The sequence below is a fragment of the uncultured Anaerovibrio sp. genome (genome assembly GCF_947302755.1).
Classification (GTDB): domain Bacteria; phylum Bacillota; class Negativicutes; order Selenomonadales; family Selenomonadaceae; genus Anaerovibrio.
In genome coordinates, this window is the sequence record NZ_CAMYWM010000001.1 from 1 (window position 1) to 57,671 (window position 57,671).

The 57,671-nt window shown below is 42.6% G+C and carries 56 protein-coding genes (1 of these 56 running past the window's edge); all 56 read left to right on the forward strand.

Going from position 1 to position 57,671, the window contains the following annotated elements; all coding sequences use genetic code 11:
- Nucleotides 1–189 precede the first annotated feature (189 nt).
- Nucleotides 190–1,512 (forward strand): glutamate-1-semialdehyde 2,1-aminomutase, encoded by a 1,323-nt coding sequence (hemL, locus tag Q0Y54_RS00005; protein WP_297962878.1) that lies wholly within the window; start codon nucleotides 190–192, stop codon nucleotides 1,510–1,512.
- 345 nt (nucleotides 1,513–1,857) lie between these two features.
- Complete coding sequence (locus tag Q0Y54_RS00010) at nucleotides 1,858–2,787, forward strand: hypothetical protein (protein WP_297962880.1); 930 nt, start codon at nucleotides 1,858–1,860, stop codon at nucleotides 2,785–2,787.
- 151 nt (nucleotides 2,788–2,938) lie between these two features.
- Complete coding sequence (locus Q0Y54_RS00015) at nucleotides 2,939–4,477, forward strand: hypothetical protein (protein ID WP_297962883.1); 1,539 nt, start codon at nucleotides 2,939–2,941, stop codon at nucleotides 4,475–4,477.
- 41 nt (nucleotides 4,478–4,518) lie between these two features.
- Nucleotides 4,519–5,481 (forward strand): bifunctional heptose 7-phosphate kinase/heptose 1-phosphate adenyltransferase, encoded by a 963-nt coding sequence (locus Q0Y54_RS00020; protein ID WP_297963034.1) that lies wholly within the window; start codon nucleotides 4,519–4,521, stop codon nucleotides 5,479–5,481.
- Between the two features lie 30 nt (nucleotides 5,482–5,511).
- The gene (rfaE2, locus tag Q0Y54_RS00025; protein ID WP_297962886.1) at nucleotides 5,512–5,988 is read left to right on the forward strand and encodes a D-glycero-beta-D-manno-heptose 1-phosphate adenylyltransferase; all 477 of its coding nucleotides are present in this window, start codon (nucleotides 5,512–5,514) and stop codon (nucleotides 5,986–5,988) included.
- A 1-nt stretch (nucleotide 5,989) separates the two neighbouring features.
- On the forward strand, nucleotides 5,990–7,006 hold the full coding sequence (locus Q0Y54_RS00030) for a glycosyltransferase family 9 protein (RefSeq protein WP_297963037.1): 1,017 nt from the start codon (nucleotides 5,990–5,992) through the stop codon (nucleotides 7,004–7,006).
- A 69-nt stretch (nucleotides 7,007–7,075) separates the two neighbouring features.
- Entirely contained in the window at nucleotides 7,076–8,104 is a 1,029-nt protein-coding gene (locus Q0Y54_RS00035; protein ID WP_297962889.1) for a glycosyltransferase family 9 protein, read from the forward strand.
- Nucleotides 8,073–9,251, forward strand: a complete 1,179-nt coding sequence (locus Q0Y54_RS00040) for a glycosyltransferase family 9 protein (RefSeq protein ID WP_297962891.1) — start codon at nucleotides 8,073–8,075, stop codon at nucleotides 9,249–9,251. Before Q0Y54_RS00035 ends, Q0Y54_RS00040 begins: the two co-directional genes overlap by 32 nt.
- A gap of 18 nt (nucleotides 9,252–9,269) precedes the next feature.
- A complete protein-coding gene (gene rfaE1 / locus Q0Y54_RS00045) occupies nucleotides 9,270–10,277 on the forward strand; it encodes a D-glycero-beta-D-manno-heptose-7-phosphate kinase (RefSeq protein WP_297962893.1) in 1,008 nt (335 codons plus the stop codon).
- Between the two features lie 3 nt (nucleotides 10,278–10,280).
- The gene (rfaD, locus tag Q0Y54_RS00050) at nucleotides 10,281–11,282 is read left to right on the forward strand and encodes an ADP-glyceromanno-heptose 6-epimerase (RefSeq protein WP_297962896.1); all 1,002 of its coding nucleotides are present in this window, start codon (nucleotides 10,281–10,283) and stop codon (nucleotides 11,280–11,282) included.
- 2 nt (nucleotides 11,283–11,284) lie between these two features.
- Complete coding sequence (gene gmhB, locus Q0Y54_RS00055) at nucleotides 11,285–11,794, forward strand: D-glycero-beta-D-manno-heptose 1,7-bisphosphate 7-phosphatase (protein WP_297962899.1); 510 nt, start codon at nucleotides 11,285–11,287, stop codon at nucleotides 11,792–11,794.
- 14 nt (nucleotides 11,795–11,808) lie between these two features.
- Nucleotides 11,809–12,885 (forward strand): glycosyltransferase, encoded by a 1,077-nt coding sequence (locus Q0Y54_RS00060; RefSeq protein ID WP_297962902.1) that lies wholly within the window; start codon nucleotides 11,809–11,811, stop codon nucleotides 12,883–12,885.
- Nucleotides 12,886–12,896: 11 nt separating this feature from the next.
- Nucleotides 12,897–13,673 (forward strand): glycosyltransferase family 2 protein, encoded by a 777-nt coding sequence (locus Q0Y54_RS00065; protein WP_297962903.1) that lies wholly within the window; start codon nucleotides 12,897–12,899, stop codon nucleotides 13,671–13,673.
- Nucleotides 13,674–13,679: 6 nt separating this feature from the next.
- Nucleotides 13,680–14,597 carry a VirK/YbjX family protein gene (locus Q0Y54_RS00070; RefSeq protein WP_297962906.1) on the forward strand — a complete coding sequence of 306 codons (918 nt, stop codon included), beginning with the start codon at nucleotides 13,680–13,682 and terminating at the stop codon, nucleotides 14,595–14,597.
- Nucleotides 14,598–14,631: 34 nt separating this feature from the next.
- Nucleotides 14,632–15,831: a hypothetical protein gene (locus Q0Y54_RS00075; RefSeq protein ID WP_297962909.1), complete on the forward strand. Its 1,200-nt coding sequence runs from the start codon at nucleotides 14,632–14,634 to the stop codon at nucleotides 15,829–15,831.
- Between the two features lie 137 nt (nucleotides 15,832–15,968).
- Nucleotides 15,969–16,928, forward strand: a complete 960-nt coding sequence (locus Q0Y54_RS00080) for a hypothetical protein (protein WP_297962913.1) — start codon at nucleotides 15,969–15,971, stop codon at nucleotides 16,926–16,928.
- Nucleotides 16,913–17,872, forward strand: a complete 960-nt coding sequence (locus Q0Y54_RS00085; RefSeq protein ID WP_297962916.1) for a Gfo/Idh/MocA family protein — start codon at nucleotides 16,913–16,915, stop codon at nucleotides 17,870–17,872. The genes Q0Y54_RS00080 and Q0Y54_RS00085 overlap by 16 nt, the downstream gene beginning before the upstream one ends.
- A 35-nt stretch (nucleotides 17,873–17,907) precedes the next feature.
- Complete coding sequence (locus Q0Y54_RS00090) at nucleotides 17,908–19,116, forward strand: polysaccharide biosynthesis protein (protein WP_297962919.1); 1,209 nt, start codon at nucleotides 17,908–17,910, stop codon at nucleotides 19,114–19,116.
- Between the two features lie 95 nt (nucleotides 19,117–19,211).
- Entirely contained in the window at nucleotides 19,212–20,390 is a 1,179-nt protein-coding gene (locus tag Q0Y54_RS00095; protein ID WP_297962922.1) for a LegC family aminotransferase, read from the forward strand.
- Nucleotides 20,383–21,462 (forward strand): nucleotidyltransferase family protein, encoded by a 1,080-nt coding sequence (locus Q0Y54_RS00100; protein ID WP_297962924.1) that lies wholly within the window; start codon nucleotides 20,383–20,385, stop codon nucleotides 21,460–21,462. Before Q0Y54_RS00095 ends, Q0Y54_RS00100 begins: the two co-directional genes overlap by 8 nt.
- Entirely contained in the window at nucleotides 21,459–22,034 is a 576-nt protein-coding gene (locus tag Q0Y54_RS00105) for an acetyltransferase (RefSeq protein WP_297962927.1), read from the forward strand. The genes Q0Y54_RS00100 and Q0Y54_RS00105 overlap by 4 nt, the downstream gene beginning before the upstream one ends.
- An 11-nt stretch (nucleotides 22,035–22,045) precedes the next feature.
- Nucleotides 22,046–23,041, forward strand: coding sequence for an N-acetylneuraminate synthase (gene neuB / locus Q0Y54_RS00110; RefSeq protein ID WP_297962930.1), 996 nt, complete (start codon nucleotides 22,046–22,048; stop codon nucleotides 23,039–23,041).
- Nucleotides 23,038–24,192, forward strand: a complete 1,155-nt coding sequence (neuC, locus tag Q0Y54_RS00115) for a UDP-N-acetylglucosamine 2-epimerase (protein WP_297962932.1) — start codon at nucleotides 23,038–23,040, stop codon at nucleotides 24,190–24,192. The genes neuB and neuC overlap by 4 nt, the downstream gene beginning before the upstream one ends.
- 20 nt (nucleotides 24,193–24,212) lie before the next feature.
- The gene (locus tag Q0Y54_RS00120; protein WP_297962934.1) at nucleotides 24,213–25,208 is read left to right on the forward strand and encodes a Gfo/Idh/MocA family protein; all 996 of its coding nucleotides are present in this window, start codon (nucleotides 24,213–24,215) and stop codon (nucleotides 25,206–25,208) included.
- A complete protein-coding gene (locus Q0Y54_RS00125) occupies nucleotides 25,205–26,506 on the forward strand; it encodes a glutamate-1-semialdehyde 2,1-aminomutase (RefSeq protein ID WP_297962936.1) in 1,302 nt (433 codons plus the stop codon). The genes Q0Y54_RS00120 and Q0Y54_RS00125 overlap by 4 nt, the downstream gene beginning before the upstream one ends.
- A 110-nt stretch (nucleotides 26,507–26,616) precedes the next feature.
- Nucleotides 26,617–27,333, forward strand: a complete 717-nt coding sequence (locus Q0Y54_RS00130; RefSeq protein WP_297962938.1) for a cytidylyltransferase domain-containing protein — start codon at nucleotides 26,617–26,619, stop codon at nucleotides 27,331–27,333.
- Nucleotides 27,330–27,635 (forward strand): Gfo/Idh/MocA family oxidoreductase, encoded by a 306-nt coding sequence (locus tag Q0Y54_RS00135; RefSeq protein WP_297962940.1) that lies wholly within the window; start codon nucleotides 27,330–27,332, stop codon nucleotides 27,633–27,635. The genes Q0Y54_RS00130 and Q0Y54_RS00135 overlap by 4 nt, the downstream gene beginning before the upstream one ends.
- Nucleotides 27,636–27,681: 46 nt before the next feature.
- Nucleotides 27,682–28,311: a hypothetical protein gene (locus Q0Y54_RS00140; RefSeq protein ID WP_297962942.1), complete on the forward strand. Its 630-nt coding sequence runs from the start codon at nucleotides 27,682–27,684 to the stop codon at nucleotides 28,309–28,311.
- Between the two features lie 2 nt (nucleotides 28,312–28,313).
- On the forward strand, nucleotides 28,314–29,072 hold the full coding sequence (locus Q0Y54_RS00145) for a carbon-nitrogen family hydrolase (RefSeq protein WP_297962944.1): 759 nt from the start codon (nucleotides 28,314–28,316) through the stop codon (nucleotides 29,070–29,072).
- Nucleotides 29,073–29,162: 90 nt separating this feature from the next.
- Nucleotides 29,163–30,410 (forward strand): hypothetical protein, encoded by a 1,248-nt coding sequence (locus Q0Y54_RS00150; RefSeq protein ID WP_297962946.1) that lies wholly within the window; start codon nucleotides 29,163–29,165, stop codon nucleotides 30,408–30,410.
- A gap of 118 nt (nucleotides 30,411–30,528) precedes the next feature.
- Entirely contained in the window at nucleotides 30,529–31,836 is a 1,308-nt protein-coding gene (locus Q0Y54_RS00155; RefSeq protein ID WP_297962948.1) for an MBOAT family protein, read from the forward strand.
- Nucleotides 31,837–31,848: 12 nt separating this feature from the next.
- Nucleotides 31,849–32,925, forward strand: coding sequence for a hypothetical protein (locus Q0Y54_RS00160; protein WP_297962950.1), 1,077 nt, complete (start codon nucleotides 31,849–31,851; stop codon nucleotides 32,923–32,925).
- A 159-nt stretch (nucleotides 32,926–33,084) separates the two neighbouring features.
- Nucleotides 33,085–33,336: an alpha-1,2-fucosyltransferase gene (locus Q0Y54_RS00165; protein ID WP_297962952.1), complete on the forward strand. Its 252-nt coding sequence runs from the start codon at nucleotides 33,085–33,087 to the stop codon at nucleotides 33,334–33,336.
- 191 nt (nucleotides 33,337–33,527) lie between these two features.
- On the forward strand, nucleotides 33,528–34,946 hold the full coding sequence (gene pyk, locus Q0Y54_RS00170) for a pyruvate kinase (protein ID WP_297962954.1): 1,419 nt from the start codon (nucleotides 33,528–33,530) through the stop codon (nucleotides 34,944–34,946).
- Between the two features lie 244 nt (nucleotides 34,947–35,190).
- A complete protein-coding gene (secG, locus tag Q0Y54_RS00175; RefSeq protein ID WP_297963040.1) occupies nucleotides 35,191–35,400 on the forward strand; it encodes a preprotein translocase subunit SecG in 210 nt (69 codons plus the stop codon).
- A 37-nt stretch (nucleotides 35,401–35,437) separates the two neighbouring features.
- Nucleotides 35,438–36,226 carry a carboxylesterase gene (locus Q0Y54_RS00180; protein ID WP_297962965.1) on the forward strand — a complete coding sequence of 263 codons (789 nt, stop codon included), beginning with the start codon at nucleotides 35,438–35,440 and terminating at the stop codon, nucleotides 36,224–36,226.
- Nucleotides 36,227–36,682: 456 nt separating this feature from the next.
- Nucleotides 36,683–39,046, forward strand: a complete 2,364-nt coding sequence (rnr, locus tag Q0Y54_RS00185) for a ribonuclease R (protein WP_297963044.1) — start codon at nucleotides 36,683–36,685, stop codon at nucleotides 39,044–39,046.
- A gap of 161 nt (nucleotides 39,047–39,207) precedes the next feature.
- The gene (smpB, locus tag Q0Y54_RS00190) at nucleotides 39,208–39,675 is read left to right on the forward strand and encodes an SsrA-binding protein SmpB (RefSeq protein WP_297962967.1); all 468 of its coding nucleotides are present in this window, start codon (nucleotides 39,208–39,210) and stop codon (nucleotides 39,673–39,675) included.
- A 151-nt stretch (nucleotides 39,676–39,826) separates the two neighbouring features.
- A complete protein-coding gene (gene pfkA / locus Q0Y54_RS00195) occupies nucleotides 39,827–40,807 on the forward strand; it encodes a 6-phosphofructokinase (RefSeq protein WP_297962970.1) in 981 nt (326 codons plus the stop codon).
- A 218-nt stretch (nucleotides 40,808–41,025) separates the two neighbouring features.
- Nucleotides 41,026–41,928 (forward strand): HipA domain-containing protein, encoded by a 903-nt coding sequence (locus tag Q0Y54_RS00200; RefSeq protein ID WP_297963047.1) that lies wholly within the window; start codon nucleotides 41,026–41,028, stop codon nucleotides 41,926–41,928.
- Nucleotides 41,929–41,930: 2 nt separating this feature from the next.
- On the forward strand, nucleotides 41,931–42,614 hold the full coding sequence (locus Q0Y54_RS00205; protein WP_297962973.1) for an HIRAN domain-containing protein: 684 nt from the start codon (nucleotides 41,931–41,933) through the stop codon (nucleotides 42,612–42,614).
- A gap of 218 nt (nucleotides 42,615–42,832) precedes the next feature.
- On the forward strand, nucleotides 42,833–43,207 hold the full coding sequence (locus Q0Y54_RS00210) for a desulfoferrodoxin family protein (RefSeq protein ID WP_297963050.1): 375 nt from the start codon (nucleotides 42,833–42,835) through the stop codon (nucleotides 43,205–43,207).
- A gap of 196 nt (nucleotides 43,208–43,403) precedes the next feature.
- Nucleotides 43,404–44,846 (forward strand): exopolysaccharide biosynthesis polyprenyl glycosylphosphotransferase, encoded by a 1,443-nt coding sequence (locus Q0Y54_RS00215; RefSeq protein WP_297962976.1) that lies wholly within the window; start codon nucleotides 43,404–43,406, stop codon nucleotides 44,844–44,846.
- 13 nt (nucleotides 44,847–44,859) lie between these two features.
- The gene (locus Q0Y54_RS00220) at nucleotides 44,860–45,603 is read left to right on the forward strand and encodes a polysaccharide biosynthesis/export family protein (protein ID WP_297962979.1); all 744 of its coding nucleotides are present in this window, start codon (nucleotides 44,860–44,862) and stop codon (nucleotides 45,601–45,603) included.
- A gap of 205 nt (nucleotides 45,604–45,808) precedes the next feature.
- The gene (locus Q0Y54_RS00225; RefSeq protein WP_297962982.1) at nucleotides 45,809–47,173 is read left to right on the forward strand and encodes a GumC family protein; all 1,365 of its coding nucleotides are present in this window, start codon (nucleotides 45,809–45,811) and stop codon (nucleotides 47,171–47,173) included.
- A 3-nt stretch (nucleotides 47,174–47,176) separates the two neighbouring features.
- The gene (locus tag Q0Y54_RS00230; RefSeq protein ID WP_297962985.1) at nucleotides 47,177–47,944 is read left to right on the forward strand and encodes a WecB/TagA/CpsF family glycosyltransferase; all 768 of its coding nucleotides are present in this window, start codon (nucleotides 47,177–47,179) and stop codon (nucleotides 47,942–47,944) included.
- A gap of 2 nt (nucleotides 47,945–47,946) precedes the next feature.
- Nucleotides 47,947–49,176, forward strand: coding sequence for a nucleotide sugar dehydrogenase (locus Q0Y54_RS00235; RefSeq protein WP_297963053.1), 1,230 nt, complete (start codon nucleotides 47,947–47,949; stop codon nucleotides 49,174–49,176).
- Nucleotides 49,177–49,199: 23 nt separating this feature from the next.
- The gene (locus Q0Y54_RS00240; protein ID WP_297962988.1) at nucleotides 49,200–50,294 is read left to right on the forward strand and encodes a DegT/DnrJ/EryC1/StrS aminotransferase family protein; all 1,095 of its coding nucleotides are present in this window, start codon (nucleotides 49,200–49,202) and stop codon (nucleotides 50,292–50,294) included.
- A 17-nt stretch (nucleotides 50,295–50,311) separates the two neighbouring features.
- Nucleotides 50,312–50,731 (forward strand): FdtA/QdtA family cupin domain-containing protein, encoded by a 420-nt coding sequence (locus Q0Y54_RS00245; RefSeq protein ID WP_297962991.1) that lies wholly within the window; start codon nucleotides 50,312–50,314, stop codon nucleotides 50,729–50,731.
- Nucleotides 50,724–51,740, forward strand: coding sequence for a glycosyl transferase (locus Q0Y54_RS00250; protein WP_297962994.1), 1,017 nt, complete (start codon nucleotides 50,724–50,726; stop codon nucleotides 51,738–51,740). The genes Q0Y54_RS00245 and Q0Y54_RS00250 overlap by 8 nt, the downstream gene beginning before the upstream one ends.
- A 19-nt stretch (nucleotides 51,741–51,759) precedes the next feature.
- Nucleotides 51,760–52,926: a polysaccharide pyruvyl transferase family protein gene (locus Q0Y54_RS00255; protein ID WP_297962997.1), complete on the forward strand. Its 1,167-nt coding sequence runs from the start codon at nucleotides 51,760–51,762 to the stop codon at nucleotides 52,924–52,926.
- Nucleotides 52,923–54,116, forward strand: coding sequence for a Coenzyme F420 hydrogenase/dehydrogenase, beta subunit C-terminal domain (locus Q0Y54_RS00260; RefSeq protein WP_297963000.1), 1,194 nt, complete (start codon nucleotides 52,923–52,925; stop codon nucleotides 54,114–54,116). The genes Q0Y54_RS00255 and Q0Y54_RS00260 overlap by 4 nt, the downstream gene beginning before the upstream one ends.
- 15 nt (nucleotides 54,117–54,131) lie before the next feature.
- Nucleotides 54,132–55,049, forward strand: coding sequence for a glycosyltransferase family 2 protein (locus tag Q0Y54_RS00265; RefSeq protein ID WP_297963003.1), 918 nt, complete (start codon nucleotides 54,132–54,134; stop codon nucleotides 55,047–55,049).
- 33 nt (nucleotides 55,050–55,082) lie between these two features.
- Nucleotides 55,083–55,967 (forward strand): ATP-grasp fold amidoligase family protein, encoded by an 885-nt coding sequence (locus Q0Y54_RS00270; protein ID WP_297963006.1) that lies wholly within the window; start codon nucleotides 55,083–55,085, stop codon nucleotides 55,965–55,967.
- A gap of 36 nt (nucleotides 55,968–56,003) precedes the next feature.
- Complete coding sequence (locus Q0Y54_RS00275) at nucleotides 56,004–57,158, forward strand: hypothetical protein (RefSeq protein ID WP_297963009.1); 1,155 nt, start codon at nucleotides 56,004–56,006, stop codon at nucleotides 57,156–57,158.
- 21 nt (nucleotides 57,159–57,179) lie between these two features.
- Nucleotides 57,180–57,671 carry the start of a glycoside hydrolase family 99-like domain-containing protein gene (locus Q0Y54_RS00280; protein ID WP_297963012.1) on the forward strand. The gene runs 588 nt beyond the window's last position, so 492 of the gene's 1,080 nt are visible here — the first part of the coding sequence; its start codon is at nucleotides 57,180–57,182; its stop codon lies beyond the right edge, outside the window.

Consider the following 57,671-nt stretch of genomic DNA (forward strand, 5'->3'; position numbering starts at 1 on the left):
ACTCAGCTTCGACTATTGTCTTGCTTTGTAGGACACTTTCGCATGGGACGTATTAGCAAAGCATCGTTGCTGCTTTGATACGTCCGCACTGGGAGATATGCTCACCAGCTGTTGTAGTTTGTTTTCCCCCACCTAAAGAGGAAGGGGACATCTTAAAGCTCGTTATATTTAACATGAAAGGATTATAATATGCTTAATTTAGAGAAATCTGCCGCAGCCTTTGAAGAAGCGAAGAACTTAATGCCCGGCGGCGTAAACAGTCCGGTCCGGTCCTATAGAAATGTGGATTGCAATCCACCCTTTATTGACCGGGCCGAGGGCAGTCATATTTTTGATATTGACGGCAATGAGTATATAGATTATGTGGGCTCCTGGGGCCCAATGGTGGTGGGCCATGCCCATCCCCAGGTGGTAAAGGCCCTGCAGGAGGCGGCCACCCGTGGCACCAGCTACGGAGCCCCTACCCTTATTGAAAGCCAGCTGGCCAAGCTGGTAATGGAGGTATATCCATCCATAGAGGTAATCCGCATGGTCAATTCCGGTACTGAGGCTACCATGAGTGCCCTGCGGTTGGCCCGGGGCTTTACCGGCCGCAACAAGATTTTAAAATTCATCGGCTGCTATCACGGTCACAGTGACGGTCTGCTGGTAAAGGCCGGCTCCGGTCTGGCCACCTTTGGGGTGCCGGACAGCCCGGGAGTTACCCCGGGTACCGCCAATGATACCATTACCATACCATATAACGATTTTGAGGCCTTTACTGAGGTCATGGAAAAAAGCGGCAGTGAAATCGCTGCGGTTATCGTGGAGCCGGTGGCCGGTAATATGGGTCTGGTGCTGCCTAAGCCAGGGTATCTGGACTTACTGCGCAGGCTGACGGCCGAACAGGGTGCCCTGTTAATCTTCGATGAAGTAATGTGTGGCTTCAGAGCCTCCCTGGGCGGTGCCCAGAAGGCCTACGCCGTCAAGCCGGATCTGACCTGTCTCGGTAAAATTATTGGTGGCGGTTTGCCGGTGGCCGCTTACGGTGGCCGGCGGGATATTATGAATTATATTGCCCCGGCTGGTCCTGTATATCAGGCCGGTACCCTGTCCGGCAATCCACTGGCCATGACGGCGGGACTGGAAACCCTGAAAATTATCACCGCTGAGCCGGAGCCTGGGGAGCCGGATTATAGCCGAGTATTGACCATCAAGACCAAGAAGCTGGTGCTGGGTATTGCCCAGAAGGCCAAGGAGGCCGGTGTTACCCTGCAGGTACAGCAGGCGGGCTCCATGTTTGGCTTCTTCTTTAACGACAAGGAAGTAGTGGACTACGAAACCTCGGCTGCCTCCAATCAGGAGGCCTTTAAGGTGTGGTTCAGGGCCATGCTGGAGCAGGGAATTTATCTGGCCCCATCCCAGTTTGAAACCCTGTTCATGTCCGGGGCCCACACTGATGAGGATATCGATAAAACCATCGAAGCCGCCGGCGTGGCCCTTAAAAAGGTTGCAGAGTTTCTGAAATACTAATTTCAATAGGGGCATTGCCTTCAGCAAGGGACTCAGGACTAAATCTATTGTTTTGCTTTTAATTAGTCAGCAAGAAAAATCCAAACTCGCTTCGCTCAAACAGTGGATGTTTTCTCGCTGTGTAAGTATGCAAAAAAATAGCTTCTTAACGTCCATCGCCCAACGCTTCAAGCAATTGCCCCTATCAGAAAGCTATAATCTAAATTTATTCATATTCTAATCAGATTTAAATGTTTACATTGTATAAGAAAGGCAGGGGGATGCTGTGTTGAACATTTAACGCCGGTACGGCGTAAAGCACAGCATTATCCTGCCGTTATCACTGCATGTAGGAGGATTTTTGAAATGCTTAAGAAATTATTCAGTATCTTTTTAAGCACGGTGTTCCTGGTGTCTTCATTGGGGACGGCGGCCGCGGCGGTGCCGAATACCGCCAACGGCAAGCTGGGAGCCGTGGAGATTGCCACCTATGGCCAGGAGCAGACCGGGGCCATCGTTCAGCGCATCGAAAAGCTGGAAAAGGATTTTGGTGGTACCACGAAAAAGGGGGCCATGATGGATCGCATTAACAGCCTCTACGATGAAGCCTTTGACAATTCCACCAGCCCGTCCCTGATTACTCAGCTCAACGCTCTAGAATGGACCATTTCCCATAAGGTGAGTATGGACTCCATTCAAAAGCGGGTCAACGACATGGAACTGCAGATCAACGGCAATAATTCCGATGACTCCATCAAGACGCGCATTGAGAGCTTGTCTACCTTCGCCTTTGGCAGTACCACCATTCCACTGACTCAGGTAAACGTACCGGCAAACACCCTGGTAAAGATTTCTCTGGTAACTCCAATTAATGCCAAGGAATTAAAAAAGGGTGACATTATAAAGTTCAAGGCAGCAGAGGACGTTATTGAAAATGACATGCTTCTTATAACGGCTGGCGCCCTGGGCGAAGGTGAAGTTACCGATGTATCCCAGGCCCAGAACTTCGGGCGCGACGCCAAAATCAACATTGACTTCAAGGAAATGGAGGCCGTGGACGGTACCAGGGTTGATATGACCCTGGGTGAGGAAGCCAAGGCAAGCATGGAGCAGATGGGTATGGCAGCCGGTGCCAGCCTGGCCGGCATGCTTATCCTCGGTCCAATCGGTATCATTGGCGGTGCCTTTGTAAAGGGCAAAAATGTCAACCTGCCTGAGGGCACCGACTTGTATCTGCAAACAGAAAAGGCTTGCACCGTATACGCCATTCCAACCACCAGCACAGAGCAGTTTTAATTGAACACAGAAACAATCTGGCCTCCTCCGATGGAGAATATTACAATCGGGGGAGGCTTTTCTTGTGTTATACAGTTAAAAGGAGTATCATATAGTAGAGTATGTATGCAATTAAGGGCGACAGCCAATTGATTAGATAGGGGAAAACAATTTGATGAAGAACAATACCAAAGCACTGCTTTGTGCCGGAATGCTGGTGACCATCATGGTTCTGCCGGGAGTGGGGACGGCAGCCCAATACAACTCCAGTACTGATACTAATGCAAATGTGCTGGATTATCTGGAAAATAATCGGCGTGCGGCGCGGGAGAATGCTCTGACCGATGAACAGCAGCAGCTGGTGCAGGATGCCCTGGAAATGAGCAGAAACCTGCGTGATCCACTGGATCCCACCAAAAATGTTCCGGTGGCCCTGGAAGGGGATGAGCTGTTTTACGATCAGCGTAATGGTGATTTTTACGCTGTCGGTCAGGTTAATATTACCTCCATGGATGCCCAGCGGTTTAAGACTGAGGAAATAAAAGGAAACCTTCAAAACACGGAGATAAATGTACCGGGGAAGGGTCATATGGTACAAATGACCCCGCAGCAGGCCAAAATAATTATGGATGGGTACAGAATCCAATACAATTATGGCAAAAAAACCGGCAGCATGGAGGATGTCAGTGGCAAGATTGACCACGAATACATTAAGGGAAAGCGCATTGAATTGTACCCGGACAAGATTTTGGTCTTTGACGGCTATATAACCAAGTGCTCGGCTGTTCACCCGGATTATCGTACCTCTGCCGCCATGGTTGAGGTATATCCAGGGGATAAAATGATTTGCCATGATTTGAAGTTTTGGCTGGGGGATACCCCCATTTATTCCGCCAAGAAGAAGACCTTTAGGTTGGACCGGGACGATAGCCAGATGGATTTGCCACGGGTGGGCTATAATCCGGATGATGGATGGTGGATACGCAAGAACTTTACTAAGGATTTAAATAAAAATCTGTATTTAACAGGTGATGTGATTTATACGGGGAAGCATGGCTTTCATAGCAATGGTGGCCTTGTATACATCAACAGTCTAGGGAAATTTGAGTTGCTAACTGGATACTATGAGAGCAGTAACAATAAGTGGATAAAGAAGGCTCCATCCTTCCGGTATAGCAAATCCATACCCTTGGGGGACTCACCTTTTACGGTAAATTTGAGGTATGAACGGGGGCATTGGAGCCAGGATAATATTCACAGTATGCACACCTTTTACGAGGCTACCTTGAAGCATAAGCCAATCGATTTGGGCGGTAATCACAAGTTGGATTTGAGTACCAGTTATTCTGTTACAGACGAAAGTTATAATCATTCCCGGATAAAGGGCCTTGGCTATGCGGCTCTGCTGTGGCGGGATGTGGATCCACGGTGGTCGTATTACACCAGGTACAGCTATACCCAGGCCAACAGCAAGAATTCCGTATTCGATTACGATCTGGACAGCTATTCCCGGAAATTATCGGCGGGCTTCAGCTATAAGTTCAATGACCATGATCGGGTGGTTGTGGGTACGGCCTTTAATATGAATAACTACCATTTGGCGGATATGGACTTGTATTGGTTCCACGAGTTCCATTGCCTCCAGCTGATTTCCCGTTATCGGGTAAAGCGGCATCAGGTTAACTTTACATTACAGTTTAATCCGTGGTGATAAATGTGGATAAAGAGTTATTATTGAACGTAATAGACAAAATGCATGGCAGTGAGGTCCTGGTAATCGGCGATATGATTGCTGATATCTACCTTGAGGGTACCATTTCCCGCATTTCCCGAGAAGCACCTGTATTGGTGCTGGAGCAGGCTGCTGAAAAGGTGGTGGCCGGTGGTGCGGCTAATGTGGTGAATAATGCGGCAACCCTTGGCGGTAATGTTCACGCCGCAGGCCTCTTGGGCGATGACAGTGGTGCCAAGGGACTTACGGAGATTCTTAAAGGCCGCGGGGTGGATGTGGCTGGATTTATAAAGGATACCAGCCGGGACACCATTTCCAAAACCCGGGTTATTGCCGGGGGACGCACTACCGTGAGCCAGCAGATTGTCCGCATTGATAAGGAATCCAAGGAACCCATGTCCTCAGAGCATGAGTCCGTTATGTCCCGGTATTTGGCGGAGGTCTTGCCCAAGGTTAAGGGAGTCGTCCTCAGCGATTATGGCAGTGGTACTATTACGGAGAAGCTGAAAAATCAGATTTTTGACTATTGTCATCAGAATGATATCCCTACCATTGTGGATTCCCGTTATGATATTCTTCGCTTTAAAACCGTAGATTTTATAAAGCAAAATGATGCGGAGCTGGCTAACGCCGTGGGGCGCACTCTCCATAATGAGGAGGAGCTTGTAGCGGCCGGCAAGGAGCTGCTGAAAAACCTGGAAGCCAAGGGAGCCCTTATTACCCGGGGTGAACAGGGCATGACCCTGTTTATGGCTGACGGCAGTGTGGAACATATTCCAGTTTCCGATAAGAGCGAGGTTTTTGATGTTTCCGGTGCCGGCGATACCTGTGTAGCTACGGTTATATTGGCCTTGGCAGCAGGAGTGGAGCCATTGACTGCCGCTACCCTGTCCAATATAGCCTCCGGGATTGCCGTAAGGAAAATGGGTACTTCTACCGTAAGTGCCCAAGAGCTTAAAGATTATATTACGAAACATATGTAAGGGATACTCCCTTACTTAAAGGTATTTATTATGCTGATAGATGGTTCAAAAATAGCAGATTTTTGTAAGGTCCTGCGGGAGGGCGGCCAGAAGGTGGTATTTACCAATGGCTGCTTCGATATTCTTCACGCAGGTCATGTGAGATATTTGAAAAAGGCCCGTTCCTTTGGGGACTGCCTGGTGCTGGGCCTTAACAGTGATGCGTCAGTGCGGCGTATCAAGGGGTCCACCCGGCCCATTAACTGCGAGGCGGACCGGGCGGAGGTGGCCGATGCCCTGGCCTGTGTTGATTATGTGGTAATATTTGACGAGCCAACGGCGGAGGAGCTTATTACCAAGGTCCATCCCGATGTTTATGTTAAGGGTGGGGATTATACCCTGGAAACCCTGCCAGAGGGCCGAATCGTCAAGGCATATGGGGGCGAGGTGGAGCTGGTGTCCCTGGTGGAGGGCCGGTCTACCACCAATATTATTAAGAAAATTCAGGCAGGTGACAGCAATGGCTAATATAAAAAGTGTTCTTGTAGTAAAGCTTAGTGCCATTGGGGATGTGATTCATGCCCTGCCTGTTTCATACGCCATCAAGGAAACCTATCCGGATGCAAAAATCACCTGGGTAGTGGAGCCGCCGGCTTACGACTTATTAAAGGACAACCCGTATATAGACAAGATAATTGTTTTTGAAAAGAAGAAATTTAAGTCCTTTAAGGGCTTTTTGAAAAATTACGGACCATTTTCCAAGATAATCAGGGCAGAGCGTTATGATGCTTCCTTGGATTTACAGGGCCTCTTTAAGTCCGCAGCAATTGTGTGGAATGCCAAGGCCCGTCTTCGTCTTGGCACCTGCAACATGCGGGAAATGTCCCACAAAATTAGTCGTCCGGTAGCTGGTCCTAATTCCAATGGTCACATTGTGGAGCGTTACCTGGACGTGGCCAGGGCTTTGGGATGTAAAGTGAAAAATGTGGTATTTCCCATGGAAATCACAGAGCGTGACCGTATAGGGGCTGAAGGAGCCATGCAGCAGGCGGGAGCCCGTATGGAGAATCCCTATGTAGTGCTGGCTGTGGGAGCCAACTGGCCTAACAAGCGGTGGCCAACCAGATACTATGCCCAGCTGTCTGACTGGCTTTATGGTATGAAAATTATTCCGGTTATTATCGGTGGTGGTGTTTTGGACAGCACCTTGGCGGCAGATATTGAAGCAGCAGCAGAAATCCCACCAATTAATTTGGTTGGCAAGACCTCGTTAAAGCAGCTGGCCTATATTATTCAACAGTCTCAGGCAGTAATTGGTGGCGATACCGGTCCGGTTCACCTTTCCGCAGGCCTCGGAAGGCCAACGGTAATGGTGATGGGTCCTACTGATGCCAACCGTAATGGTCCATATGGGCAGCTGGAAAATGCCATTGAGGCCAATCGTCCATGCAAATATTGCTGGAAACGGGCTTGTCCTAAGGGACTGGAATGCTTATCGGTAATTCACCCGAAGGAAGTGGAAAACAAGCTAAAGAATCTATTGTGAATTTTGGCTCTCTTGAGGAAACTGTCTGCCCTGCAGACTGAGGGGGGTATACCTATCTGAAAGGTCAATATGGATATAAATAAGTTAAAAATTAAAAGAATACTAATAATAGATTTAGCCTTTATTGGCGATGTGATTTTGGCTACGCCGGTTACCCGGGCGGTGAAGGCCAGGTGGCCAGAGGCGGAGCTTACCATGCTGACGGTTCCCTTTACCGAAGCCGTGGCCAAAATGAACCCCTACGTGGATAAAACCCTGGTCTATGACAAGCGGGGAAGACACAAGGGCTTGTCCGGGATGTGGCAAATGGCCAAAAGCCTTAAAAAATACAAATTTGATTTGGCCATTTGTATGAATTTTGCCCTTCGTGGTGCTGTGGTAGCCTGGCTGGCCCGGATTCCATATAGATTAGGCTATGACGCTCAGCACGCCAGCTTCTTTTTGACCTGGGCTGTCAGCCATATAAGGGAGGGCATCAAGCATGAAACGGAAAATCACTTGGAAATACTGAAGCCCTTTGGTTTTTCCACGGAGGACACCTCCATAAAGCTGGAGCCGACCGCTGAGGCAATTTTATCCATGGAAGAAAAATATAAAAATTATGGTATAAAAAAAAGCAAGTATTATGTAGTATGCCCCATAGGAAGTTATGAGCGTAAAAATATGCCCATTAATATAGTTTCATATCTTATTAAGGAGCTTAAAAACACCTATCCGGTGTATTTTATTGGAGGCACAAGGGAGAAAACAGAGCTTATTGGTTATGCTCAGGCCGTACAGTTATCTGAGACTCATGTTTTTGCCGGCACATTTAACTTACAGGAATTGGCAGTATTTATAAAAAATGCTGCTGGAATGGCTACTGTAGATACTGGTCCAATGCACATAGCCCAGGCTGTGAATTGTCCAACAATAGCTGTTTTTGGTCCAACGGATCCCATAGTGTGGGGGCCACGAAATGAAAACAGTTGTTATATCTACACTAATGAGGCGTGTTCTCCGTGCTGGGGAAAGGGCGAGTGTAAGGATAATGTTTGCATAAAAAAAATTAAGGCAAAGGACTTATATGAAAAGCTACGACAATATTCTGGTCATTAATCTCATGCACATTGGGGATTTAATGCTGACTACACCGGTATTGAGAACCATGAGGTCCAATTATCCCCAGTCACGAATAACCCTGTTGGCGGATAAAAAGCTGGCGGATTTGGTGATTAATAATAAGTGGATTAATGAATGCTTATTGATAGACAAAAAGGGGGCCGATAATTCACTGCCGGCCTTAATAAAATTCATTGGCAGAGTCCGTGAGAAAAAATACGATTTGGTGATAAACCTCCACCGGAACGAACGGGCCTCGGCCATAGCGGCCTTTAGCGGGGCTAAGACCATCGTAGGCTACAGCAAGCCCGTCTTTTCCCTGTGGTTTACCGAGGTGAGAAATAATCCCTCCATAGCTCATCACATCGGTTGGGGGCCTCTGCATTTGCTTCCCCCATATAAATATGTACCGGGCTGGGAGCATCAGGTTCACGCTCATCTAAACCTGTTAAAGGAAACCCTGAACATAGATAAAATCGATGATGGGGGCCTGGAAATGTGGATCGATGAGCAGACTACAGCCAGGGCAGAGCAGCTTTGGCAGGACAGCTTTCCTCCGGGAGTCAGGGTGGTGGCCTTCAATATTGGGGCCAGCTGGATTACCAAGCGGTGGCTGGACAGCTATTTTGCCCAATGCGGTGATACGCTTATTGACAGGGGCTATGGCGTAGCCTTCTTTGGTGGGCCAATGGATGATGAAATAGTCCAGAGCTGTATCAGCCTTATGAAGCATAGGGACAGTAAGCTTATCAAGGTATTTACCGGCAAATTGTCCCTGGGGGAATTGGGGGCCATGCTGAAAAAATGCGCCCTGATGCTGACCACCGACTCCGGGCCCATGCATGTGGGGGTATCCCAAAATGTGCCGATTGTAACCATGTTTGGGGCCTCCCCGGTGCCGGGCTTTTATCCCTATGATGCCAAGGATGTGCTTATAAAGAGCCCGGAGCCATGTCATCCATGTGGCATTCATCGATGTCCACATGAGGGGGAGCAAAATCTGGCCTGCATGAAGCATATTACCGTTGATATAGTGATGAAATACGTGTGGGAGCTGCTGGAAAAATACGAAGCTCAGGCCGGAAACGTGCCTAGAGAATACGGTGCTTACCAGTGCCGTGTGATAGATGTAGCAAAAGGGTAGTAAGGAGGAAATAGTATCATGACCGCAAGCAAGGATAGATTAAAGGAATTTGTGACCTCAGGCATGTCCAAGGTACATCTTTTGGTGGTGGGGGATGTAATGCTGGATAAGTATTACTATGGCGAGGTAACCAGGATATCCCCGGAGGCTCCGGTTCCCATTACTCGGGTGGTGGAGACCAAGGATACCATGGGCGGTGCCGCCAACGTAGCCCACAACCTGGCCCTGCTGGGGTGTAAGACATCTATTGCCGGATTTGTGGGGGATGATTATCACTGTCAGACCCTGGTGGATAAATTTATATCCCGGGGGATTGATTACAAGGGGATTATTTATCGTGAGGAACCGACTACCACCAAGCTGAGGGTAATTGGCGGCCATCAGCAGATGCTGCGCCTTGATTTTGAGGATACGGAGCCGGTGAAGCCACTGTATGCCAATCGTCTGTTAAATTATGTGGAGCAGGCATTGGAGGAATTCGATGCTGTTATTATCTCCGATTACGGCAAGGGAGCCTGTACGCCGGAGGTGTGCACCAGTATTATTGAAATGTGCAATAATGCCAATATTCCTGTACTGGTGGATCCGAAGGGCCGGGAATGGCAGAAATACACCAACGCGGATTTTATCACCCCAAATGTAAAGGAAATCAATGAAATTTTGGAAAAACCGATTAAGAACCGGGATGAGGCAGTACAGCAGGCTGCTACCTACATTATGAGCAGGTTTAAAATCAAGAATGTACTGGCCACCCGTTCTGAATGCGGTATGTCAATGGTGAGTCCAACCGATGCCGTTCATATCCCGACCAAGTCTCAGGAGGTTTTTGATGTATCCGGTGCCGGTGATACGGTAATTGCCGTATTTGCTCTGGGTATTGCCGGCGGACTTATTCCCCGGGAGGCAGCTTATTTGGCAAATCTGGCAGCCAGCGTAGTGGTGGCCAAGCTGGGGACCTATGCGGTGAGCAAGGATGAATTGGAAAATGTACTTTTGCAGAGCATCAGGGCTGAGGAGGAAAAATAACCCATGATTATTGTAACCGGTGGTGCCGGGTTTATTGGCAGCAATATCGTAAAGGAGCTGAACCGTCAGGGGCGCAGTGATATCCTTATTGTGGATGATTTGAACAATCGTAAGGAGCAGAGTCAGTCCTACCGGAACCTGCGGGGGCTGCAGTTCATTGATTATATGCACAAGGATGATTTCCTCGCTGCTATCCAACGCAAGGAATTTGACGGTGTGGATGTGGACGTGGTATTCCATGAGGGAGCTTGCTCCGATACCATGGAGTACGATGTAAACTACATGATGAAGGCCAACTACGAGTATTCCAAGGCAGTGCTTCATTTCTGCATGGAGCATCGGATCCCCTTCCTTTATGCCTCCTCTGCCTCCACCTACGGAGCGGGGGAGCATGGCTTCCGGGAGGGAAATGAGTGCGAGGATGCCCTGAATCCTTACGCCTACTCCAAGCTGTTATTTGACCGCTATGTTCGTCAGGTGATTTCTGATACTCAGAGCCAGATTGTGGGTCTCAAATATTTCAACGTATATGGTCCTCAGGAGCACCACAAGGGCAATATGGCCTCTATTTTCTATCAGCTGTATCATCAGGTGAAGAAGGATGGAGTATGCCGTCTTTTTGAAGGATGGGGCAAGTTCAGTGATGGTACTGACGTGCCAAATGGCGGTCAGAAGCGTGACTTTATTTACGTAAAGGACGTGGTAAAGGTAAATTTGTGGTTCTGGCAGCACAAGGGCCCCAGCGGAATCTATAACTGCGGTACAGGCAAGGCCCATACCTACAATGAGGTGGCTGACAGCGTAATCAAGGCATTAGGCAAAGGTAAAATTGAGTACCGTGATTTCCCAGAGGTGTTAAAGGGCAAGTATCAAAACTATACTGAATCTGATACCACCAAGTTGCTGGAGGCCGGCTACGACCAGGGCTTCTATGATATGTACGATGCCGTAAAGGAATATTGTGACTTCCTGGATGAGGGCGGCTATTTTAAGTATGGCAAATAGGTATGACCATGAATAGGGCGGTATTTTTTGATCGGGATGGCACCTTAAACGAGGAGGTCCATTACCTGCACAAAATAGAAGACTTTAAATGGATAGATGGAGCCATTGACGCCATAAGGTATTGTAATGACAATGGTTATCTGGTCATTGTCATTACTAATCAGAGCGGCGTTGCCCGGGGGTATTATCCGGAAAGTGACATTATGAAGCTTTATGAGTGGATGAACGCCGATTTGGCCAAGCATGGAGCCCATCTTGACGGTATTTATTATTGTCCCCACCATCCTACTGGCAAGGTAAAGGAATACGCCATAGAATGCGATTGCCGCAAGCCAAAGGCCGGTATGCTGCTTCAGGCCCAGCGGGATCATGATATTGACCTGAAGGCGTCTTACCTTATTGGTGATGGGGCCAGGGATGTGGAATGTGCTGAGGCAGCCGGAGTAATAGGGATACGGTATAATGGGGGTAATCTTTATAAGGCCCTTATATATGGTATGAAAAATAAATAAAGGACGAGGATATAATGAAGTTTGTGCAGATTGCTCACGCGATTACAAAGGATGATGCGGCCAGTAGACAGCTTCTGAATATGGATTCCATGCTTAAGGAGCTGGGATACGATACGGCGATGTTTGCCCACAAGGTGGACAGTCGCTTGACAGATCAGGTAAAATCCATGGAGGCTTTTTCGGCCACAGCGGAAGATATCATCATATATCATATGACTACCGGCACCTCCTTTAACAAGTGGGTGTATAATTATCCTCAAAAAATCGTGCTGTATTATCACAATATTACTCCTGCCAAATTTTTCTTCGGTAATGCCTGGGGATCCTGGTGGAAGTGTATAAAGGGCCGGCGGGAATTAAAAAAAATTGCTGCCAACAGCTTTTTTGCCTGGGGAGCTTCTGAGTATTCCCGTAAGGAGCTGGTTGATCTGGGAATGGAACGTACGGCTGTAATGTCCATTGTGGTGGAGCCGGGAAAATACACTCAGTATGAACCAGTAGCTTCTCTGCTGGATAAGTATCAGGATGATGTGCCAACACTGCTGATGGTGGGACGTGGGGTGCCACACAAAAAGCTAGATGAAGCTATAGTGGCAGTCCATTGGTATAAGGAACATATCTCGCCAGTTATTCGGTTGGTACTGGCGGGAAATATCAAGAGCAGTTACGCCAAGAAGCTCCATCGAATGGTGGAGAGTCTTGGATTGGTTGAACAGGTGATTTTTACCGGCCAGATATCCAATGAGGAATTGTGTACCTGGTATCGGATTACTGATGCAGTTCTGTCCCTTAGTGAGCATGAAGGATTCTGCGTGCCATTGGTGGAGGGGATGATTTTCGACAAACCGGTATTTGCCTATGCCTGCTCTGCTGTGCCGGAGACACTGGGCGAGGCCGGTGTACTGTTAAAGGATAAATCGCCTGAAGCAATAGCTACTATTATAAAAAATGTGTTAAATGACCAGGATAAACTGGCCCAACTGGCTGATGGAAGAAAAAAGCGGTTGGCGGCACTTTCCTATGACAGATTGATGGAAAAATTCCGTCAGGATATAAAAACTATAATTGAGCTGAAGAAACAGCTCAGCTAGGATGTGCAACAATGGCCAAGCTTACGGTTTTGATTTTGGCAAAAAATGAAGAAAAAAATATCAGCGACTGCATAAAAAGTGTCTTGTTCGCTGATGAAATACTGGTTATAGATGATTTTAGCACGGATACCACGGCAAGGATTGCTGAAGAACTGGGGGCCAGGGTTATCCAGCATTCTATGGATGGCAATTGGGGTCAGCAAAAAACCTTTGGCATTGAGCAGGCCAGCCACCCATGGATTTACCTGTTGGATGCGGATGAACGGGTTACTGAGCCATTGAAGGAGGAAATCCTCAAGGCCATAAATAGTGAGGAAAAGTTTGTTTATTATAATGCCCGGTTAAATCATTTCTGCGGTAAAGTAGTAAGATACAGTGGCTGGTTTCCGGATTACGGTATTCATCTTATTCCCAAGGATGGCTCCTATGTAACGGGGTATGTTCATGAGGAAATACACTATAATTATCCGGTGAAAAAAATGCCTAAGTCGGCATATTTGCTGCATTATACCTATGTGTCCTGGGAACAGTATCTGCGGAAGCTGAATAACTATACCACTTTGGGGGCCAGAAAAAAGTTTGATGCGGGCAAGCGGGCCGGTATTTTGGATATTATATTTCACCCGTTGTTTGGTATGTTTAAAATCTTTTTTGTCCAGCGAGCCTTTCTGGATGGACTGACTGGTTGCTTCCTGACGGTAGGGCATGGGATAAGCGTGTTTATGAAATATTCCAAGCTGTACTATCTGGGGAAGGGGATTGGTACCGCTGACAAGGAAAAGAGCTGATAATTAGTGAGTGACAATAAATTGCAAAGCTATACTGCTTTAGGAAAGCAGATTTACGATATAAGAAAGACCAGAGAGGCCAGACGGTATTATGTATTTGTGCTGCGGTCAGTTTTTTTGCGGGGGAAATTGGACAAGCTACAGCGGCATTTTACCAGTACACCGTTGCTGACTGAGGTACAGAAGCTGTACCCCTTTGTTTATGAACAGCCTACCCGGGCTTTTTTTTATAACAAGTCCACCTTTGAGGAGCGGGCTGAGATTGTAACAAAGCATATGGATTATTTAGCTGAAACGCTAAAACCAGAGGTGTTGTTGGACATTTATCGGGAAAAGGATATCCCGCTTTGGGAAGGCGGCGATGTAGATGGCAAACGATTTTGGGCATCGCTTTTCTATGAGCCGGGACAGCGGAAGGAAGGCATTTTATCTGTGATGTTGCGCCTGGATGAGGAACCGCTGTACCAGATGATTTTTTGGATTGCTCCGGATAAGGCCGGGAACTGGTCCATGTGGATTGGGGCTATGCAAGGTCCGAATATGGACGATGCCAAGGAGGTTATCAAAAAAATAACCAAGCGGTGTCATAGCTATCGCACGAAAAATCTTATTCTTTATATTGCCCAGGCGGTGGCCCGGGGCTTGGGGTTAAAGCGAATTTATGCTGTAACTAATTATGGTTATTATGCCAATAACCATGTAAGGATGGATCGGAAGCTGAAGACATCCTTTAGCGATTTTTGGGCAGAAGCCGGAGGACATCCCACCGAGGATAAGCGCTTTGATATCCTGCCGTTAGTGGAAACCCGGAAAACCATGGAGGAAGTACCTACCAGAAAACGGGCAGTATACCGCCGGCGGTTTGAATTGTTAGATGAGATAGATGAAAGTGTAAATAGTGCCTTGGGGGCATTGTTGAAATAATAAAAGGATATTATTGGAAATAAAGGAGATTTAAATGAAACTTCTTTTTGTGTGTACAACGGAATTGCAGCTTTTGACGGCTTTGAATTTAAAATATAACATCTATAAGGATGATATTGCAGATATAATTGTAGATAATTATCATGGAGAAGAGGCTGCATTGGCAGACCGTATTAAACAAACCAATATATTCAGGAATGTTTGTTTTGTAAAATCCAATATAGAAGAAAAGACTATACACGCATATTTACGCGGTATTAGCGATGGCAAAACAAATATAACCTCCGGAGATGCTTTAGTGAATAGCTTCTTTTTTGTCTGGAGTCGTATAAAAACTGTTTTCAGTAAAGACAAGGGATGGCTAAGTGTTTTAGTTAATGATTTCTCCAAGCTGACTATGTCAGAGTATGATGCATTTTTTGGCTACGGTGGGAAAAAAATCACAAAACATGTGCGTTTATTTTTAGATGAGATTAATCCATCCTGTAAGATTGTTCAGCTTGATGAGGGCGTAGGGGCTTATTGCGCCGGAAATGTTGGGGAAAATACTAAAATTGATTCTTGCGAGGTTTATGAGCCTGATTTGTTGCAGTTTACGGCTGTGACTAAAAAAGTTCCAGCAATAGACAAAGAAGATATCACTTTTGTAAACATTGTCAATCAGATTTTTGAGTATGATGATACAAAAAATGTAGATTTTAGTGGGAATATTGTTTTTTTTGATCAGGGTGTTTCTAGTCCAATGCCAAAGTATTTAAGAAATGCCTCCTTCCTTACAAAATTGATATTTCATAATTCATATCGAAGGCACAAAGTTGAAGAAGATGTTTATGAAAGATGGAAGCAGATTACATTGGAAATATTAAAATCTGTAGGAGAAAAAAATATTTGGGTTAAAATGCATCCAAGAGCTTCTTCAGAGGCGTTATCATTTTTTGCGGCTATGCCTAATGTTAATATAATGCCACAGTATAGAGTTCCGTGGGAAATTATGGCTCTAAATTCTAAAGTTGAGGATAGTGTTTTGATGTCTTTTTTTTCCAGTTCGACCTGTCTGCATAATTCTGTTGTAAAATCGGCTGGCAAAAATATGATTATATTGCTATATGACATGGTTGATTTACCAATAGAGCAAGTCGTGGTTGATTATTGTAAAGCACTAAGTAAACGCTTCAATAACAAAATTTTTATCCCAAAAGATAGGGAGGAATTCTTATCATTCTGGAAAAAATAATGTACTCCACATAATAAATGTCCTCTAAATTTGTGATGTTGCAGATTATGGCAGAGGATTTTCAAGTAAGTACCTTTGGGTGTTATAATTTAACTATGATACTTTGAACTAAAGTTGTTTAGTATTGGAGGAACACAATGTATAATGTTGTAATAATCGGTGTAGGTGCTCTTGGAAGAAGACATCTTTCGTCTATATTAAATTCTACATTAGATCTTGATGTGTGTTGTTATGATATTAATGGGCATGCTTTGGAAGGTTTTGAGTGGGAGAATACATACAATAATAAAAAACTAACTATGGTCAAAGCCTTCAAAGATTTGCCACAAACAATAGATTTCGCTTTATTTGCTATGACTGCCAATGGTCGGAGGGAAATGTTTGACCAGCTTATTGAACACTGTACTGTTAAGAATATTTTATTCGAAAAAGTGTTATTCCAGAAGGTTGAAGATTATGAGCATGTTGCCAGTAAGCTAAATGAACTCCGTATAAAGGCCTGGGTGAATTGTGCCAGACGACAGATGAATTGCTATCAGGATTTAAAGAAAGAGTTGGAATCTGCCAAGGAAATGCGAGTTAACATATCAGGCGGTGAGTGGGGATTGGGCTGCAATGCTATCCACGAAATCGATTTGATTGAGTTTTTATCCGGCAGTAGTGCGACAAAGATTGATAAGTTGAGTCTTCTGCCACAGATAGCTGATAGCAAACGTAAGGGATTCAAAGAAGTTTATGGTACCATATCAGGGCATAGCGGGAAATGTTCATATTTTTCCATTACCTGCATGAAAGAGACTCATGTTCCGAGTGTAATGACAATTTCCACTGATATTGGGCAGTACATAGTATTTGAAGAAAACCAAAAGCTGGTGTGCATGACAAAGAGTGGCGAGTACGATCTTATAGAAAGAGATTTTGTTATGCCATATCAGAGTCAGATGACGCAGTTTGTAATGGAAGATATTTTATTGACCGGAGAATCACGTTTGGCCAAGTACGATGTATCAAGTAGACTTCATTTGGAGTTTATTGAGCCGCTTATTAAATTCTTTAACAAAAATGGATGGGAGAGTAATTCATGTCCAATAACTTAAAACAAGTTCTGATTGTAGGCACAGGAGGAATAGCAGGAGAGTATTGCAAGGTACTTCATGCTATTGGTATAGAGCCCGACGTTGTGGGAAGAAATGAAGATAAGGCAAAGAAGTTTGGGGAAAAACATGCTGTCACAGCCTTTGGCGGTGGTATCGATAATTATTTGGCAAATACTGGAAAAAAATATGATTATGCCATTGTTGCCACTGATGTTTTGAATCTTTGTACCAATACTTGTTCTTTGCTTGAGCATGGCATAAAAAAAATTTTCACAGAAAAACCAGCTGGTATGAATAAGGCAGAGATTACCAAGATATGTCAGAATGCAGAAAAATATAATGCCAAGGTATATGTGGCATATAACAGAAGATTTTATGCTTCAACTACTAAAGCTATAGATATTATACAGGAGGATGGTGGAGTACAATCATTCAATTTTGAATTTACCGAGTGGAGTCATGAAATTGAGTCATTGCCTACCCCGGCCGAAGTGAAAGAAGAATGGTTTTTGGCAAATTCTACGCATGTAGTGGATTTGGCTTTTTTCTTAGGAGGTGAGCCTGAAAAAATGGCCAGCTTTATTACTGGTGGCTTATATTGGCACCCAAAAGGCTGTGTTTATTCCGGTGCCGGAATGACCAAGAATAAGGCACTTTTTAGTTATCAGGCTAACTGGGCAGCTCCGGGCCGTTGGGTAGTTGAAATATTAACTAGCAAACATAGATTGTATTTTAGCCCTATGGAGAAATTGTCCATTCAGGAATTGGGTTCTGTAGTTGTTAATCCTGTTGAGATTGATGACAAGATAGACTTGGATTATAAACCAGGCTTTTATAAGGAGGTTGATTCCTTTATAAATGAAATTGATGATGGTAAAAAGAAGACAATTCAGGATCAGCTCCGTTATATGGAATATTTTGACAAGATAGAAGGAAAAGCATAATATCTATCAAGATTATTGTATTAGGATGATATAACATGTTTAATTTAGATGCATTTATTAATAAATACGTTATCAAGCGGGAGCAAAGCATGTTCCTTGGGGATATCGAGGTAAATAAAGTGCAGTTAAGTAAAAAAATAGCTGGAAAAACGGTTTTGGTTATTGGTGGAGCTGGTTCTATTGGTTCATCATTTATTAAGGCTATTTTGCCGTTTAAGCCTGCGACTCTTGTTGTGGTGGATATAAACGAAAACGGCCTAGCTGAGCTGACACGTGATTTGCGTTCCACTAAAGGTATGTATGTGCCAAAAGACTATGTTCCCTATCCAATGAACTTTGCTTCTACTGTGTTTGAAAAAATGTTCAGAATTCGAGGGGGCTTTGATATTGTGGCAAACTTTTCCGCTCATAAGCATGTTCGCTCGGAAAAAGATATTTATTCCGTTGAGGCCCTCTTGCAAAATAATGTTTTGCAGGCCAAGAAACTCTTAGATTTACTGGCGGAGCTACCTCCAGAGGAATTTTTTTGCGTGTCGACAGATAAGGCAGCTAATCCGGCAAATATCATGGGAGCCAGCAAACGTATCATGGAGGATGTTATTTTCGCATACTCCGATAAGTTCCCGGTAAAGACGGCCCGTTTTGCCAATGTGGCCTTTTCCAATGGGTCTCTTCCAGCTGGCTTCATTGCCAGATTGCAGAAGCTACAGCCAATAAGTGCACCATCTGATGTAAAGCGGTATTTTGTATCGCCGGAGGAAAGCGGACAGATTTGTATGCTGTCCTGCATGTTGGGCAACAATCGGGAAATTTTCTTCCCACGTCTTGAAGAGGCCCAAATGATGACCTTTGATAAGATTGCAACAACCCTTTTGGAAGAACATGGCTATGAAGTGCTGGAATGCGATAGTGATGAAGAGGCTATCGAAAAAGCGGCCGAATTGAGAAAAGGCAGCAAGCAATATCCAGTTCATTATTCTGGTTCCAATACCTCCGGTGAAAAGGCATATGAGGAATTTTATACCGAAAGCGAGACTGTAGACTTAGCACGGCTGAAATCATTGGGTGTGGTTACTGGTAAAGAAATACCTGATAAAGCAAAGGTGAAGGCTTTGTTTGACAAGCTGACCGCTGTGTTTGATAAAGAAAGTACCACTAAAGAAGAAGTGGTAAAGATTATAGCGGAGTATTTACCGAATTTTGAGCATATTGAGACGGGGAAGTCACTGGATAGTAAGATGTAGACCTCATCCGCCCTTCGGGGGATTAACCTCATCCGTCAGCATAGCGGCTGCCACCTTCCCCAGAGGGGAAGGCAAAAAACGAAGGAGATGTGAATGTGAGCAGATTTATACCTTTATCTATACCGAATTTTGAAGGTAATGAACGGAAATATGTAGATGATGCCATTGATCAGGGGTGGGTATCCACTGGTGGTGCCTATATTACCAAGCTAGAGGAAAAGCTGGCAGGTTTTTTACATACAGATAATGTGGCAGCTTGTCAGAGCGGTACCGCTGCGCTGCATCTTTCAATGGTGGAGGCTGGTGTACGGCCAGGCGATGTGGTTTTGGTTCCGCCACTTACCTTTATTGCAGCGGTAAATCCGGTAAAGTATCAGTTTGCTACTCCTGTATTTATCGATTGTGATGACAGTTTTTGTATGTCTCCAGTAAAATTACAGGCATTTTGTGAAAATGAGTGCAGCTTTGATGGAAATCAGCTTCGTTATAATAATCAGCCAGTTAAGGCTGTAGTCGTGGTTCACATATTTGGCAATATGGCGGATATGGTGGCCATTATGGATATTGCTCAAAAGTATAACCTCAAAGTAGTTGAGGATGCTACCGAGGCCTTGGGTAGTAAATTTACAGCTGGTCCATTGGCGGGGCAATATGCTGGTACTATTGGTGATTTTGGCTGCTACTCCTTCAATGGGAATAAGATTATTACCACTGGTGGCGGTGGTGCGGTTACGGCCAATAACACCAAAGTGGTAGACCATCTTCGTTATTTATCCACACAGGCAAAAAATGATGTGCATTATTACATTCATAACGAGGTTGGTTATAACTATCGCATGACTAATCTTCAAGCCGCCTTGGGGGTGGCTCAGATGGAAGAACTGCCAGAGTTTATCCGCCGTAAGCAGGCTAATTTTCAGCTATACTGTGAATTGTTTGATAGTTTCGAGTTTGGTAAAATGGTAGGATTCCGCGATGATATTGATTCAAATATGTGGTTCTATTCTCTGGAAATAAATCGTGATAAGGTGAAAAACTCTATGCGGGATATCATTACGGCGTTGGAAAAATGTGGGATTCAGACTAGAGCTATATGGGGGCTTATTAATGAGCAGATACCATATAAGAATGAGGTAACCTACGAGCTAGAAAAAGCACCGTATTATGCTAAGAGGATCTTAAATTTGCCGTCCAGTACCCAAATAACCAAAGCGGAAATTGAGTATGTGGTCGAGCAGGTAAAGAAAGTGTTAGGTGATTTTGCTCATGGATAAGGAGCGAATGCAGGAGTTTTTAGCAAAATTGCCATTGTCTGTAGTTGAGGCCATGGCAATGATAGATAGTCATGCCCACGATGCTGGATTGGTATTTATTGTTGATGAAATAAATAGACTGGTTGGCTGTATAACAGATGGAGATATTCGTCGTTGGATATTAAAGGGCGGTGAAGTGAATGCTCCGGCAGAAAAAGTTATGTACAAAACGCCTATATATTTGTCCGAACGTGATGCAGCCAATGCAAAGGCGGTATTGATTAAGGAAAGCATTACCGCCGTTCCCATTGTGGATGATGATAATAAAATTGTTGATATTGCGCTGTCACGAGAAGTAAGTAACATAAAAAACAGGAAAAAGAGGCTAAAAGGTGTTCCGGTGGTCATAATGGCTGGCGGTAAAGGTACTCGGCTTTATCCATATACCAAAATATTGCCTAAGCCCCTTATTCCTATTGGAGACACCCCTATAGTGGAGCGAATCATTGATTGTTACGTGGAATATGGTATTGACAAATACTATATGACGGTTAATTATAAAAAGGGAATGCTTCGATCCTATTTCAATGATTTGGCACCAAACTACGGCATAAAATTCGTGGAGGAGGATAAGCCATTAGGAACTGGTGGCAGCATCAAGTTGATTGAAGATAAGTTTGACAGACCACTATTTGTTACCAATTGTGATGCACTTATTCGGGCAGATTACTCGGATATCTATGAACATCATATTAAGTGCGGGAATGATATTACAATGGTAGTTGCCCTGAAGAATATCACAGTGCCCTATGGTGTGGTGAATTCCGGGGAGAACGGCGAGTTACTCTCTATGGAAGAAAAACCTACCCTATCCTATTTCATTAATACAGGTATGTATATCATCAACCCTGAAACCATTGACTTGATACCGGATGCTACCATGTTCCACATGACGCATTTGGTGGAAAAGGTGATGAAACAGGGGGGCAAGGTTGGCACTTACCCTATAAGTGAGGATTCCTTCCTGGATATGGGTGAGTTTGAGGAAATGAAACGAATGGAGCAGAAATTAAATATTATTTCTGATAAATGATTATGGAAGATATTGTGCTGGTTGGCTTTGGCGGTCATGCCAAAAGCGTGGCTGACTGTCTTGAACGGGAAGAAAAATATCATATTGTTGGTTATACAGATATGCAGGCAGCAACTTCCCAGTATGCATATTTGGGCACTGATGACAAGCTGCAGGCCATTTTTGACCGCGGTGTAAAAAATGCTGTTATTGGTATTGGCTATATGGGACGGGGAGCTATTCGGCAGCAGCTTTATAGTAAACTGAAAGAAATAGGTTTTGAGTTACCTGTTATCGTTGATCCATCTGCTATTGTTTCTGCCACAGCACTCATTGGCGAAGGTACTTTCGTGGGCAAGGGTGCCATAGTAAATGCCGAAGCAAAAATTGGGAAAATGACCATCATTAATACTAAAGCACTTGTGGAGCATGAGTGTGTAGTGGGGGATTTTGCCCATGTGGCTGTAGGAGCTGTGTTGTGCGGACAGGTGGAGATTGGCGAAGGAGCTTTTATCGGGGCGAATGCCACTGTTATTCAGTGCCGAAAAGTGGAGCCAAATACTGTAATTCCGGCAGGGGCAACTATCAGATAAGGATGAAGGTTATGCAAAAGGTGTTGATTATTGCCGAGGCTGGCGTTAATCATAATGGAGATATAAATATTGCCAAAAGGCTGATAGATGAGGCTAAAAGAAGCGGAGCGGATATTGTGAAGTTTCAGACCTTTAATCCACAAAAGCTGGCTTCGAAATATGCGACAATGGCGGAATATCAAAAGGATAATCTGGGCCGGGAAGAATCACAGGAAGCAATGCTCAGCAAGTTGACACTGAGTTGGGGCGAATATGTGGAGTTGGCGGAGTATTGTAAAAAGATAGGTATTAAATTCTTGTCTACTCCGTTTGAAAGCGAAAGTATTCATTTCTTGGATGATTTGCAGGATATATGGAAAATCCCGTCTGGGGAAATTACCAATTATCCTTATCTGGTGGATATTGCCAAGACTGGAAAAGAGGTTATTCTTTCTACGGGAATGAGTAATATTGATGAGGTTAAAGGGGCCATTGATGTTTTGAAGAAACATGGCGCAGGAAAAATCACGCTGCTCCATTGTACCACTAATTATCCAACTCCGATGGATGATGTTAATCTTAGGGCTATGCTGACGCTTGAAAAGGAATGTGGCTGTGCGGTAGGCTATTCTGACCATACGCAGGGAATAGAAGTCCCTATTGCGGCTGTGGCCATGGGGGCAACCGTAATTGAAAAGCATTTTACCCTTGACAGGAATATGGATGGACCTGATCATAAGGCCAGCTTGGAGCCAGATGAGTTAAAGGCAATGGTTTCTGCCATTAGAAATGTGGAGAAGGCTATGGGAGATGGCAATAAAGTACCGTCACCATCCGAAATGGCCAATATAGCTGTGGTCAGAAAGAGCATTATTGCAGCCAAGGACATAAGGGCCGGTGAAATTTTTTCTGAGGAAAATTTGACGACCAAACGGCCGGGAACAGGAATCAATCCAATGCGTTGGAATGAGGTTTTAGGGCAAAAAGCTAAACGGGATTTTGCAGAGGATGAACTGATAGAGTTATGAAGAAAATAGCTGTTGTCACTGCAACAAGGGCCGAGTATGGCCTTCTGTCGCCAGTAATAAAAGAATTACGAAAACAGGAAACCGCAGATTTTAAGGTCGATTTAATTGTCACCGGAACTCATCTTAGTGAAAAATATGGAATGACTTTAAATGAGATTGATGAAAGAGTTGATTGTAAATTACCTATTTCGGTTGAATCTGATACAGAATTGGATATTTCCCAAAATCAGGCTGAGGTATTGGTAAAATTTACTGAGTTATTCGTCAAAGAACAATATAAAGCGGTTCTTCTGCTTGGTGACAGATATGAAACCCTGACTGTTGCTATTGCGGCTGGAAATACGAGGACACCGATTTTCCATCTCTGTGGCGGTGATACTACAGAGGGAGCATTGGATGAGTGGATTAGGCACTCTATTACCAAAATGAGTTATCTACATTTTGTGACTAATGAGGATAGCCGCAAGCGGGTAATGCAGCTGGGTGAATCACCTGATAGGGTGTTTAACTATGGGTCTACCAGCATAGATAATATTTTGCATGTTGCTGATATGACCAAAACTGAGGCACTGCAAAGTATCGGCTTGGGTGATTGTAAATATGCTCTTTGTACCTATCACCCAGTGACTATGGATAATGGCAATGTTGATGAGCTAATAAAGGCTTTTCTTGCGGCGATTAAGGCATTTCCAGAGTTACAGTTCATTGTAACCAAATCCAATGCCGACCAGGGCGGGGCCAGGATAAATGAGTTGCTGGATGAAGCCGAAAAGCAGATAGATAATCTTCATGTATATACTTCCCTCGGAGTGAGACGGTATTTGTCATTGATGAAGTATGCTGAGTTGGTGCTGGGTAACTCTTCCAGTGGTATAATAGAAACGCCGGCTTTTCGTGTGCCAACGGTAAATATTGGAGATAGACAACGGGGAAGACTGCAGTCCGTAAGCATTATTAACTCTGATGTAGATAAAAACAGCATTGTGAATGCAATCAGACAAGCATTATCTGATGAACATAAAATCATTTGTAAAAGTGTGATCAGCCCGTATGGTGATGGTACCGCAGCGGAGAAAATTGCGAAAAAGATAGTTGAAATCGTTACAAATGGCACGATAGACTTGAAAAAGAATTTTTATATTGTATCATAGACGAAGAAAGGTTGAGTATTATGAATGCGATTGTCGTCGGTCTTGGCTCAATGGGAAGACGAAGAGCCAGATTGCTACATGATTTAGACAAAACTATAAAAATAATTGGTGTGGATATGCAAGATTCCCGCAGAAAACAAGCTGAGGATGAATTGGGGATTGTAACTTGTGAGACGATTGAAAAGGCATGTAAGGAATATCAACCAGATATGGCATTTGTTTCCACCTCGCCGTTATCACATGCAGCAATTATAAATGAGTGTCTGGAGAATAATCTCCATGTTTTCACTGAGTTAAACTTAGTTACTAATGGCTATGACGAGAATGTTAAGCTGGCCCAAACCAAAGGAAAAAAATTGTTTTTGTCGTCGACGTTCCTTTATAGAAAAGAGATTCAATATATAAAGCAAGCCGTTTCTTCTGCTGGATGCCCGCTTTCGTATATGTATCATGCCGGGCAATATTTACCAGATTGGCATCCTTGGGAAAGCTACAAGGACTTTTTCATAGGAAAAAAAGAGACAAACGGTTGTCGCGAGTTTATGGCAATCGAATTTCCATGGTTGATTGATGTTTTTGGCAATATAAAGTCTATTAAATCGATTAAAGGAAATGACAGCAGTCTGGATATTGATTTTGCCGATATATACCACATTATGATAGAACATGAGACTGGTCATAAAGGAATGATTACTGTTGATGTCGTTTCGCGGAAGGCTGTCCGCAATATGGAAATATCAGGTGAAAAGCTCTATTTAACTTGGCATGGAACCCCGGATTCCCTGAAGGTTTATGACTATGACAACAAGCTGGATAAGGATATAGTTCTATATGATTCAGTAGAAAACAGAGCTGGATATAGTGCATTTATCATTGAAGATGCATATAGAAGTGAAATTGAGAATTTCCTGAATGTGGTTGCAGGGAAAGAAAAAGCCAAATACTCGTTTGAACAGGACAAAAGAGTTCTTTCAATAATAGATGAGATTGAAGAAAGTGAGGATAACTTAAAATGACACAAAATGAGATTTATGGCAAAAAGGCACATGAGCTGATTCCAGCCGGTGCACATACTTATAGCAGAACAGATGAGGTTTTTCCAGAAAATGCTCCGCGTGTATTCAGTCATACAAAGGGAGTTTATGCCTGGGATGTTGATGGAAATAAATATTTGGATTTTGCCATGGCGTGCCGCTCAGTAACTATTGGCTATGATTATGAGCGGATTTCAAATGCTGCCATTGCCCAGATTCATAACGGAAATACAGCAAGTAAGGCTTCCAAGGTTGAGGTTGATGCTGCCCAGACTATGGTTGATCTTATTCCGTGGATTGATATGGTTAAGTTTGCTAAAAATGGTTCCACGGTAACTTCGGCTGCCACTAAGCTTGCCAGGGCATATACTGGCAGAAAATATATCGTACGGTGCAAGGAGCATTCTTTTTTCTCCTACGATGACTGGTTTATTGGTGATACTGTCATGGATGGCGGTATTCCAAAGGATATTAAGGATTTAACACTGCAGTTCAATTACAATGATATAGCATCTGTTAAGAGTGTATTTGAAAAGTATAAGGGCCAGATTGCCTGCCTTATTATGGAGCCGGTTGATGACCAGGAGCCAACAAATAATTTCCTGCAGGAAGTTGGCAAACTTTGTAAGGAATATGGTGTAGTGTATATTTTGGATGAAATGATTACCGGATTCCGTTGGGATTTACAAGGTGCTTGCAAATATTATGGTGTAGAACCAGATTTGGTGACCTACGGCAAGGGAATGGCCAATGGCTTCTCTGTAGCAGCTCTTGGTGGAAAGCGAGAGATTATGGACTTGGGTGGACTTACACCTGGCAAGGAAAGAGTGTTCCTGATCTCGACCACCCATGGTGCAGAGATGAGCAGCCTGGGCGCATTTATTGAAACTGTAAAAGTATACAAAGAATTAAATGTTACAGATCATATTTGGGCAATGGGTAAAAAGCTTTGTTCCGGGCTTCGTGATTTAGCCAAAGAGTATTCTTTGGAAGATTATTTTTATATCACTGGGGCTGAATGCTCACCTAATATGGTTATTTGCGGTAATGACAAAAAGCCATCCTTTGAGCATAGAACAGTATTTTGCCAGGAAATGCTAAAGGCTGGAATTTTGATGCCGTATATTGCCATTGCATATGAACACAATGACAAGGAGATAGATATGGCCTTGGAAGCTGCCCGGAAAGCTATGAAGGTGTTGTCTGATTCGTTAAACGGCAATGTTAATGACTTTATTATTGGCAATGTTATTAAACCTGTTTTCAGAAAATATAACTGATTTTTATTGCGCATTAAGGCGGCACCCTAATTGTAGATATGGTATATTATTATCTGCTATTAGCGAGGTATAGAAAGGTGGAGAATGTATCCGCCGCAGATACATAATTGATGTATAAGGGAAAAAAGATTTTGGCGGTTGTGACGGCTCGGGGGGGCTCCAAAGGACTTCCTGGCAAAAATATACGGCCAATGCACGGTAAACCACTGATACAGTGGACTATTAAATCCGCTCATAATAGTAAGTATTTGGATAAGTTGTTCATTTCCACAGATAGCCTGGAAATTGCTGATGTTTGTGAAATGGCGGGTGCACCGGTTCCGGAACTGAGACCGGAGGAACTGGCCCAGGACAAGTCATCATCGATGGATGTGCTGGTATATACACTGGAATTGCTGGAAAAACAAGGAGAAAAATATGACTATTTGATTCTGCTGGAACCGACCTCACCTCTTCGTAAAGAACAGGATATAGACAAGATGATCGAGCTGGCGGTAGATAATCCTGAGGCTGATGGGGTTATTTCTGTGGGCCGGGTCCACTTGGAGCATCCGTCTATTGTGAAAAAAATAGACGAAAATGGGTTTATTTGTCCGTATTTTGAGCATGTACCAACCTTTTATCAAAGACAGGAAGAAGATGCGGCATATTTCCCATATGGGGTAGGTTATCTGGTTCGGGTGGACAGGTTTAAAGAAACTCATGCTGTCTACATGGAAAAAATGTTGCCATATTATATCGAAAGATGGCAGAACTATGAGATAGACGATATCTATGATTTTGAGTGTATTGAAAAAATAATGGAGCTGGAGGAACAGTATAAATGAGTTGTTATTATGTTAAAGGCCTGGGCTCAATGGGTAAGCGTCGTGTGCGTTGCCTTATGGCACTGGGCGTAAAGCCAGAGAATATCTGGGGAAATGATATAAGACAGGATCGGTGTGATGAAGCCAAGGAAAAGTATGGTATCAATATAGTGGATGATGAATCAGAGCTGGATTTTGACAAGATTGATGCTGTTATTGTATCCTTGCCACCGGATAAGCATAAAATTGGTGTTGATATAGCTGTTAAATACCATAAGCCTGTTTTCGTGGAAGCCAGTGTGGTTCTTGAGGAAAAACGATAGCAATGGCATTTTTGTTGCGCCTTCCTGCACATTTGTTTTCCATCCTATGGTTAAGGAAATAAAGAAGATCGTTGAAACTGGCAAATTGGGCAAGATGTGCAATTTCTCATACCATAGTGGCCAGTATTTACCTGATTGGCACCCATGGGAAAGTGTAAATGATTTTTATGTAGGCAATCGGTTGACTGGTGGGGCTAGAGAAATAGTTCCTTATGAATTAACCTGGCTGACAGATGTTTTTGGGTTCCCAAAAGAAATTAAGGGATATTTCCGTAAGACAGGCGATATTGGCTGTGATATAGAGGACAGCTATGCAAGCACTATCGACTATGGTGATTCCATAGGTACCCTGATTGTCGATGTAATGAGCCGTTATCCAGCCAGAAACCTTATTATCAATTTCCAGAATGGCCAGATTCAGTGGAAATGGGATGAGGAGCGTCTGACTGTATATAATGCAGCGGATGGAACTACTACATATATAAAACAGGAAAAGCAGCCGCATGAAGAAGGCTATGCTGATATGATAGGCGAGCAGATGTATATCGATGAAATAGCGGCTTTCCTCGCCGGTACAAAAGATGCGAAAGCTTATCCTAGCACGGTAGATAAGGATATACAGGTCCTCAGGCTTTTGAATTCAATTGAGGATTCAGATGGAGGCTTTGACAGATAAAAATGAAAGTTGCTCTTGCGCAATTCGATATAATTTGGGAGGATAAGGAATCTAATATTGCCAACGCTGAATCTCTTATTGCTGCTGCTGCAAACGATGGCTCAGACATTATATTTTTTCCTGAAATGAGCTTTACTGGGTTTTCCATGAATACGCGTGTTACAGGGGAGAAGAACAGCTACACTGTTGACAGGATAAGCAATATTGCGAAACAAAATGATATAGCTGTTGGTTTTGGTTGGGTGAGATGGCATGACAATAAATGTGAGAATGTTTATACTCTGTTAGATTCTTCAGGTAAAATAGTATCAGAATATGTTAAGATGCATCCTTTTTCCTATTCCGGGGAAGATAAGTATTTTGCCGGCGGAGAGAAAGTAATGGTTGCTGATTTTAAGGGGATACCCTTCTCGACATTCATTTGTTATGATTTGAGATTCCCTGAAATATTCCGGGCAGTTGCAAAGGATGTGCATATGATAATCGTGCCTGCATGTTGGCCTTCCAAACGTGCTGAACATTGGAAAACCTTGCTTAGGGCACGGGCAATTGAAAATCAGGTGTATATTCTGGGAATAAATTGTCAGGGAAATATCGGTGGGCTGTATTACTCCGGTGACAGTTGCGTTATTACCCCTAATGGGGATATAGCCGTATCAATGTCGAATGAGTGTGGATTATTAACTTATAACTTGATGGATGATGTTGAAGAGTATAGAAAGGGATTTCCGGTTCTCAAGGATATGAAGCCAATCCCTTAAAAAAGGGAAAAGCGGATGTTTCAAATAATTTCTAATGTGATATTTGCAGGAGAGAATGAAGGCATAGAAGGGATTAGGTGAATTTGTCAAATGGATATCAATGATAATAGGGCAAGAATATTATTTGTCTGCTCTACAAAATTATTATTATTTAATGCTTTGCATGTTCGTATGCATATGTTCCCAAATGCCAAAGCAGATATAATATTTGATTTTTCGCGTCCGGAAACAGTTGCCTGCGCTGAGCGAATCAGTCAAACAAAATTGTTTGATAATGTTGCATTTAGATCGCCTCCCTATGTCGATTTTAAGGAATATTTCAGTTTAGTTAGAAATAATCAGCCTGCACCATCACTCTTTACTGCCATCAAAAATACTGTCAATAAATATGGTAAAACAGGCCATAGAAATGCTGATAGCAGAGAACAGTATCTGGAGCAACAAATACATGGGTATGAAAAACTGGATATTAGCCGGTATACACATATATTTGGGTATGGTAATACCGATACTATAAGGAACATAGTTTCGCTAGCCAAAGAAAAAAATAAAACCTGTAAAATGTGTGTGTTGGAAGAGGGAATAGGTTCATATTTCAGAGAATATATTTGCAACGATATAAAGCCTGACAGTATTTTCCTTTACAGTCCCAATATGGTTTTGTATGAATATGATGAAAGAATAACTAAAATTCCGCCAATAGATAAAAATGACAAGGAATTTATTGATTGTGTAAACCTTGTTTTTAATCACAGAGATAAAGAGAAGGTAGAAAATAAAATTATCTTTTTTGATGACCATGCTTCTGACATGCCGGGGTATTTGAAAATAAGTAAATTGTTATCAAAAACCCTGCTTCGCAATTCATATAAAAAACATGTGAGAGAAATGCGCTTTCTTCAGTTGCAGAGAGAAGCTTTTGAATTACTTTGCAAATACCGTAATAACAGGGAGGTAATTGTAAAACTTCATCCTACTACTAAACGCAATACTATCGAAGAGGAATATTTAAACAGACCCGGAGTTTCGGTACTGGAGGCAGCCTTTGCACCGTGGGAAGTGGTTTGTTTAAATAACGATGTACATAATAACATTATTGTAACTATGATGTCGGCGGCAGTTAAAGGAAATAGTATTTTCACGGGATACACGGACAATAACGTATATATTGTTTTGGTTGATCTTGTGTCAGATATCTATGACAATGAGAAGGGCAGTGCATTACTCAAAAAATGGAGTGAGCAGGAAAATATACATGTTATTTTCCCGCAAGATATTGGTGAATATGAAGAATATTTAAAGTCCAATAATTCCAAGATGACAGATAACTGGAGATAATATGAATTTTAATTCTTTGGAATATGCTATATTTTTGCCAATAGTATTTTGCTTGTATTGGCTTATGCCTCATCGTTTTCGATGGGCATTTTTATTGTTGGCGAGCTACTATTTCTATATGAGCTGGAATCCGCAATATATTGTGTTGATATTGGGGACTACAGCAATTTCATTTTTTGCGGCATTGTTGATAGAAAAATGTGACACAGTCCGGGCAAAGAAGATGGTTTTGGCGGGAGCTGTGTTCGTTTGTCTGGGTGTACTGTTTTGTTTTAAATATTTTAATTTCATGTCAGCTTCTTTGGTTGAGCTGTGTTCCCTTTTGGCCATAAATCTTCATCCCATAACTCTAAATGTGCTGTTGCCAGTTGGAATATCCTTCTACACATTTCAGACCATGGGATATGTTATAGATGTTTACCGGGGGAATGTGAAGGCAGAGAGACATTTTGGCGAGTATGCGGCATTTATATCCTTCTTTCCCCAGTTGGTAGCTGGTCCTATTGAGCGGACAGCCAATCTTCTGCCTCAAATAAAAACAGTCAAAAAATTTGATTATGATGAAGCTGCCTATGGCCTTCGGCTCATGGCTTGGGGGTTCTTCAAAAAAATAGTTATAGCTGATAATGCTGCTATTGTAGTAGATAGCGTTTATTCATCTTTGGATAGATGCACGGGATTTGATCTGATACTTGCAGTGCTGTTTTTTACGATGCAGATATATTGTGATTTTTCCGGGTACTCGGATATTGCTATTGGTACTGCCAGATTGTTGGGCATAAAGCTTATGACAAATTTCAAAAGCCCGTATTTTTCCGGCAGTTTAAAAGAATTTTGGAGCAGATGGCATATATCCCTTTCCACCTGGTTTAGAGATTATTTGTATATTCCTTTGGGGGGCAACAGGTGCTCCAAATTCAGGCACAACATGAATATCATGATAACCTTTCTTATAAGTGGCCTGTGGCATGGGGCAAATTGGACATTTGTACTATGGGGAGGAATTCATGGATTCATTCAGGTTGTTGAAAATGTTCTTGGTCTGAATAAAATTACGAAATCAAAATTGCAGCATATTATTTCGGTTGTTATAATTTTTTTAATTTGCAATATAGCCTGGGTATTCTTTCGTTCTAAATCAATTACAGATGCTTTTTATATTCTTGGCAATATTATTTCTGCCAACGGTGGTATTGATTGGTATATACGAAGCGGTATAGAGATAGACGAGAGTACCATTTATCACATATTGATACCTGTGGTGGCGATGATGGTATATGATTTTATATCCTTGAAACGGGATGTGATAAAATGGGTTGGTTCACAAAAAATGCTGGTACGTTGGTGCCTGTATTTTGTAATAATATTTTGGACCATACTTATGCTGCCTCTGGAAAACTCCGGCTTTATATATTTCCAATTTTAATGGGGTATTATTGTGAGAACAATATTAATAAAAATGATAATACTGGCATTGACAGTATATAGCGTGGTTATATCAGTTAATTATTTTGTTGACCCTGCCAATTTATATCATGAGGGCACAGTTACCAAATTGGTGGATTGTCTCAATGATGGCAAAAATGTTAAAATTCCCGCAAATATTGATGAGGGGGTATTTCAGGAAAAAAGAATTGCAACTATGACCTGGAATCCAGAGACAGTAATAATTGGCTCAAGCCATGTTATGTATATGCCCTTTGATGATGGCAGTATGGTATACAATGCAGGTATGTCCGGAGCATATTTAGGAGATTATTATGCTTTAACCGGACTGCTGCAATATTATGATAAAATGCCCAAGAAAATAATAATAGGCGTTGATCCCTGGACCTTTATGCGCGGCAGTCTCGATGGGAAACATCCTTCATTGCATAGGTATGCGGAATACATGAAAAAAAACATTGATGGCTCCCAGGATACATACTATGGAGGAAATTATATTGATGATAAGTTAAAGGAACTGATTTCATTATCATATTTTCAGTCTTCCATTGCATATGCCAGAAAAAATCTTTTTAAGGCAGAAGATGATGTAGAGACTGTTTCTGATGATCAGATTGGAGATGATGTCAAGATTATCGTGGATGGAAGGCGTGTTCCATCAGTTAAAAATTTTCTTACCCAGAAAGAAATTGATGAGGAAATTTTAAAGCTGTTGAATAAAGGTACTATGTATCAAATGGGAACAGGCTTTAAAGAGGTTCAGCATGATAATATTGCAGATTTTGAAAAATTGTTGCAATATTTACAGGCCAATGGGGTGGAGGTAAGCATTTATTTACCAGTATGGCATCCGAAGATTTACAGTTTTTTCTGTGAAAGTGAAGCATTTTCCGGAGTGAAAAAAATTGAGGACACCATACGCAAAATTGGTTATGGGTACCAGATTCCCGTTCATGGTGGATATGATCCAAGGGATTGTGGTATTACAGAAAACGACTTTATGGATTATCTACACCTGAAGCCGGAGAAGATGAAGGAAAACTATGAACTGATATTGGACAGTAAGTAGTTTTTGGGCCACGAAGACAGCTGTTTGCTTTTTACTGAATAGTTACAAAATTGGCTTTATTTTTGTGGTGGGAAAGTTGAGTTATTATCAAATGGCCATTAAGTATATCACTGATAGGGTTGGCGATATACAATTATTTGTTTTTTCCAATGATATTCCTTGGGCGAGGAAAATATAAAAACAGCTCAGGAAATCCATTTTGTGGACAACAACACGGAAGAAAAGGGCTATGAGGATATGCGGTTAATGAGCCTTTGCCGGCATCACATTATTGCCAACAGCTCCTTTAGCTGGTGGGGTGCCTGGCTGGGAACGGCTGGGGATAAGATTGTGGCAGCCCCTAAAAAGTGGTTGGCTAATGAACAATCTGGCCATGAGGATGTTGTGCCCAGTGGATGGATTAAAATGTAACTGGAATATGTCCAAATCATAGTATAAATTCAAAAGACTATTTTGTGTAGAATATATCAAACAACGTAGAATAACAATTATTTTTCCTCTACGTCTGCTAGACAAGCGTGATACAATGGAATAAAATAGATTAGCTCAATATAGCTTTTAAGCCTACATTAACATAGAAAATATAAGGAGTGTGCTGAGTAATGTTTAAGAAGACTAAAATCGTTTGTACCATGGGACCTACAACTGATAAGCCGGGAATCATTGAAGAATTGATGAAAAACGGCATGAACTGTGCCCGTTTTAACTTTTCCCATGGTGACCACGCCGAGCAGTTAGGCCGTATCGAGCGGGTGCGTGAAGCAGCCCGTCATACGGATAAGATTATACCATTGTTGCTGGATACCAAGGGGCCGGAGATGCGTCTGGGGGCCTTTAAGGATGGCAAGGTGCAGCTCACCAAGGGCAATACCTTCCGTCTCACCCAGTCCGATGAGCCAGGTGATGAAACCGGGGCACCAATAAGCTACAAGAACCTCTATAAGGAAGTAAAGCCAGGAGATACCATTTTGCTGTCCGATGGATTGGTTGGCCTTAAGGTGAAGGAAATTCAGGGACAGGATATTGTGACGGAAATTCTCAACAACGGCCCAATGAGCACTCGCAAGCGGGTGGCTGTACCGGGAGTAGCCATTGGCCTTCCACCTATTTCTGAGCAGGACGAAAAGGACATTCTCTTCGGTATTGAGCATGATATGGATTTCGTAGCCGCCTCCTTTATTCAGCGGGCCAGTGACGTGGAGGCCATCAGAAAGCTGATCACGGACAACAACGGCCACATGGAGATTATCGCCAAGATTGAAAATCTGGAGGGCGTAAAGAATATTGATGCCATTATTGAGGCTGCCGATGGAATCATGGTAGCCCGTGGTGATCTGGGGGTAGAAATTCCGGCTGAGGATGTGCCGGTTATTCAGAAGGAGGTCATTGCCAAGTGCAACAAGGCCGGTAAGCTGGTAATCGTGGCTACCCAGATGCTGGAGTCCATGACCAACAATCCGCGGCCAACCAGAGCTGAGGTATCTGATGTAGGTAATGCGGTATTTGATGGTACGGATGCTATCATGCTCAGCGGCGAAACTGCCAGCGGTGATTATCCGGTAGAGGCTGTTCAGACCATGAGCACCATTGCCAAGCGCATCGAGTCATCTATTCATTATGAAAATCGGTTTGCAACTAAGGGCATGGAGCATAAAAAGAGCATTACCGACGCAGTAGCTCATTCCACGGTGCAGCTGGCCTATGAGCTGGATGCCACCGCCATTATCACCCCAACGGAAACCGGCTTTACGGCCCAGATGGTATCCAAATACCGTCCACAGGCCACCATTATCGCCTATGCCTCCACCTCCAAGGTAGCCCGTCAGTTGAACCTGCGCTGGGGCATTCAGCTGGTAAATGGCCGCATTTGGGATGATGAACCGGATCGCACCGGAGCCTCCATTGCCGCCGCTCTCCGCGCCGGTCTGGTGGAGAAGGGGGATATTGCCGTGGTAACCTCCGGTATTAACATGAGCAGGTGGAACAACACCAACAAGATTCAGATAAGAACCATTGACTAAGCCCTTCTATTGTATTTCGTATCATATTGTGCTATGATGTAACATACTGACAGAAAATTTTCCCCATAAGCAAGCTGACAACCACCTGGCTTTCATCAGCCCTTACGCGAAATCTAAAGCTCATCTCTATCTTTCAGATTTGATGAACTGAGATTTCTTGGTAAAAATGAGGAAAATTTTAAACAATTGCGTTATACTATATTTTGAGATGGAATAGGAGGTCCGCAGAGTGCTTACGGTTTTAATGGTAATGGATGCATTGGTAGCCATCGTGCTGATCGGTTCAGTACTGGCCCAGTCACCAAAGTCGGCCGGTATGGGCCTGGGCGGCGGCAGTGATACCGTATTCAGCAGCAATGCCCGGGGTATGGATGCACTGCTGGCACGGGTGACGATAGTCTTTGCAATTCTCTTTGCAGTGGTTACGCTGGTTATTGCGAAGATGACCATGTAGGTTTGACACCAAACGCTTACTATCCATCATAGAATGTATGGTAGATAGTGGGCGTTTTTTATTTAACGAAAGGATTACCAATATGATTATTAACGGCGGCGAGCCTTTCTTTTTTAAGGGGGGGCCACATGGCATACTTTTAATCCACGGCTTCACCGGGGTACCGGCGGAAATGCTGTTATTGGGCCGATATTTAAATGAACAGGGCTACACGATACTGGGGGTTCGCCTGGCGGGCCATGGCACCACCACGGAGGATATGGCCCATATGACCGCAGAGGATTGGTACGACTCTGTGTGCGATGGTTATTCCATATTGGCGTCCTTTTGCGATAAGGTGTCTGTGGTAGGTCAGTCCATGGGCGGCCTGTTGGCCATTATTTTGTCGGCCAATGCCCAGGTTAAATGCTGCTGCAGCCTGGCGGCTCCGATTTATATTCACGAGGATAAGCAGCTGTACCGCCTGCCGGCTAGGGAGTATTGCCAGAATAAATATTGGCCGAAAAAGAAGCGGATGAATTTTGATGTTCCCCAGGTGTGCAATGCCTCCTATGGGGAGTATCCGATGATGTCCGTCCATGAGCTGCTGGATCTTATTGACAGAACCAAGCGGGAGCTTCCCCGGGTGAAATGCCCTATGCTGGTGGTGCACAGCCACAATGACCACACGGCCAGGGACCGCAGTGCCAACAAGATATACGATTTGTCGGGGAGCTATGAAAAGGAGCTGGTGTGGCTGGAGGAGTCCGGTCATTTGATAACCATCGGCAGTGAGCGGGACAAGGCCTTTGAGCTGGTGGATGAGTTTATTAGGGAGCATTCATAAGAGACATAATAGACAGAGGACTGTTGTATACTAACTTTCGATAGAGGCATTGCTTTCAGCAGGGACTCAGGGCTAAAACTATTGTTTTGCTTTCAATTAGTCAGCAAGAAAAATCCAAACTCGCTTCGTCCTTATAGGACTCGCTCAAACAGTGGATGTTTTCTCGCTGTGTAAGTATGCAAAAAATAGTTTCTTTACGCCCATCGCCCAACGCTTCAAGCAATTGCCTCTATCAAAGTAATATATGGCAGTGGACTGTTGAGTTGAACATTTAGTCTCAGTGCGTTAAGAAACTTTTTATTGCTATACCTTGATTATAGTGGTAAAAATCATTTGTTTGAGCGAAGCGAGTTATGATTTTTGCCACTATATAAAAACAAGAAAAAGTTTTAGTACTGAGACGGCGTGAAACGCAACACTCTACTGCCAATATAAAATACATTTGACGAAAGATATATTATGAAGAGAAAATTACAATATAAAAAAATAGATAAAAAAATAAAGCAGGTAAAAAATAAAATAACCAATAGGGAGCCGGAGGCGGAGGAGCTGGTTACCGGTGTGCTGTCCCTGTCCAGCCGGGGCTTTGGCTTTGTTACCCCGGAGGGGAAGCAGAAAAATGAGGAGGATATCTTCATTGGGAAAAGCGGCCTTCATACTGCCATGAACGGTGACACCGTGCAGGTGCGCCTGTTTCCCCAATATGCTGTGACCCCAGGCCGTTCCAAGGAGGGGGAGGTATATAAGGTTATCGAGCGGGCCAACAGTAAGATTGTAGGTATTTTTGCGGCCAGCCGGAAATTTGGCTTTGTATCCCCGGATGATACCCGGATTAGGGAGGATATTTATATTCCTGAGGGTCAGTTTATGGGGGCCACCACTGGTGACAAGGTGGTGGTGGAGGTTACCCAGTGGCCGGAGAATGGCCGCAAGGCCGAGGGTCATGTGGTGGAGGTATTGGGCAAGGCCGATGCCCCTGGGGTGGATATTCTATCCATTATGCGCCATTACGAGCTGTCCGAGACCTTCCCGGAGGCGGTACAGCAGGCGGCCGGCAATGTGGAGCAGTCCATCAATGCGGAGGACCATATCGGTAAAAATGGCCGGGAGGACCGCCGCCATTTGAAAATTGTCACCATTGACGGGGAGGATGCCAAGGACCTGGATGATGGTGTCTATGTGGAAAAGCATGAGGATGGCAGCTTCTTTCTGGGAGTCTACATTGCCGATGTCAGCTGGTATGTCCGGGAAAATCAGCCCCTGGATATTGAGGCCCAGGCCCGGGGCACCAGTGTGTACCTGGTGGATCGGGTGGTACCAATGCTGCCCAAGGAGCTGTCCAATGGGATATGCAGCTTAAACGCCGGGGTGGATCGCCTGTCCATGGCCTGTGAAATGGAAATAAGTCCGGAGGGCCGGGTGACCAAATACAAAATCCTGCCGGTGGTGGTGCATGTATACCGCCGCCTGACCTACACACTGGTCAACAAGATTTTGGTGGAGCGGGACAAGGATTTTTGTAAGGACAATGAGGATATATTACCCCTTCTCTACAATCTGGAGGAGGTCCGTAACGCCATGTACAGCTATCGTCACAGACGGGGAGCCATAAACTTCGAGGTGCCGGAAATAAAGGTGAAGCTGGATGAAAAGGGCCGGGCTGTGGGGCTGAAGAAGCGGGTCAGCAATTTGGGCGAGTCCATTGTGGAGCAGTGTATGCTGGCGGCCAATGAAACGGTGGCGGAGCACATGTGCCGCCGGAAGCAGCCATTTATGTACCGTATCCATGAGCAGCCGGAGCCAGGCAAAATAGAGGCACTAAATCAGCTGATGATGACTTTTGGACTGCGTTTGCGGACGAGTCAGGATGGAAGTATTCGGCCCAAGGATTTGCAGATTGCCTTGGAAAAAATCGCCGGCAAGCCGGAGGAGAAAATATTGAGCACCGTCTCCCTGCGCTCTATGCAGCAGGCCCGTTATGCGGCGGAAAATGAGGGCCATTTTGGCCTGGCGGCAGAATATTATACCCATTTCACCTCGCCAATCCGTCGTTACCCGGATCTGATAGTTCACCGTTTGCTGCGGGAAAGCTTCCCTACCGGGTCTATTCCCAAGGAGCGGCGGGAGCAGCTGATAAACAAGCTGCCGGAAATGGCGGATCACGCCTCCAAACGGGAGCGGATAGCCGTAGCGGCGGAGCGTGATACCACGGATCTGAAGAAGGTAGAATACATGGAGCAGTTCGTGGGGGATGCCTTTGAGGGGGTTATCAGCAGCGTCACCGGCTTTGGCTTTTTCGTGGAGCTGGATAATGGCGTAGAAGGGCTGGTGCACATGACCAGCTTACAGGATGATTACTACGATTACGTGGAATCCCGTTATGCGCTGGTGGGCAATCACCATCACCGCAGCTATCAGCTGGGGGATACGGTGGAGGTTATTCTGGTGCGGGCCAGCGTGGAGGAAAAGGCCCTGGACTTCGTGGTAAAGGATAACTGCGATTCCAGAGCCCTTAATATGGCCAATTCCGCTGACCGGCGGGCTGGGGAAGAAGCCGGAAAGGCAACCGAGGCAGCAGGCCGGAGTGGCAGAGGGGCCCACAAGGGCGACAAAGGGCCCGCTAAGTCGGATAAAAAAGCCGCCAAGAAAAAATTCGACCGCAAAAAGCCGGCTAACGCTAAAAAAGCCAAGGCCAAGGAGAACAAGGCCAAGACGGCTGTCACCGCCTCCAAACCGAAAAAGAAAACCAAAGTGTCCAAGCGCAACAAGCACGACCACAAGGCCGTAAAGCGCAAAAAGGATATTATTGTCGAAATATAAAGTATAACGCCTTCTTCTATTTTTATTTGGCCTTCCCCTTGCGACGCGAATGAAATGAGCTAGTCCCTTTAGGGGAGGGGAAGCACCCAAGGGTACTAGGAGCAAAGCTCCGTCGGTGTCCCGTCGAAGACGGTGGATGAGGTGTAACAGAAAGGTAACTAATGGGAAGAAAAAATCAAGGCATAAAAATAGTCTGCGAAAACCGTAAGGCCCGTCACGATTATTTTATCCATGACACATTTGAGGCCGGGCTGGTGCTGCAGGGAACCGAAGTAAAATCCCTGCGGGCGGGCAAGGCCAATCTTAAGGACAGCTACGCCGAAATCAAAAATGGCGAAATATTCATCGTGAATATGCATATCAGTCCCTATGACCATGGGAATATTTTCAATCACGACGAACGCAGGCCCCGCAAGCTATTGATGCACAAACAGGAAATAATTAAATTATTTAGTAAGACCCGGGAGAAGGGTTTTACCATAGTTCCGTTGAAAATATACTTTGTCAAGGGCCGGGCCAAAATCGAAATCGCCCTGGCCAGTGGTAAACACAACTTTGACAAACGCCAGGACCTGAAGGACAAGGCCGTAAAGCGTGATGTGGAACGGGAATTGAGAGGGAAAGGATAATTGTCGCTTCAAATAATAAGCACCCCTTCCGTCAGCCCAAGGGATGCCACCGATGGAGCCTTGCTCCTAGTAACCTTGCTGTCACAATCCCTTTCCTTGCCTCCCTCGGGGGAGGTGCCCGGAGGGGGTAACAATTTTTAAGGAGGGTTTTTTGATGTCAAAAAATATAGCAGTACTAACCAGCGGTAACGACTGCCCAGGCATGAACGCCTGTATCCGGGCAGTGGTACGCACCGCAGTTCATCAGGGCGCACGGATTTGGGGCGTTCATAACGGCTACAGAGGCCTGATTAACGACGAAATCGAAGAGCTGAACACCCGCAGCGTCGGTGACATGATACAGCGGGGCGGCACCTTTTTGGGCATTGCCCGCAGCGGTGAATTCTTTGAAGAGGAGGGCCGCCGTCAGGGGTATGAAAACCTGATAAAGCACGGTATCGACGGCCTCATTGTCATCGGTGGCAGCGGCAGCATCAAGGGAGCCGCTACCATGAGCAAGGAATGTGGCATGCCGGTTATCGGCATTCCTGGCACCATTGAAAACGATGTATGGGGCACCGACTACACTATTGGCTCCGATACAGCAGCCAATACAGTGGTGGATGCCATCAACAAGCTCCGGGATACCGCCTGTGCCCATCGCCGTATCGTCCTTATCGAGGTAATGGGCAAAACCTCCGGCTGGCTGGCCATGACGGCTGGCATTGCCGGCGGTGCCGAGTATGTATTGGTGCCTGAAACCAAATCCAATATCGACCAGATTTGTGCCGAAATCCGGGAGGACTACGCCAAGGGTAAAAAATACAGCCTGCTGGTAGTAGCCGATGGTGCCCTGAAGGGCATGGGGGTCACCACCACGGAGCTGGGCAAGCAGATTCAGGAAAAAACGGAAATCGATACCCGGGTGACGGTGCTGGGCCACATCCAGCGGGGCGGCTCCCCAACAGTGGAGGACCGCATCAACGCCAGCATGCTGGGTGAAAAGGCCGTCCTGGCCATGCTGGAGGGCAAGCAGGACGTGGTAGTAGGCTTCGATACCGGCGTAGTAGTAGAAATTCCAATAGACGAAGCCACCAACAACCGCAAGACCCTGGATACAGAGTTCATAAGACTCTCCAAGGTACTGGCTTAATAGTTCGCAAAGTGATATTTTTCATATAAGAATTATCAGATAAAGACTTGTCGCATTACATTTGGTTTGTCATGCGACAAGTTTATCTGTTTTTAGTTTTGAATAAAATACCATAGGGCATTTTTTTTACCAACTAAGTTTGACTACAGTCATTTATGATAGTATAATCACAGTGAATTATAGCTATATCTTTGTGGAGGAAAATTGAATTGAAAGTTGTGACAATTAAAGACTTTAGTTCATGGTCTCTTTATGATGGATTTGCTGAGGGTAGTGGACGTAGCGAGAAGGTTTGGTTGCAATCCTCTTCAGGCCGAATAGGCTTATTTAAATATCCCAAAACTGATGAAAACAATATAAGCAATACTACAGAGCATGTATCTGAACATTTGGCATATTGTTTAGGACTTTGTTTGGGAATTCCTATTGCTGAAGTAGATATCGGTGTATATAAAAATCGTATTGGGTGTATGAGCTATTTAATTAATGGCAAACATGAGTCAATTGTTGAGGCTGCTCTGTTCATTAGTGGGTTTCATTCAGATTATGACTTGAATGAAATGATGGAAAAAGAGTCGGGGCGGTATTATTGCTTAGAACATGTATTTGAAGTGACAGCATTACCTCATATGAAATATCAAGCAATTCAAATGATGGTATTTGACTTTATAATTGGCAATTCGGATAGACATCAAAATAATTGGGCAATGATAATTAAACATGACAAGGCAAATAAACCAGTAGATTGGAAATTTTGTCCACTGTATGATAATGGATCATCGCTGTGTTGTTATGTTGATGATTCGGCTGTGGATGAATATCTTGGCAGAGATAGGAATCGTTTTGAATCGCTAGTTAATTCGAAGTCAAGGTCTATGATACGAATTGACGGTAATACCAAGAAGAGGCCAACGCATACGGAGATGGTAAGGCATTTATTGATGAATTATTCTGACACTGGGAAAATTGTGGATGATTTTTTAGGGAAATTATCAAATGAAAGAATTAATTTGTTATTAGATTCGTATGAAAATGTGTTGTCTATTCGTAAAATTGAGTTAATAAAGAAGTTTTTGATTAGAAAGCTAGAAATATTATCTCACTTGAAAGATGGTGGTTAATAATGGAAGCAAAACAATATTTGTATTTGGTATGGAAAGATCCTATTAGTAGAAGAAATTACACGGTTGGTAAGTTGTCAAAAGGAAGCGAGTATACATTTGAGTATTGTGGTGAGTACCTGCAAGCCAAAGACGTAGGTTGGGATTATATTAAGTCATTTCCTAACGATGAAACATATCATAGTAAAGTGCTTTTTCCAGCTTTTTCTAGTCGTCTACCCGATAAAAAAAGAAAAGATATTGTTTCTGTTTTAACTAAATATGGTTTATCTGAATATAATGGTTTTGATTTGTTGAGAAAAAGTGGTGGAAGGCTACCAATCGATAATTATGAATTCGTTGAACCAATTGTTTTTTGTGATAATGTTGCAATTAAGGAATTTTATGTTGGTGGGATTAGGCATGTTAGTAAGTGTTTTGGGAAAGACTGTCGATCTTTACCCAAATTAAGTGGAGGTACGCAGTTAAATTTAGTACCGGAACCAAATAACGAGTATGATACTAATGCTGTACTAGTTAAAACTATAGACGGAAACAGTGTTGGATATGTACCTAGGTACTACAGTAAAGATGTTACATCCTTTTTGAAAACAGATGGAAAGTATGAATGTGTAGTATTAGAAAAAAATAACGAAAAGAATTGTCAAGACTGTGTGAAAGTTAAATTGGTAATGTCAAAAGTATAATGAGTATTAAAACTGTGTTTGAACTCTTATTGCAGCAAATTGTTTAATAGGGTGCTGACATATACAGAAGATGAATTTGACAGACTATTTGTGTCTGTACATAATAAATAATTTTACACCCACATTTTTCCTTTTATTTTTCAGACTCATATCATATAATTAACCCAGATATCCGTTTTGAGCGATTTTTTTAATATTGTGTGTATTGATTGGAGTGGATCGAAATGAGATTTTTCAAGTGTGATTTGTGCGGCAACATTACTACGGCCCTGACTGATGTAAAGGGGCCTTTGTCCTGCTGTGGTCAGGGGATGACCGAGCTTATCCCTGGCACCACTGATGCCGCTCAGGAGAAGCATGTACCGGCTGTTACGGTGGAGGGCAACAAGGTCGCCGTCAAGGTGGGCAGCGTGGAGCATCCAATGACGGACGCCCATTACATTCAGTGGATTGTCATTGAAACAGACAAGGGCTGCCAGATGAAGAAGCTGACTCCACAGGACAAGCCAGAGGCAGAGTTCCTGCTGCTGGAGGGAGAGAAGCTGGTGGCCACCTATGAGTACTGCAACCTCCATGGTTTGTGGAAGGCCTGATGATACACAAAGGCTTGTTGTATAACATCATAAATAATTAAACGCTAAAGAACCGGTAAATGGGTTGCTCTCATTGGCCGGTTCTTTTATTGTGGCATAGGCTAATGAAATATACATCATCATGTTGAATATGTATGTAGACTATGGTAAAATGGCTTTTAGGTTTTATACGAAAATAATTTTTGGAGGAAAAAATTTGCAGGAAGAAACAAAACATAATTCCTCAGCCTTTCGTCACTATACCCATGTGCTGGTGTTCATGGCGGTGGATTATGCAGCCGTGGTGCTGGCCCAGCTGCTTTCCTATCAGCTGTGTATTTTGAACGGCAGGGTATTGGCCAAATCCTTGGTATTTTCACCAGAATATCAATACATATATATACCAGTCATCTTTATCCTTTGTATCGGTACCAATCACGGCTACCGGTTCAATCGCCCATCCATGGAATTTAGCCGGGATGTGTTCAAGGGCGTAGTATTTGGTATAATTATGTGCGGTATTCTGCTTTTTGCTATGCATGAAAGCCTGTTGGTATCGAGAGCCTATGCGGCCTTTGTGTCAGTGTCGGTGATGCTGCTGGTGGCAGTTTTTCGTTATGGCATACTAAAGAAGTTGAAAACCATGCCTATATTAAAGGAAAATCTTCTGATTATCGGTGCAGGAAAAACGGCTGAACGAATAAAAAATTACTTTGATAATGATATAGTATATAGGTATAATGTAGTAGGTCTTTTGGACGATCATCCAATATCCGAAAAGCTGGCGGAGGAATATCCTTTGCTGGGGGGAATTGATGACTCTATTGAAGTGATACAGCGGGAGGAAGTAAAGTCTGTATTGGTAGCCATTCCGGGCATGGAGCATGAACGGATGAACGTGTTGCTGGCGGATATTCGTCCCTATGTGCGCAATATCCTCTTTGCCCCTGACTTGGTGGGCACCCCTATGGGGCGGGTTCATATTCATACCCTGTTCAGTCAGCAGATCACTCTTATCAAGAGCTATAACGATATGTCCAGAACCTGGAATAAATTCGTCAAGCGGTCCTTTGACCTTATCAGCACCACTATCAGTCTGCCAATTATAATTCCGGTGTTGACTATTTTGGGAATTATTATAAAATTAGACTCAAAGGGCAGTGTATTTTACAATGCAGAGCGCATGGGTGAGGGTGGCAAAAGCTTCACCTGCTATAAGTTCCGCTCCATGTACACCGATGGTGATGAACGGCTGAAAAAATATCTGGCCGAAAATCCTGAGGCGGCGGCCGAGTGGAAGGAATTCGCCAAGCTGCGAGGCTATGACCCCAGAGTCACCAAATGTGGCAAGTGGATGCGCCGCCTGAGCCTGGACGAGTTTCCCCAGCTCATAAACGTGCTGGAGGGCACCATGAGCCTGGTGGGACCAAGACCATATCTGCCACGGGAAAAGGCGGATATAGGTGCTGACCTTGATACCATCATTTTGTCCAAGCCGGGAATTACCGGCTTTTGGCAGGTAAACGGCCGCAATGATGTGTCCTTTGCCGCCAGGGTGGCCATGGATGTATGGTATGTAAACAACTGGTCCTTTGCCAGGGATATTATGTTCCTGCTGAAGACGGTAAAAATAGTGTTTGATAAAAATGGAGCTTACTGAACGGAGAAATATTATGAAAAAAAAGCTATCGACAATGATAATGGCCTGCCTGCTGGGAGCCAGTGTGGCGGTAGGCAGCTACGGCAGTATGGCCCAGGCAGCCCCGGTTTCCGAGGATAAAGTGGTGGTTGTTACCGATGACAGTGGCGTGTTTAAGGTGGCTAAAATTAGACCGGAAAGAATAATGGAAGAATATAGACTGTTCAAGAACGATACCATTGAGCTGATGGCCCTGGGACAGCATGACAGTGCTGTTGACAAGGAAATAAGAGTAGGTGTGGATGGTATGGTCCAGGTGCCATACGCCGGTAATGTGAAGCTGGTGGGTCTTACCCTTGATGAAGCTAAAGAGCTTATTCATAAAAAATTAAGCAGATACTTTAAGATACCAGAATACTATATTATTTTAAAATCCTATGGGCCCAGGAAGGTCTATGTAATGGGAAATGTGGTAAATCCAGGTATAAAGGATATGTCGGTAGATAATATGAACGTTTATGCGGCGATTTCCAGTGCCGGCGGAGTGGATAAACGGGGCCGATCCAAGCATGTCCAGATTCTTCGCCAGATAGATAATGCCCTGTATTTTAAGGAAATAAGTCTGGATGGATTTGTGAAGCAGCATGATTTGACTCAGAATATAGCCCTGGAAGACGGTGACATAGTGTATGTACCAGACTCCGGCAAGGTGGTATGGAGCGAGGACATCGCACCATATGTCAGCATTTATTCGGTATACAGATCTATAACACGATAAATTTGCACCTATTTAAGCCTTCCCCTCTGGGGAAGGTGTCAGCGCAGCTGACGGATGAGGTTCATGCCCAACGGGAGTACTCAAATGGCACCCCCATTAACTAGCCTTTCCCTCTGGGGAAGGTGGCACACAAAGTGTGACGGATGAGGTTTGCCTCCGAAGGGAACTCATTTCTAATTGATAATCAATTTAAAGGAGCACGGAAATGAACGACAAGCTTAAAGATGATGATGAAATAGAGATTGATCTGGGAAAACTCTTTGGCATTATTTTGGATAGAAAAAAAATAATGGGTGGTATCGTGGCAGTTTGCACCATTATTGCTATGGTTATTTCCCTCATTATACCCCCAACCTTTGAATCCAATACTTTGGTGCAGACTAATAGTTCTGGTAAATTGGATATATCCGGGGCTTCGGCAGCCATGGCTATGTTTGGAGTAAGTTCTGGTGCTTCATCACCAACTATGAACTATATGGAAATGATGAAATCCCGTACAGTATTAGAACCAATTATGGACCAGCTGGAGGATATTACCCCAGAACAGCGGGAAAAAATGACAGCGCAGGGTTTTGCCAAGGGTAATCTTAATATAGAAAATGTTAAAGGAACTAACCTGATAAACGTAACTGGAAAGGGGCGTACTCCAGAGGAAGCTCAGATGATTTCTTCCGCTGTGGTGGAGAATTTCTTGAAGCTGATGACGGAGATGAACCAGAGCAGTCAGTCCTTTATGGTAAAATTCCTCAATGAACGCATAGCTACAGCCAAGAAAGAGTCGGATGAGGCTTCGGAAAAGCTGGAAAAATATGCCAGGGAGCATAAGGTATATGTACCAGAGGATCAGACCAAGGCTATGCTGGAAAGGGAAGCAATTTACAATAAAACCCTGGGAGAGTTAATAGTACATCAGCAGGCGGCCAGTGCAAAAATTGAGGCAGTCAGCAGTGAGCTGGGCAAGCAGAATGCCAATTTAGCTGCATACAATGTGGCTGATGGTGATGTGGTGGTAGCATTGCGGAATAAGATTGCGGCCCAAGAGGTAGAAATCGTCAAGCTGGAGCAAAAATATACCGAAGAGCATCCAGACCTGATAAGTGCCAGAGCCCAGCTGACTTCCTTGCGTGATAATTTGTCCCAGGAGGTGGCAGCTGCTGTAGCCAGTGGAACGGTCTCTATGAACCCAACCCAGGCAGCCTTGGTACAGGCTCAGGCCATGGCCCAGGTAGATATGGCAGTGGCCAAGGCCAGTGAAGAGGCTGTACGGGCCCAGATGGAAAAGGCGGATGCCGATATGGCCCAGCTTTCCGAAGATGCTTTGGCATATGTAAAACTGCAACGTGAGGCTGGGATAAAAAATGAGGTCTATGTGGCTTTGGTAAAGCAAAGTGAGCAGTCACGTATTCAGGCTACCATGGAAAGTATGGATATTCAGATAATAGATAAGGCCAATCTGCCAATTCAGAAGAGTGCACCAAGGAGAAAGCTTATTACATTAGGTGGTATGGGTATTGGCCTAGTGGTTTGCCTAGTTTATGGATTTTGGCTGTATAGGAAAGAAGAAATGTAAGCCATGGCCTATCAGCATAAAATCGACAAAAATCAAATACCAAGTTGCAACATATTGGGCGTAAATATTGCAGCTATAAATATGGACTGGTTACTAGGATTTATTCACAAAAATATAGAAAATCTTTCAGGAGATTATATGTGTGTAAGCAATGTACACACGACAGTTACCGCTTATGAAGATTCAAAATATCGTGACGTTCAAAATGGCGGTATTATGGCTATTCCAGATGGTGGACCTCTATCTACTGTTGGTAGGAAACGTGGGTATAAAGAGATGACACGCACTACAGGCCCAGATTTTTTAAAAGCTATTTTAGAGGTTAGTCCCGAAAAAGGGTATAAACACTTTTTTTACGGCTCTACCAATGAAACTTTAGAAAAACTGCGGGTAGAAATTAATAAAAGTAATCCTGGGGTAGAAATTGTTGGCATGTATAGTCCTCCATTCCGCCCACTGACTGAAGATGAGGATGTACAAATAATTAAAGTCATAAATAAAACAAAGCCCGATTTTATATGGGTTGGAATAGGAGCACCAAAGCAGGAACAATGGATGGCTCAACACCAGGGGAAAGTACATGGTTTTATGGTAGGTGTAGGTGCGGCCTTTGACTATATGGCTGGCAACATAAAGAGGGCTCCAGCTTGGATGCAAAGGAACAATTTGGAATGGTTATACAGGTTGGCACAAGATCCCGTAAGACTTTTTAGGAGATATTTAGTGACTAATAGCAAGTTTGTATGGAATGCAGTGATAAGGGGAAAGTAATGATGAATATTGCAGTGGCTGGAACAGGATATGTAGGACTTTCCTTAGCGGTATTACTAGCACAGCATAATCATGTTGTGGCTGTAGATATACTACCAGAAAAGGTAGAAAAAATTAATAAAAAAATCAGTCCAATTCAAGACGAGTATATTGAGAGTTTTTTAGCAGAAAAAAAATTGGATTTAATAGCTACTACGAATGGAGAAGAGGCTTATAGTAATGCTGATTATGTAATTATAGCCGCACCAACCAACTACGACGCACAGAAAAATTTTTTTGATTGTAGTGCAGTAGAGTCAGTTATCGATTTAGTATTAAAGAGTAGCGGTACTGCTATAATGATAATAAAGTCTACGATTCCAGTTGGTTTTACGGAAGGTATAAGGAAAAAATTCAATACAGATAGGATATTGTTTAGTCCGGAATTTCTTAGAGAATCAAAGGCACTGTATGATAATCTCTATCCCAGCCGTATAATTGTGGGTTGTGATGCTGCCAGCAGAGATAAGGCGACAGTTTTTGCAAAGCTCCTACAGGAAGGAGCGAAAAAGAAAAATATTGATACTTTATTTATGGGATTTACAGAAGCGGAAGCAGTAAAACTCTTTGCCAACACTTACCTTGCTCTGCGGGTAAGTTATTTTAATGAACTTGATACTTATGCTGAGCAAAAGAATCTGTCTACTACTGACATAATTAAGGGCGTTTGTTTGGATCCAAGAGTTGGTGATTTCTATAACAATCCAAGCTTTGGTTATGGTGGATATTGTTTACCGAAAGATACTAAACAGTTATTAGCCAATTACGCTCATGTACCACAAAATATGATAACGGCCATAGTGGAAAGCAATAGAACACGCAAGGATTTCATTGCTGATCAGGTGTTGAAAAAAGCTGGTTACTATGATTATTACAGTCGTGGAGATTATAGCCAAGATAAGGAAAAGGATTGTGTTGTTGGTGTTTATCGACTGACCATGAAAAGTAACTCAGATAATTTCCGGCATTCTGCTATACAAGGTGTGATGAAACGTATTAAAGCCAAGGGAGCTACCGTAGTGGTGTATGAGCCTACATTGGAGGATGGCAGTACCTTCTTCGGCAGTAAAGTTGTTGGTGACTTGAAAAAATTTAAGGATGTGAGCCAGTGCATTATTGCAAATAGATGTGACAAATGCCTGCAAGATGTGGCTGATAAGGTTTATACCAGAGATATTTTTTACAGAGATTGAATAAAACGATGGGGATATAACTTATGAAAATAATGCCAAATAGAATGGACAGAGGTTTCTTTAAATACCAAAAAGAATTTGAGAACAAGGCCTTAGCGGTTTTGCGTTCAGGTTGGTATGTTCTGGGAAAAGAAGTGTCATCCTTTGAAGAAGAGTTTGCTTCATATGTTGGTACTAAATATTGTGTAGGTTTGGCTTCTGGGTTGGATGCTCTTTGGATAGCCTTTAGACTACTCCACATAGGGGCTGGCGATGAAGTTATTGTTCAGGGCAATACCTATATTGCATCTGTTATGGGGATAACCATGAATAGTGCAACACCGGTATTTGTGGAACCAGATGAACATTATGGTATGGATCCATTGGAAATTGAGAAGAATATTACCAGCAAGACCAAGGCAGTGTTGGTGACGCACTTGTATGGTATGGCTTCACGTATGGATGAAATAGTTGCAATATGCAAAAAGCACAAATTGCGCCTTGTGGAGGACTGTGCACAGTCCCATGGAGCAAAATTTAATAACACTATGACGGGAAGTTTTGGTGACATAGGTTGTTTTTCTTTTTATCCTTCAAAAAATTTGGGGGCTTTCGGTGAAGGTGGAGCCATTACCACCAATGATGAAGGCATTGCCAAGGCATGTAAGGTGTTTAGGAACTACGGTTCTCAGAAACGTTACTATAACGAGGTGGTTGGCACCAATTCCAGGCTGGATGAATTACAGGCTGGTTTGCTGCGGGTAAGATTATCTCACTTGCAAGATTTAACAGAAGAAAGAGTTAAATTAGCTCAAAGATATGATGAAGGAATTAATAATCCAATCATAAAAAAACCAGTACTTGCTAATGGAGCTACTGGTGTGTGGCATCAATATGTTATTTCTTGTGAAGCAAGGGAGAGATTAATTGATTATTTAAATGATAAGGAAATTGGCACCATCATCCATTACCCTGTACCACCGCATCTTCAGGAATGTTACCAATATTTGGGTCACCAAAAAGGCGATTATCCGATTACAGAAAAAATTGCAAATATAGTATTGTCCATCCCAATGTATAACGGCATGACTGATGAAGAACAAGATTATGTAATAAATGCTATAAACGATTTTAGATAAAAATATGGGAGAGAATAATGACTTTAAAGGATAGATGTAGGGTAATACAGTTCGCTGATTTTGGTGACGAACGTGGAAAGTTGGTAGTTATAGAAGGCAATCAGGCTATTCCCTTTAAGATTAAGCGTGTATTTTATATTTACGATTCTGATTCTACTGTCGTTCGTGGTCAGCATGCCAATAAGGAATCTGAGTTTGTTTTAATTAATGTTGCTGGGCAGAGCAAGGTAAGAATAACTGACGGCAAAGAAGAATTCATTGTGGAACTCAATAAACCGATGATGGGGGTATATATTCCAAAGATGATATGGAAGGATATGTATGATTTTTCATCAGATTCAGTGTTGTTGGTACTGGCTAGCACCCATTATGACGGCAAGGAATACATTAGAAATTATGATGATTATCTAAAAATTATGGGAGAAATCCATGATTAATTTTTGCACTTTATTTGACAGCTACTACTTGGATAAAGGTATTGCTTTGTATAAATCATTGGAGCGTGTTAGTGATGATTTTACACTGTATATTTTCTGTTTTGATAATAAGTCTTTTGAGGTATTAAATAAGCTGAACTTTAAACATGCGGTGATTTTACATCATTCCAGTTTTGAAACTCCTGAACTTCTGGTGAAGAAAGCTGAGCGCTCAAAAGCGGAATATTGCTGGACCTGCACATCGGTAATTATTGAATATGTACTGGATAATTTTGATGTTGATTCCTGCACTTATCTGGACTCAGATTTATATTTTTATCATGATCCACAAATTTTATTTGATGAAATATGGGAAGCTAATGCAGATGTGGTAATAGTAGAGCATAGATTTAAAAATAATGCCTATGGCAAAAAGCTGGAAGAACGAAATGGTAAATACTGTGTTGAATTTAATTATTTCCGGCAAACGGATAAATCCCGCAAGATACTCAACTGGTGGAAGGAAAGATGTTTTGAGTGGTGCTATGACATTCCTGAGCTGGACAGAATGGGTGACCAAAAGTATTTAAATAAGTTCAAGGAATTGTTTACCGGAGTTCACGAATTACAGTATTTAGGAGGCGGTGTGGCCCCCTGGAATCTGGAGCAATACAATTTAAAACAACAAAATGGTTATAACATCATAATGAATGACAATAAAATGGGAGATTTTCATTTGGTGTTTTATCATTTCCAGAATATAAGGTATTTGCCTGGACGAAAAGTCAATATAAAATCCCAGACCAAAAACAAGAAATTGAAATATGCCATATATATTCCTTATTTAACAGAAATTGAGGACATACGGCAGATGTTGATTAAGGAATATGGTTTATCCTATTCAGATAAAGGAATAGTAAGGTCAAGTAATCCAATAGTTGGTTTTCTGCAAAAACATTTTGCAGCATTCAAGGTTCAGACGTGGTCTGATGTGATTGATTTGGATAAACTTGAAAGTTACAACTATTAAAGTTATTTAGGTGATAAATTTGAAGAAAATTGCAATTATCTCAGCTATTAATACAAATTATGGAACTTTACTTCAAGCCTACGCCACACAGCAGGAATTACAAAAGTTGGGATTGGATACAGAAATTTTTTACTATACCAGTGATCCAATCAAACAGTTTTATAGGGTGTTTAACTTACCATTTCTTGTTACCAAGCTAAAGGCACTTAATGTGCGACTGGCGACCAAGCTTTGGCATCCGGAGATTTACAAGGAAATTTTGGTTAGGGAAAAAGTCTTTATGGATTTTAGACTTAATAAACTGAGAATTTCATCCAAAATATCTTCAAAGGAAGAACTTAAGAATAAGGTTATAAACTATGATGGTGTGGTTTTGGGCAGTGATCAGGTCTGGAATCCGCAGAATTTAGAGATGGATTACTACACTTTGAATTTTGTTCCGGATAATATTCCAAAGATTACCTATGCACCAAGCTTTGGCGTAGATATAATCCCTGACTCTCAGATAAAAAAAACAAGGGAATACTTATCACGAATAGAATATATTTCTGTTCGTGAAATGGCTGGCAGTAAAATAGTGAAGTCCATTACAGGCAGAGATGTACCAACGGTATGTGATCCAACTGCATTGCTTACCAAGGAACAATGGGACAACATGAAATCGGCTAAGAAATACACAGATGATAAATATATTTTTTGTTATTTTCTGGGGGCAAACAAACAGTACAGGAAATTTGCCAATGAAGTTACCAAATTGACTGGGTATAAATTAATTGCTATACAGCATATGGATGAATTTGTCAAAGATGATCTGAACTTCGCAGATATAAAGCCATATGACGTGGATCCTGCTGACTTTGTAAATTTGGTGGCCAATGCAGAGATGGTATTGACTGACTCCTTCCATGGCACTATGTTTTCCATTTATTACAGTATTCCATTTTTTACATTCAATTATGATATTCAGGGAAGCAAAAATTCTGTAAATTCACGTATTGATTCAATAATGAAGATTTTAGATATTGGCGATAGGCGATTTACCGGTACTGAAGACGTAGCTGAATGCCTAAAAATGGGTATTGATTGGAATAAGATTCATTGTAAGTTGGATGATTTTAGAAAAACATCCGAAAGCTATCTTATCAACGCATTGAGGTCAGCCAATTTGTTGGAGAATACCAAATGATAACAATTTACAAGAGAGAACAATGTTGTGGCTGTGAGGCCTGTGCCAATATTTGTCCTAAAGATTGTATCGAAATGGAAGCCGATAACGAGGGCTTTTTATACCCTCATGTTGATGAAAATAAATGTATTTCCTGCGGACTATGTGAGAGGGTCTGCCCATTCATAAACACCAATTTATCTAATGGAGTCAATCAGGGCCTTGCTATGCAGGCGAAAGACAAAGAGCTCCTAAAGGAATGTGCCTCTGGGGGTGTTTATAGTGTGCTGGCTAAGGAAATTACCTCTGCGGGGGGATATGCTATTGGGGCAAGCATTAATAATGATACCGTAAAACATACTGTACTTAATGATTCAATATCTGTGGTATCCCACTCATCCAGTAAATACTCCCAGTCTAGAACATTCAGCATTTACAAGGAAACTAAACAATTATTGGAACGTTATCCAAATCATAAAGTGCTGTTTTCCGGAACCCCTTGTCAGGTATTAGCCCTAAAGAATTATTTGGGGCATGAATATAATAACTTATATACCATTGATGTGGTATGCGCCGGAGTAATGTCACCGAGAATATTGTCTGACTATGTTCATTATATGGAAGGGCGAAAGGGTAGCAAAATTTCTAAGTTAAACTTTAAATTCAAAGAGTATGGATATGCTTCCTTTACAACAAAACTGTTGTTTGACTGCGGGGATGAGTATTCACGAAGTAGACTTACGGATTACCTTATTAAGGTTTTCACTGCCCATATTGCGGACAGGCCATCCTGTGGTGCTTGTTTGGTCAAGGGAGACAAACGGGCTTCGGATATTTCTATATTTGACTGCTGGCATTTTGTTGAGCTCACAGGCAAAGATGATAATGATTTAGGACATACCAATGTGTTGGTAAGAACCGCCAAGGGACAAGAATTGCTGGAAACATATAAGAATTGTTTTGATATGTATGATGTAAATTGGCAGGAAGCCATACATTGGGATGGCAATATGGTTTATGGTATACAAAAGCACCATCCCAAAAGGCAGGAGTTTTTTTACCATCTAAATGAAGGCGGGCTTGAATATGCCATACAAAAAGTTATTCCTGTAACTTGCAGCGATAAAATCAAAGAAAAGTTAAAGCGGCCATTATATAAAATTGGTTTAATAAAGCTAGCTGGTCGTATTAACAAAAAATATTTTAGTTAAAAGGAAGGAAACTAAGTGTTAGCACCTGTAGTGATATTTGTATATAACCGGCTTGAGCATACCCAAAGGTTGGTAGAATCCCTGGCTAAAAACACGCTGGCAGCCGAGTCGGAGATTTTCATATTTTCTGATGCAGCTAAAAATGATAATGCCAAGCAAAAGGTAGATGCAGTCAGGGAATATATAAAAGCGTTGGAGCAGAGCAAAGATTTCAAAAGCGTTAAGGCAATATATGCTGAAAATAATCAAGGATTGGCTAAGTCAGTAATATCAGGTGTAGACAGGATTATCCAAGAGTACGGGAAAGTAATAGTACTGGAAGATGATCTAGTGTTATCCCCACATTTTTTGGAATTTATGAACCAATCACTGGAAAAATACCAAAAAGAACCACGAGTTTTTTCTGTATCTGGTTTTAGCCGGGATATTGAATATTTACGTAATCTGGATGTGGATATGTATTTTGCGGTTCGTGCCCAAAGCTGGAGTTGGGGAACTTGGTTAGACAGGTGGGAAAAGATTGACTGGGATGTTAAGGATTACAACAAGTTTAAGTATAGCCTATCTGCTCGATCGGCTTTTAATGCCGGCGGAGATGATATGTCTAGTCTGTTAGATCGACAGCAGTGCGGAAAAATCAATTCTTGGGCCATAAGATTCTGTTATGCCCAGTATAAACAAAATGCTTACACTGTGCAGCCACGGGAAACCTTGGTGGGAAACTGTGGTCAGGATGGAAGCGGCACTCACTGCAACTATGTTCGTGAGAAGTCTGAATTGTCTCAGGAAGCAAAATGGGATTTGCGACCATTTAGTGAAGACACAGAGATAAATGCCGAATTAAAAAGAACCAGGAAAAAAATTCCATGGTGGAAGTTGTTGGGAAGTTATTTGTTTTTTGTGGTATTAAAGAGGAAGGTTCCGTTTGTATAGTACTATTAAGTTTTTGCAGGGGAGTGTATTTTAATGAGTGAAAATGTTTTAGGAGGGGGAATTCGTAGTGGTATAAAAACCATTTTATCCACGTTGTCTCCCAAATTTACGACATATTTAATGTATTTATATAATTTCAGAAGGTTGCCGGATTTTGATAATCCCAAGGATATTAATGACTGGCTGCAAAAGCTAAAGCTTGGCGAATATTATCACAATCCTGTTATTACCCAGTGTGTAGATAAATATCGGGTGCGTGATTACATAATTAATAAAGGATTGAAAAAAATTTTGCCTGATTTGTATGTAGGCGGAATAGAAAATCCTGATGAATTGCGGTCTTATTGGGAGAAATTCCCTGACGCCTTGGTAATTAAATGCAATCATGGCTGTGGTTACAATATGCTTATTAATGATAAACGCAGTGTTAATATGGATGATGCGATAAGTCAGTTAAAAGAATGGTTAGAAGAAGACCATTGGAAGAAATATTGTGAGCCTCAGTATATGGACGTAAAGAAATGTGTTTTGGCCGAGGAGTATCTGGGAGATGAAATAAAGACTTACAAATTTTATTGTTTTAATGGAGAGCCAAAGGTGCTGTACGTATCAGCTAATGGAGCAAATGGCGAAAAGGATTTATACCTTGATTATTTTGATATGGATTGGAACTGGATGGATTTAACTTTAGAAGGGCATTTGCATAACCAAGATGGATACGAAAAACCAGTATGTTTTGATGAAATGATAAAAGTTTCAAGGATACTGGCAAAGGATTTTCCATTTGTTCGAGTAGATTTGTATGATGTGGCTGGAAAAGTATATTTTTCAGAGTTGACATTCATTCCTACTGGTGGAAATATGAAACTTACCCCAAGCAAGTATTTGATAGAGTGGGGGGAGTGGATGAAAAAGTAGGGATTTTGGGAAAAATGGTGGAGAATAGTAAATAAAATGATTTTAAAGATGAAGAATATAAATAAGTTGACAAGTGAACATAAGAGTCCTCTTTTATACATTTGGATATTTATATTAGTTTATCTTATGTTATCAGAGACGGCAGTTTTGGAAGTTTTATCCAATTATAACGGATATGTGACGTTTGCTACAATTCTCGTTTGCACTTTGTTTGAAGTTATAAATAACTATAGTTATTCAAAAACAGAATTTATGTTTGCTGTTTTTGTTATAGTCCTTTTTTTTCAAGGTGTTTTTTTGGGACATATATCTATTATGGCAGAAATCTTTTTTTATTTATTTGTTTTGAGAAAGGTAAATAAAAAGCAACTTGTTAGAACTACTTTGTATACCATAATTGTTGTATTATTTTTTGTTGTGGTGTTATGTGCCTGCCAAATAATACCTGATACTATTGTGTTAATAGATGGGCGACTAAGATTTTCATTGGGCTTTTTATACCCGTCAAAATTACAAACTTACTTGATGCTTGTTATATTTTTGTGGATTAATGCTGGTTTTAGTCGTAAAAATCATATAAAAGGACTTGTGTTACTAAATCTAATAGTGATTACTTGTTTCCTATTCACAGATGCTAAGTATCCATTCTATATTAGTTTAATGGTGTCTATATTGTCAGTACTTTCTATATTGGTTCCTTGCCGGATAAAAAAAGGAGAACTAATACTATATCTTTTTGCGATGCTTGTACCACTTATGCCGGCTGTTTTGTCATTTATTTACAATCCAAACATTAGGTTTTTAGTTAAGCTCAATGAGCTATTAACTGGGCGTTTGTCTTTATCGCTGGCTGCAATTTCATATAGGACATTATTCTTTTTTAATTATGCGCCTAATATAAGTGTTCAGCAAGGTACTGAAGGTATATATGGTTACCTAGATAGTGGATATTTATATGTTATGTACAATTATGGGATATATTTGTTTATAGCGGTTGTCCTACTGGTATTAATAGCTATTTACGGAGCAATGAAGAAAAAAGACGATCAGTTTATTATAATTATTGTAGGTACAATAGTTTATTCAATGTGGTATGGACATGTGATAACTTATCTTCAGTATTCGATTCCGATATTACTATGTACATTTTATATTCCCTGGAAAAGAAGGGTTAGACGTTTTTTATGTTAAATTTAAATAAAAGGAGCAAAAATGGCTAAAATAATTGCATTTTATCTACCACAATTTCATCCCATTAAAGAAAATGATGAATGGTATGGAAAAGGATACACAGAATGGAGAATTGTTGCTGCTACTAAAAAGCAATATAGAGGGCATTATCAACCACATATACCAGCTGATTTAGGTTTTTATGATTTGCGCTTAAAGCAGACATTAATAGAGCAGGTTAAACTTGCTAACCAGTATGGTGTCGATGGATTCTGCTATTGGCATTATTGGTTTGGTAATGGAAAGGAACTATTGGAGCAACCATTTAAAATGCTTTTAGCCGACAAAACTATAAAAATTGATTTTTCGCTCGCTTGGGCCAACCATTCATGGAACAAGAAAGGATGGAGCCCGAATGAAAAGGATGAATTATTAGTCTCACAGGAGTATTTGGGAAGGCAAGATTATGAAAAGCATTTTTACGCTTATTTAGATGCTTTTAAGGATCCAAGGTACACCAAAGTTGATGATAAA

Excerpts from the sequence above, each read along its gene's own strand:
- Q0Y54_RS00060 (WP_297962902.1), top strand. The coding sequence starts at position 11,809 with ATGAAGTTTGTGCAGATTGCTCACGCGATTACAAAGGATGATGCGGCC.
- Q0Y54_RS00080 (WP_297962913.1), top strand. The coding sequence starts at position 15,969 with ATGTATAATGTTGTAATAATCGGTGTAGGTGCTCTTGGAAGAAGACAT.
- Q0Y54_RS00230 (WP_297962985.1), top strand. The coding sequence starts at position 47,177 with ATGGCCTATCAGCATAAAATCGACAAAAATCAAATACCAAGTTGCAAC.
- Q0Y54_RS00090 (WP_297962919.1), top strand. The coding sequence starts at position 17,908 with ATGTTTAATTTAGATGCATTTATTAATAAATACGTTATCAAGCGGGAG.
- secG (WP_297963040.1), top strand. The coding sequence starts at position 35,191 with ATGGTAATGGATGCATTGGTAGCCATCGTGCTGATCGGTTCAGTACTG.
- neuC (WP_297962932.1), top strand. The coding sequence starts at position 23,038 with ATGAAGAAAATAGCTGTTGTCACTGCAACAAGGGCCGAGTATGGCCTT.
- Q0Y54_RS00020 (WP_297963034.1), top strand. The coding sequence starts at position 4,519 with ATGCATGGCAGTGAGGTCCTGGTAATCGGCGATATGATTGCTGATATC.
- Q0Y54_RS00135 (WP_297962940.1), top strand. The coding sequence starts at position 27,330 with ATGAGTTGTTATTATGTTAAAGGCCTGGGCTCAATGGGTAAGCGTCGT.
- Q0Y54_RS00245 (WP_297962991.1), top strand. The coding sequence starts at position 50,312 with ATGACTTTAAAGGATAGATGTAGGGTAATACAGTTCGCTGATTTTGGT.
- neuB (WP_297962930.1), top strand. The coding sequence starts at position 22,046 with ATGCAAAAGGTGTTGATTATTGCCGAGGCTGGCGTTAATCATAATGGA.
- Q0Y54_RS00180 (WP_297962965.1), top strand. The coding sequence starts at position 35,438 with ATGGTAGATAGTGGGCGTTTTTTATTTAACGAAAGGATTACCAATATG.
- Q0Y54_RS00105 (WP_297962927.1), top strand. The coding sequence starts at position 21,459 with ATGATTATGGAAGATATTGTGCTGGTTGGCTTTGGCGGTCATGCCAAA.
- rfaE2 (WP_297962886.1), top strand. The coding sequence starts at position 5,512 with ATGCTGATAGATGGTTCAAAAATAGCAGATTTTTGTAAGGTCCTGCGG.
- gmhB (WP_297962899.1), top strand. The coding sequence starts at position 11,285 with ATGACCATGAATAGGGCGGTATTTTTTGATCGGGATGGCACCTTAAAC.
- Q0Y54_RS00085 (WP_297962916.1), top strand. The coding sequence starts at position 16,913 with ATGTCCAATAACTTAAAACAAGTTCTGATTGTAGGCACAGGAGGAATA.
- Q0Y54_RS00065 (WP_297962903.1), top strand. The coding sequence starts at position 12,897 with ATGGCCAAGCTTACGGTTTTGATTTTGGCAAAAAATGAAGAAAAAAAT.
- Q0Y54_RS00225 (WP_297962982.1), top strand. The coding sequence starts at position 45,809 with ATGAACGACAAGCTTAAAGATGATGATGAAATAGAGATTGATCTGGGA.
- Q0Y54_RS00260 (WP_297963000.1), top strand. The coding sequence starts at position 52,923 with ATGATAACAATTTACAAGAGAGAACAATGTTGTGGCTGTGAGGCCTGT.
- rfaE1 (WP_297962893.1), top strand. The coding sequence starts at position 9,270 with ATGACCGCAAGCAAGGATAGATTAAAGGAATTTGTGACCTCAGGCATG.
- Q0Y54_RS00150 (WP_297962946.1), top strand. The coding sequence starts at position 29,163 with ATGGATATCAATGATAATAGGGCAAGAATATTATTTGTCTGCTCTACA.
- Q0Y54_RS00010 (WP_297962880.1), top strand. The coding sequence starts at position 1,858 with ATGCTTAAGAAATTATTCAGTATCTTTTTAAGCACGGTGTTCCTGGTG.
- Q0Y54_RS00250 (WP_297962994.1), top strand. The coding sequence starts at position 50,724 with ATGATTAATTTTTGCACTTTATTTGACAGCTACTACTTGGATAAAGGT.
- Q0Y54_RS00220 (WP_297962979.1), top strand. The coding sequence starts at position 44,860 with ATGAAAAAAAAGCTATCGACAATGATAATGGCCTGCCTGCTGGGAGCC.
- Q0Y54_RS00130 (WP_297962938.1), top strand. The coding sequence starts at position 26,617 with ATGTATAAGGGAAAAAAGATTTTGGCGGTTGTGACGGCTCGGGGGGGC.
- pyk (WP_297962954.1), top strand. The coding sequence starts at position 33,528 with ATGTTTAAGAAGACTAAAATCGTTTGTACCATGGGACCTACAACTGAT.
- Q0Y54_RS00155 (WP_297962948.1), top strand. The coding sequence starts at position 30,529 with ATGAGCTGGAATCCGCAATATATTGTGTTGATATTGGGGACTACAGCA.
- Q0Y54_RS00075 (WP_297962909.1), top strand. The coding sequence starts at position 14,632 with ATGAAACTTCTTTTTGTGTGTACAACGGAATTGCAGCTTTTGACGGCT.
- Q0Y54_RS00125 (WP_297962936.1), top strand. The coding sequence starts at position 25,205 with ATGACACAAAATGAGATTTATGGCAAAAAGGCACATGAGCTGATTCCA.
- Q0Y54_RS00145 (WP_297962944.1), top strand. The coding sequence starts at position 28,314 with ATGAAAGTTGCTCTTGCGCAATTCGATATAATTTGGGAGGATAAGGAA.
- hemL (WP_297962878.1), top strand. The coding sequence starts at position 190 with ATGCTTAATTTAGAGAAATCTGCCGCAGCCTTTGAAGAAGCGAAGAAC.
- Q0Y54_RS00140 (WP_297962942.1), top strand. The coding sequence starts at position 27,682 with ATGGTTAAGGAAATAAAGAAGATCGTTGAAACTGGCAAATTGGGCAAG.
- smpB (WP_297962967.1), top strand. The coding sequence starts at position 39,208 with ATGGGAAGAAAAAATCAAGGCATAAAAATAGTCTGCGAAAACCGTAAG.
- Q0Y54_RS00235 (WP_297963053.1), top strand. The coding sequence starts at position 47,947 with ATGAATATTGCAGTGGCTGGAACAGGATATGTAGGACTTTCCTTAGCG.
- Q0Y54_RS00100 (WP_297962924.1), top strand. The coding sequence starts at position 20,383 with ATGGATAAGGAGCGAATGCAGGAGTTTTTAGCAAAATTGCCATTGTCT.
- Q0Y54_RS00040 (WP_297962891.1), top strand. The coding sequence starts at position 8,073 with ATGAAAAGCTACGACAATATTCTGGTCATTAATCTCATGCACATTGGG.
- Q0Y54_RS00035 (WP_297962889.1), top strand. The coding sequence starts at position 7,076 with ATGGATATAAATAAGTTAAAAATTAAAAGAATACTAATAATAGATTTA.
- Q0Y54_RS00275 (WP_297963009.1), top strand. The coding sequence starts at position 56,004 with ATGATTTTAAAGATGAAGAATATAAATAAGTTGACAAGTGAACATAAG.
- Q0Y54_RS00205 (WP_297962973.1), top strand. The coding sequence starts at position 41,931 with ATGGAAGCAAAACAATATTTGTATTTGGTATGGAAAGATCCTATTAGT.
- Q0Y54_RS00240 (WP_297962988.1), top strand. The coding sequence starts at position 49,200 with ATGAAAATAATGCCAAATAGAATGGACAGAGGTTTCTTTAAATACCAA.
- Q0Y54_RS00120 (WP_297962934.1), top strand. The coding sequence starts at position 24,213 with ATGAATGCGATTGTCGTCGGTCTTGGCTCAATGGGAAGACGAAGAGCC.
- Q0Y54_RS00270 (WP_297963006.1), top strand. The coding sequence starts at position 55,083 with ATGAGTGAAAATGTTTTAGGAGGGGGAATTCGTAGTGGTATAAAAACC.
- rfaD (WP_297962896.1), top strand. The coding sequence starts at position 10,281 with ATGATTATTGTAACCGGTGGTGCCGGGTTTATTGGCAGCAATATCGTA.